The organism is Paracoccus sp. S1E-3 (assembly GCF_013868135.1).
In the GTDB taxonomy this organism is placed as follows: domain Bacteria; phylum Pseudomonadota; class Alphaproteobacteria; order Rhodobacterales; family Rhodobacteraceae; genus Paracoccus.
In genome coordinates this window covers 504,335-558,833 of sequence record NZ_JACEMU010000004.1, presented here as the reverse complement: position 1 = coordinate 558,833, position 54,499 = coordinate 504,335, and the positions used below count along the sequence as shown (strand labels likewise).

Here is a 54,499-nt window from a genome sequence, read left to right as displayed (position 1 = left end):
CGGAATCATCATGGCCTATAACCTGTGGGCGACCGTGGCTAAGCAGCCCAAGGCTGAATCCACCACCGTTGCCATTCCGGCCGAATAAGAGGGGCCAGAGATGCGAATTCTTGAAAAGCACAAGATCCTCGAAAAGAACGCGACGCTGCTGCTGGTCTTCTCGTTTCTGGTGGTGACGGTGGGCGGCATCGTGGAAATCGCGCCGCTGTTTTACATCGACAACACCATCGAGAAGGTCGAGGGGATGCGTCCCTATACGCCCCTGGAACTGACCGGCCGCGACGTCTATGTCCGCGAGGGTTGCTATGTCTGCCACAGCCAGATGATCCGCCCGATGCGCGACGAGGTCGAACGTTACGGTCATTACAGCCTTGCGGCGGAATCGATGTATGACCATCCGTTCCAATGGGGGTCGAAGCGGACCGGGCCCGATCTGGCCCGCGTGGGGGCGCGCTATTCGGATGAATGGCACCTCGACCACCTGCGCGACCCGCGTTCGGTGGTGCCCGAATCGATCATGCCGGCCTACGGGTTCCTCGAACGGCGGATGCTGAGCGGCGAATATATCGTCGACCGGCTTGAAACCGACCGCATGGTGGGCGTGCCCTACAGCGATGACATGATCGCCACGGCGCTGGAGGACTTCCGCGCCCAGGCTGATCCTGACGCCGACGCCTCGGGGCTGGAAGAACGTTACCCCGGCGCGCAGCAGCGCAATTTCGACCGCCAGCCCGGCGTTTCGGAAATGGATGCGCTGATCGCCTATCTGCAGGTTCTGGGCACGATGGTCGATTTCTCGACCTTCGAGCCGGACCCGAACCGCTGAGGAGGGGCCCATGCAAATCTACAGCCTGATGCGCGAATTTGCCGACAGCTGGGCGCTGCTGGCGCTGTTCGTGATCTTCCTCGGGGTGATCCTGTTCGCCTTCCGCCCCGGATCGCGCGCGGCGCAGAACGACGCCGCCACCAGCATCTTCCGCAATGAGACGCGGCCCGCGCCGCAAGATCCCGAGAAGGAGTCGCGGTGATGGCCGATGACGACAAGAACAAGCCCGCGCCTGGCACCGCCGAAAACGCCGGGCCCGAAAATGGCGGCGCGGAAAGCAGCGCCTATGACAGCCCCGAGAACCCGGACAATCGGATCTCGCTGGAACGTATCGCCGCCGATGACGAGCACAAGGCCGAGATCCTCGAACATCCCGCAGGCGAGGCGCAGGGCAAGGCGCTGCACCAGCCCAAGCATGTCGGGGCGAAGCGTGGCGGCCCGCGCACCGGCAAGGCCCGCGCCGGCAAGATGGTCGAGGAGGTCGCCTCGACCGGGCACAGCTGGGACGGGATCACCGAATATGACAACCCGATGCCACGCTGGTGGCTGCTCACCTTCTACGCGACCATTCTCTGGGGGGTGATCTATACGATCTTCTACCCGGCCTGGCCGCTGATCAACGGTGCGACCCAAGGGCTGCTGCACACCAATTACCGCAAGGAACTCGCGGTCGAGATGCAGCGCTATGACGAGACGAATGCCGGCATCCAGAAGAAGCTGATCGAGACCGACATCAATCTGGTCAAGGATGACCCGGAACTGGCCAATTACGCCATGAACGCGGGCCGCGCCGTCTTCGCGACCTGGTGCGCCCAGTGCCACGGCTCGGGTGCGGGCGGGGCCAAGGGTTATCCGAACCTGCTGGACAATGACTGGCTGTGGGGGGGTACGCTGGACGACATCCACACCACCGTGACCCACGGCATCCGCAACACCGACGATCCCGATGCGCGCTATTCGGAAATGCCGCGCTTCGGCATCGACGGGATGCTGGACAAGACCCAGATCGACCAGGTGACCCAGCATGTGCTGGCGATCTCGGGGCAGGCGCATGATGCGGCGCAGGCGGCCGAAGGCGCCACGGTCTTTGCCGAGAATTGCGTGGCCTGCCATGGCGAGGACGGCACCGGCGACCGCACTCAGGGTGCGCCCGACCTGACCGATGCGGTCTGGCTTTATGGCGGCGATGCGGCGGCGATCCGGCAATCGGTCAACGACGCCCGCTTCGGGGTGATGCCCAACTGGTCGCCGCGCCTGTCCGAGGACAATATCCGCGCCGTCTCCTACTACGTCCACAGCCTCGGCGGTGGGGAATAAGAATGCGAATTCCGGCGGCCTCGGCCGCCGGGATGGCGCCGGTCCCTCGTCCTGTTCGCGCGTTTCCAGAGGGGCCGGCTTCCAGTTTCGGGGGCGGGCCAGTTCACCGGGGCGGCCTCGCCCCCTTTCGCATCCGGGCGGCAGCAGGCGGCGTCAATCGCGCCTCCGTGCCGATACCGGAATTGCAAATATGAAATTTCTGCGCCGATTGATGCAGGTCAAGGTCCGCCCCCCTGAGGCTGCTAAATCGGTAACCAGCAAACAGGAAAACCTTCATGTCCAGCCCGGATATCGATCCACCCCGTCTTTATTCCGCACGCGAGCCGATCTTCCCGAAAGCGGTCAGCGGGCCGTTCCGGCGGCTGAAATGGATCATCATGGGGCTGACGCTGGCGATCTATTACATCACGCCCTGGCTCCGCTGGGACCGGGGCCCGGCGATGCCCGATCAGGCTGTGCTGGTCGATCTGGCCAACCGGCGCTTCTTCTTTTTCTGGATCGAGATCTGGCCGCATGAATTCTATTTCGTGGCCGGGCTGCTGGTCATGGCGGGTCTGGGCCTGTTCCTGTTCACCTCGGCGCTTGGCCGGGTCTGGTGCGGCTATGCCTGCCCGCAGACGGTCTGGACCGATCTTTACGTCCATGTCGAGCGCTGGATCGAGGGCGACCGCAACGCCCAGATCCGGCTGTGGCGGTCGAAATGGGATGCCCGCAAGGTCCGGCTGCGGCTGACGAAATGGGCGATCTGGCTGGTGATCGCCGTGCTGACCGGGGGGGCATGGGTGTTCTATTTCACCGATGCGCCGACGCTGCTGGGCAACCTGCTGATCGGGCAGGCCCATCCGGTCGCCTATATGACCATCGCCGTGATGACCGCCACGACCTTCATCTTCGGCGGCTTCATGCGCGAACAGATCTGCATCTATGCCTGCCCGTGGCCGCGCATTCAGGGCGCGATGATGGACGAGGATACGCTGACCGTCGCTTACCGCGAATGGCGGGGCGAGCCACGCGGCAAGATCCTGAAGGGCGAGGCCACGAAGTCCGACATTCCGCCGGGCGAGAAGGGCGATTGCATCGACTGCTTCGCCTGCGTGAACGTCTGCCCGATGGGCATCGACATCCGCGACGGCCAGCAGCTGGAATGCATCACCTGTGCGCTGTGCATCGATGCCTGTGACGAGATCATGGACCGGATCGGCAAGCCGCGCGGACTGATCGACTATATGGCGCTGAAGGACGAAACCGCCGAGCGGATCGGCAATGAGGGCAGCTCGCTGTGGCGCCATGTGCCGCGGCCGCGCACGCTGCTCTATTTCGGTCTGTGGTCGCTGATCGGGGTCGGGCTGGTGGTGGCGCTGTTCATGCGCTCGCCCTTCGATCTGAATGTGACGCCGGTGCGTAATCCGCTGTTCGTCACCCTGTCGGACGGTGCCATCCGCAACACCTATGAATTGCGCCTGCGCAACAAACAGGGCGGGGAAATGCCCTTCACCCTGTCGGTCGCGGACGGAAAAGGCCTTGTGCTCAGCATCGAGGGGGCCGAGTCCGACACGGTCGTGGTGCCCGCCGACAGCACGGCGACGCTGCGCGTCTATCTGACGGCCCCCGCCGGCTCGCCGATGGCACAGACCGGCACCAGCGATATCGAACTGCTGGTCAGCGATCAGGCCGGGATCGAATCCTCTATCGACACCGTCTTCCACGGAAGGGACTGACCATGTGGCAGCAGCTTTATGAAACGCTCGGGCCGCTCGGCATCAGCCTGATGCTGGTGGCGCTGGTGGGACTGGTGCTGTTTCTTCCGTTCCTGCTGTTTCTGGGGCGCAGGCCGCTGAACGGGCGCCGTGTCCTGACCATCTTCGTCGGTCTGTTCACCGTCATCATCGGCGCCAATCTGGTCATGGCGGTGCAGGCGATCAGCACCTTTCCGGGGCTGGAGGTCAAGAATTCCTACGTTGCCTCGCAGCAATTCGACGCGGCCCGCGAGGCGCAGGAAGCCTTGGGCTGGCTGGCGGAGCCCAGCTATGACGCGGGGGCGCTGGTGCTGAAGATCAGCGACCGGCAGGGGCTGCCCGCGCCGGTGCAGGCGCTGCGGGTGACGATCGGCCGCCCGACCCAGAAACGCGATGATGTGACGCCCGAGATGCGCTATTCCGGCGGCCTCTGGGTGGCGGATCTGGCGCTGGCGCCGGGGGCCTGGGTCATCCATCTGGAGGCCGATGCGCCGGACGGCACCGTTTTTCGTCAGCGTCTGGCGAATTACCCCGGCAGTATCGTGAGCAGATGAGATGAGCGACTTCAGTGCCAACCGGGATTTCGGGCCGCGCATCAGCGCCTGTCCCGCCTGCGACGCAGCCCCCTTGGCCGAACGCGTTGCCGGCGCTGCCGCGGCGCGCGGCGATCTGGTGCTGTCGCTGCCCACCGCGCATTGCGCGACCTGTATCGCGGATGTGGAACGGGCGCTTCTGGCGCAACCGGGCGTACGCGCGGCGCGGGTCAATCTGACGCTGCGCCGGGTGATGATCGACGCGCCGGGCCGCAGCGCCGAGGAACTGATCCCGGTGCTGGAAAACATCGGCTATGAGGCGCATGAACTGGACGCCTCGATTCTGACCTCCACCGCCGCCGAGCGTCAGGGCCGTGACATCCTGATGCGCATCGGCGTGTCGGGCTTTGCCATGATGAACGTCATGATCCTGTCGGTCGCGGTCTGGTCCGGGGCGACGGGCGCGACGCGCGACATGTTTCACTGGATCTCGGCGGTGATCGCGCTGCCGACGGTGATCTTTGCCGGCAAGCCGTTTTTCGTCAGCGCCTGGCACAGCCTCAAGGCCGGCCGGCTGGGGATGGACGTGCCGATCTCGCTGGCGCTGATCCTCGCCAGCGCGATTTCCCTGTTCGAGACGATCAATTCCGGCACCCATGCCTATTTCGACGCCGCCGTCATGCTGTGCTTCTTCCTGCTGGTCGGGCGCTATCTGGATTTCCGCACCCGTGCCGTGGCCCGCTCCGCCGCCGAGGAACTGACCGCGCTGGAGGTTCCGCGCGCCATCCTGCTGCAGGACGGGGCCGAGCAGGTGGTGAATGTGGCCGATCTGGCCGCCGGCGACGTGATCCGCATCCGTCCCGGCGCGCGCGTCGCGGCGGATGGCGAGGTGATCGCGGGCATGTCGGAAATCGACCGCTCGCTGCTGACCGGCGAAAGCCTGCCGGTGCAGGCGGGTCCTGGCGTGGTCCTGTCGGCGGGTGAGGTCAATCTGACCGGTCCCCTCGATCTGCGGGTCACCGCGGCGGGGCGCGACAGCTCGTTGACGCGGCTGGCGCATGTGGTCGCCATGGCCGAGGCCACCCGCGGCCGCTATGCCTCTCTGGCGGAACGTGCCTCGCGGCTCTATTCGCCGGTGGTGCATCTGCTGGCGCTGTTCAGCTATGGGCTGTGGTTGTATTGGACCGGCGACTGGCGCGTGGCGCTGAATGTCGCGGCGGCGGTGCTGATCATCACCTGTCCCTGTGCGCTCGGGCTGGCGGTGCCGGCGGTGGTCACGGCGGCCTCGGGCAAGCTGTTCAAGCGCGGCTTGCTCATCAAGGACGGCACCGCGCTGGAGCGTCTGGCCGAGGTCGATACCATCGTCTTCGACAAGACCGGCACCCTGACCATGGGCAGGCCAGAGCTGATCAGCCTTGACGCGTTGCCGGGTGATCTGCGCCCGGTCGCGCTGGCGATCGCCGGGGCCTCCGGCCATCCGCTGTCGCGCGCATTGGCGGCGGCGCTGGTGGCCGAGGGCGTCGCGCCCGCGCATCTGGACCGCGTGGCCGAGGTGCCGGGCTTCGGAATCGAGGGCGAGGTTCAGGGCCGCCGGATCCGTCTGGGCCGTGCCGATTGGGTGGGCGCCACTGCGCCCGAGTCTGCTGACGGGCCGGTCAGCGTGCTGGCGGTGGCGGGGTATGCGCCCGTGCTGTTGCGCTTTGCCGATGCGCTGCGGCCCGGTGCGGTGGCCTGCGTCGCGGCCCTGCAGGACAGTGGGCGGCGGGTGATCATGCTGTCGGGCGACACCCCTACCGCCGTGGCCCGCGCGGCGAAGGATCTGGGCGTCACCGAATTTCGCGCCGGCGTCACTCCGCAGGACAAGGAGGCCGCCATTGCCGCCCTGGCGACCCAGGGCGCGAAGGTGCTGATGGTGGGCGACGGGCTGAACGATACGGCGGCGCTGGCGCGGGCGCATGTCTCGATTTCGCCCGCCACCGCATTGGATGCGGCGCGGGTGGCCTCGGATATGGTGCTGATGGGGCAGGATCTGGCCCCGGTCGCAGGGGCGATCGAGCTGGCCCGCCAGGCGCGGCGTCGCATCAAGGAAAACTTCGCGATTTCGATTGCTTACAATATCGTTGCGGTGCCCTTCGCAATGATGGGGCTGGCCACGCCGCTGCTGGCGGCGCTGGCGATGTCGGTCAGCTCGATCTCGGTCACGCTGAACGCGCTGAGGTTGCGCTGATGGAAATCCTGTTCATCCTCATCCCGGTCTCGATCCTGCTGGGCGCGGGCGGGCTGGCCGCTTTCCTGTGGTCGTTGAAAACCCGCCAATATGACGATCCCAAGGGGGATGCTGAACGGATCCTGTCGACGGAATGGGACGATCGACCCCGGCCGCCCCCTCAGAAAAGCGAGCCCTGAGGGTCGGTTTCGGGGCGTGCGGCAACGGTGCCATCGGAGAATTCGATCTGCAACCTCCGGGCCCTTGCCGCGGCTTCGGCCGATGTCAGGACGTGGCCCGCATCGTCGCGGATGACGGCGAAGCCGCGCGCCAGCGTCTGCCGGTAGCCCAGCGAGATCCGCATCCGATCCAGCCGCATCAGCGCCTGCTCGCGCAGGGCGACGCCGCGGGTAAAGGCGGCGTCCAGACGCGCCATCAGCGGCACCAGCCGGTCGCGCCCGTCGGCGGTCTTGCGGCGGGTATCGGCCAGCACGCGCAGGCGGCCGTTCTGCAGCCGGGCCGACAGCCCCTCCAGCCGGTCGCGCCTGCGGGCATTGGGGGCTTTCGCTGCCATGCCGAGATGCCGGGTCAGGTTATCGAGGCCCGTGCGCGCCCGGTCGGTCAGCCGGATCAGCATGGCGGGCGTCAGACGCAGCCCCTCCAGCCGGTCGCGGCGGCGATGGACGCTGTTCCTCAGCGCCGGTTCCAGCGCGCCGCCCCGGAAATCCAGCCTTTGCCGCGCGCCTTCGGTCAGCGCCTGCGGCCGGCCAAGCGCACGGCTCAGATCGACCAGCCGTTGCGCGCGCCGGTCCTGCTGCTGACCGGCGGCCTGCGTCATGCGCAGGCCGGCCTGCTGCAACCACGCCGCCAGATCGCGCCGCACCGGTACCGCCATCTCGGCGGCGGCCGTGGGCGTCGGCGCACGGCGGTCGGCCGCGAAGTCGATCAGGGTGGTATCTGTTTCATGACCCACGGCCGAGATCAGCGGGACGGCGCTGTCGGCGGCGGCGCGGACGACGATTTCCTCGTTGAAGCTCCACAGATCTTCAAGGCTGCCGCCGCCGCGCGCGACGATCAGCAGATCGGGGCGCGGAATCGGGCCGTCCGGGGGCAGGGCGTTGAAACCGCGGATCGCGGCGGCGACCTCGGCAGCGGAGGACGCGCCCTGAACGGCCACCGGCCAGATCAGCACATGGGTGGGAAAGCGGTCGCGCAGCCGGTGCAGGATATCGCGGATCACCGCGCCCGAGGGCGACGTGACGACCCCGATCACGCGCGGAAGGAAAGGCAGCGGCTTCTTGCGATCGGCATCGAACAGCCCTTCCGCCGCCAGCGCCTTGCGGCGTTTTTCCAGCATCGCCATCAGCGCGCCGGCGCCCGCCGGTTCCAGTTCCTCGACGATCAGCTGGTATTTCGACTGGCCGGGAAAGGTGGTCAGCTTGCCGGTGGCGATGACCTCCATCCCCTCTTCGGGCTTCTGAGTCAGCCGCGCGGCCTGGCCTTTCCAGCTGACCGCCGCGATCACCGCCCGGTCATCCTTGAGGTCGAAATAGACATGGCCCGAGGAGGGGCGCGACACCCGTCCGATCTCGCCGCGCACGCGGACGCGGCCGAACTCGCCCTCGATCACGCGTTTGACCGCGCCCGAGATTTCGGAAACCGAAAGCGCCGGGGTATTGCCGCCGTCGCCACGCTCGGGGATGTCGTCTTCGAAAAGCTCCATGCCCGCCGTTCTAGATCACCCGATCGGGCGGCGCCAGATGAAAGCCCCCGTTCGGACGACCTGCAAAGGATGCGCGTCAGGCGAAAGCGCGCCGTCCGCAGATCCATTACAGCAGCGTAGGCAGGAAAGCGTGACGCAAGCCGCCGACAGGCGTAGAGTGGTGGGACGTGCAGGTGCGCGCCGGCGCCCGCCGCTGCCAATCTCCCGGCGCATCGAACAAGGGAGGCTAGACGATGAGACGCTTCGAAACCGGCCTTGGCCTGCTGGCCGTGACCTCGGCGCTGATGCTGGCGTTGCCGGCTTCCGCCGCTGGTGTGCTGGCCGCGCAGAACGGCATGACGCTTTATACCTTCGACAATGACAGCGAGGGGATGTCGTCCTGTTATGACGACTGCGCCAAAAACTGGCCGCCTTATCTCGCGGCGGAAGGCGAGGTCATGCCCGATGGCTGGACCCGCGTCACCCGCACTGACGGGACCGAGCAATGGGCGCTCGACGGCAAGCCGCTGTATTTCTATTACGAGGATATGGCGTCGGGCGATGTGAAGGGCGACGGCAAGGGCGATGTCTGGCATGTGGTGACGATGTCGGATTAGCCGGATCGTTGATGACGCGCGACCGGGAGCCGGCTCTCGCCCCCGGTCGTTACACGGCCGCGAAAATGCCGAGCGGCGCTTGCCGCATGTCTGATCCCCCTGCCACTTTCTTCTCGTCGGTGACGCTGTTGGTCGCCCGGCCGCGATGGGCACCAGCAGCCGCGAGACGGTGCTCTCGGACCGCGTCGCCGGCGTTGTTTCCAGCATTCGCCCGAGTTCTGGATTGCGCAGAAGGATATGCGCCTTTAACTGCCTGCGGAAAGGGAAGCCGGATCGGCGGTCAAGCGAAAAGGGCAACGCATGAATATCCTCATCCTCGGCAGCGGCGGGCGGGAACATGCGCTCGCCTGGGCGATCCGGCAGAACCCGAAATGCGACCGGTTGATCGTGGCGCCCGGCAATCCCGGCATGGCGGCGATTGCGGAATGCGCCGATCTCGACATTCTTTCGCGCGCGGCCGTCTGCGAATTCGCGCAGGAGAACGCCATCGATCTGGTGGTGATCGGGCCCGAGGCGCCGCTGGCCGCCGGTGTGGCCGACGCGCTGCGGGGCGCGGGCCTGCTGGTCTTCGGGCCGTCGCAGGCGGCCGCCCAACTCGAGGCATCGAAGGCCTTCACCAAGGAGGTCTGCGATGCCTGTGGGGCGCCGACCGCCGCCTGGGCACGGTTCGCGGACGCGCAGGCGGCGCATGAATACATCGATGCAAGGGGTGCGCCAATCGTCGTCAAGGCCGATGGGCTGGCAGCCGGCAAGGGCGTCGTCGTGGCCGAAACGCTGGAACAGGCGCATGATGCCATCGACATGATCTTCGGCGGCGCCTTCGGGGCCGCGGGCGCCGAAGTGGTGATCGAGGAGTTCATGGACGGCGAGGAGGCGAGCTTCTTCGTCCTCTCGGATGGGGTTAACTGCCTGTCCATCGGCACCGCGCAGGACCACAAGCGCGTGGGCGACGGCGATACCGGCCCCAATACCGGCGGGATGGGCGCCTATTCGCCCGCCCCGGTGCTGAGCGAGGCCATTCAGGCGCAGGTCATGGAGCAGATGATCCGCCCCACCGTGGCCGAGATGGCGCGGCGCGGCACGCCCTTTCAGGGGGTGTTGTTCGCCGGGCTCATGATCAAGGACGGCCAGGCGCGGCTGGTCGAATACAATGTCCGTTTCGGCGACCCGGAATGTCAGGTGCTGATGATGCGGCTGGGCGCTCAGGCGCTGGATCTGATCCATGCATGCGCCGAAGGACGGCTGGACCAGATCACCGCCAACTGGGCAGAGGATCACGCATTGACGGTGGTGATGGCCGCCGACGGTTATCCGGGAAGCTATCAGAAGGGCAGCGAGATCAAGGGCCTGTCCTCGCTTCCTGAAGACAGTTTCAACATGGTTTTTCATGCTGGCACGGGCCAGAAGGATGGTGCGATCATCGCCACGGGCGGGCGCGTTCTGGCGGCGACCGGACGCGGCGCCACGCTGGCCGAGGCGCGGGATCGCGCTTACGGCCTCGTGGATGCGATCGATTGGCCGGAAGGGTTCTGCCGCCGCGACATCGGCTGGCGGGCATTGTGAACGGGGCCGGTTAACAGCGCACCGGCCCAGCCGGTGACTGCGCGCCGCATCCCATGATCGCGACCTGACGGGCGCACCTGCGCCGCTTGCGTATCACCGCTTAAAAATCGACTTTCACGCCGGGCAGGTTCAGCGTCGCCATCAACTCGCGCAGTTCCTGCCGGGCGGCGATGTTGGACATGCTCAACTGCTCGGTCCCGATATCCTTCAGGTCCAGCAGGGTCAGCCCGCGCGGAAACAGCTCGCGGAAGATGACCCGCTCGGCAAAGCCCGGCGCCACACGAAAGCCGATGCGCTTGGACAATTGACCAAGGGCGGTTCCGACCTTGCGCTTGTTGTGCATGGCCTGCGTGCCCAGACGGTTGCGCAGCACGATCCAGTCGATCGGCCCCGCGCCTGCCGCCTGACGACCCTGACGCGCGCCCCAGACCATTTCGGCATAGATCGAGGGGCCCAGCACCTTGCCCTCGGGCGACATCCGCGCCAGCAGGTCAAAGTCGATGAAGCTGTCATTCATCGGCGTGATGAGCGTGTCGGCCAGCATATGCGCCATCTGGGCCAGCCGGGTATGCGATCCGGGGCAGTCGATCAGGATGAAATCGTGATCGGCCTCCAATGCGGTCATGGCGTCCGACAGCGGGTCGGTATCGTTGGGCGAGGTCGCAGCGAGCGTGCCCAGAGTCGGGCTTGGCAGGTTCAGCGCCTCCTTGCCGGTGAAATGGGCGCGGTTCTCCAGATAGCGGCCGAAGCTGCGCTGGCGGATGTCCAGATCCAGCGCCGCAACACGGTGGCCCATCCGCGCCAGCGCGGTGGCCACGTGCATGGAGGTGGTGGATTTTCCCGACCCGCCTTTTTCGTTCCCGACGACGATGATATGGGCCATGAAATACTTCTGCAGTTGTCTGTGGTCGCGGGACAATATGCGCAGAATGCGGGCTTGGAAAGGCGTTCAATCCTGCGCGCTCCGGTCGGGATTCGGTTGATTTCCGTCAGGTAACCGCCCTATCTGTCAAGAATGATTACCCAAAAAATGAAATACGCCCTCAAGGCGCTGATCGTGCTCGCCGAAGAATATGGCGACCAGGCCAAGCCCTTGCAGATCGAGGAAATCGCCCGGCGTTCAGGGGCGCCGAAGCGGTTTCTGGAACATATCCTGCTGGATTTGCGCAAGGCAGGTGTGCTGGGGTCGGTCCGGGGGCGTTCGGGCGGGTATCGGATGACGCGCGATCCTTCGGCCGTGCGGCTCGAATCACTGTTGCGGCGGATTGACGGGCCGCTGGCACCGCTGCCCTGCCTGTCGCGGACCGCGTATCAGAAATGCGAGGACTGCACCAACGAGGCCGAATGCCGCCTGCGTCGTGTTTTCGCCGAGGTGTTCTGGTCGTACCTGCTGCTGCTCGAATCGCTGACCTTGGCTGATCTGGTCGGCCCCGCGGGCACGCCGATGCGGAACGTTCTGTCCGAACAGGATCTAAACGGTTGAAATAAAGCATTTTTCAAGATCGTTGAAAATTTCTGTTGAAAATCACGATAAACCCTGTCGAGATAAAGGGGTCAGACAAGCTGACAGGCTCGATGAGGAGTGATGCCATGACCATGCTGAACCGGCTGGCCAGCTTTGCCGATGCGACGGTGCGCGCGGTGGCGCAGAAACCGCCCCGCTATGCAGTGCATCTGGTCGAACGCAAGACGGGGCGCCTGCACTGCGTGGCGGGGATTCCGTTGACGGTGTTCACCTGCACCCCCGACGAAGTCGGCGCCGAAATGATGCGCAACCGCGACCCCAAGGATTGGGACATCCTGGTTGAACAACGTATCCCGAAGGAGTTCTGACATGAGCGCCCTGTTTTTCCCCATTTTCGGCCATTACACCCCGATCCCCGAGGGGTTCGCGCTGCCGGAACCGGTCGCTGAAACGCGTAATCTGGGCTGGGCCTCGGTTCGGATCGGCGCCAGCGGCCTGGCGCAGGGCCCGGTGTTGCGCCGCTATCGCGACGGGCGGGTGACGGTGGATGCCGCAGGCCGCCAGATCACCGGCCTGCCGGTCGGCGGCACGGCCCCGAAGGGCTGGTGGTCGGGCCTGCTGAATTAAGCCCCATTCCTGCGATGTTGCCGCGTCAATGGAAGGAACGCCGTCCCGCTTCTGGGGCGGCGTTTTTCCCTTGATCGGCGCCGAAAATGCGAAACGCCGCCCCCGAGGGGCGGCGCTGGCAGTCGCAGGGGTCGGGATCAGAAGCCCAGACCGGCGTATTTGTTCTTGAACTTCGATACGCGCCCACCGGTGTCCATCAGCTTGGCCGAGCCGCCGGTCCATGCCGGGTGCGAGGTCGGGTCGATATCCAGCGACATGGTGTCGCCTTCCTTGCCCCAGGTCGAGCGCACCTGATAGGTGGTGCCGTCGGTCATCTTGACCTCGATCATGTGGTAATCGGGATGGATGTCTTTTTTCATGACGATGATCCTCAGGCCTTGGCGTCGGCCTTGTCGGCCTTCGGCTTGTAGTTGGTGACTTCGGCGATGCGGGCGGATTTGCCGCGACGGTCGCGCAGGTAATACAGCTTGGCGCGGCGGACGCGGCCACGGCGGACGACCTCGATCGAATCGATATTGGTCGAATACAGCGGGAAGACGCGCTCGACGCCTTCGCCGAAGCTGATCTTGCGCACGGTGAAGCTGGCGCCGATGCCGTTGCCGCCCTTGCGGCTGATGCAGACGCCTTCATAGTTCTGCACGCGGGTGCGGGTGCCTTCGGTCACCTTGTAACCGACGCGAACGGTGTCACCGGCCTTGAAATCCGGGATATTCTTGCCGAGTTCGGCAATCTGCTCGGCTTCGAGCTGTGCGATCAGGTTCATCGCTGTTCATCCTTGTCTTGCGCAGGGTAGCCCCCTGCTTGGTGTGATGCGCCCGAGAGCTGTCGGTCCTTTGCCGGGTCCACAGGTCTTTCGACATATGCCCGCCACAGGTCGGGGCGGCGTTCCTTCGTCAGCCTTTCGGCTTCTTCCCGCCGCCAAGCAGCAATGGCCGCATGATTGCCGGACATGACGACATCCGGGATCCTGCGGCCTTCCCACTCGGCGGGGCGAGTATATTGCGGGTGCTCAAGCAAACCTTCGGAGAAGGACTCCTCGGCCAGTGATGCCTGATTCCCGACGACGCGGGGTATAAGCCGAACCGTCGCATCAATCAAGACCTGTGCGGCCAGCTCTCCGCCGGTCAGGACATAGTCGCCAATGCTGATTTCCTCGATCTCGCGCGCATCCAGAACGCGTTGATCGACGCCCTCGAACCGGCCGCAGATCAGGGTCACGCCGGGGCCGTCGGCAAGCGCGCGGGCGCGGGCCTGGGTCAGCGGCTTGCCGCGCGGCGACAGGTAGATGACGGGCAGGGCGGGGTCGGCGGCGTTCAGGGCAGCATCCATGACATCGGCCCGGATCACCATGCCCGCGCCGCCGCCTGCGGGCGTGTCATCGACATTGCGATGCTTGCCGATACCGAAATCGCGCAAGGGGATGGTGCGCAGATTCCACAACCCTTCCGCCAGCGCGCGCCCGGTCAACGACAGGCCCAGCACGCCGGGAAAGGCTTCCGCGAACAGGGTGATGATATTGGCGGTCCAGACGCCCTTGACCTGCGGTTCCGCCATCAGCTCGCGCGGGGTGGCCCTGCCAAGCGCCGAGGCGGCGATGGACATGCGGCCATGCGATTTCGTGGGCGGGGTCATTCGTCGCTGCCCGGCGGGTCGGCGACGATGCGGCCTGCCGCCAGATCGACGGTCGGCACCACGGCGCGGGTGAAGGGCAACAGCAGGGATTGCGGGCCGGCCACCTCGAGAATGTCGCCGGCTCCGTGATCGTAGATCGCCTTGACCCGGCCCAGCACCCGGCCGCCGGTATCGACGACCTCGAGCCCGATCAGATCGGCGTGATAGAACTCATCGTCAGGCAGCGAGGGCAGCGCCTCGCGCGCGGCCCAGAGCGTGACGCCGCGCAGCGCCTCGGCCTGTTCGCGTGTGCTGACTCCCGAGAGATTTGCACTGAGACCGCCCGCAACCGGCCGGTTGATGGTGATGGTGAACTGGCGTGCGCCGTCCTCGGTGGAGAGCGGGCCATAGCTGGCAATGTCGGCGGCCTCGGCGGTGAAGCTTTTCAACCGGACCTCGCCCTGAACGCCGAATGCCCCGGCGATGGCGCCTACGCAGACCTTTCCCGACATCGGTTATTTTTCCCCGCAGATCCCGACGCGCAGCCAGATGCCGCCCGATTTTTCGCACAGATCCATCTGGTGGCCGCGTTCGAAGAAGACTCCCGCGACGAAGGCGAACATCATCAGGATCGCCAGCCGGAACAGCCTGAAAATGAACATGCCGCCCCCAGAGGTCAAACGGCCCGCCACGGGGGCGGGCCGAGAGGTGATTATTCCGCGGTCGCGTCGGCGGCAGCGGCGGCCTTGTCGGCGCGGGCCTGGGCGCGTTCCTTGGCTTTCTTGCCCGGCTCGGCTTTTTTCATGTTCTTGCGCTCGGTTTTGGCCTTGACGCCGGCGGCTTCGAGGAAGCGGGCGACGCGGTCGGTCGGCTCGGCACCCTGGGACAGCCAGTATTGCACGCGCTCCAGGTTCATCTGGATGCGGTCTTCGCTGTCTTTGGCCAGCAGCGGGTTATAGGTGCCCAGCTTCTCGATGAAGCGGCCATCGCGTGGCATGCGCGAATCGGACGCGACGATCGCGTAGAACGGACGCTTCTTGGAACCACCACGGGCCAGACGGATCTTCATTGCCATTGCGTTTCTCCTTTGAAATGGCGGGATTGGCGGGGAACCCGCCTTCAGGTTTGGTATTGTTCGTGGTGCCGGATCACTTCGGCGATCACGAAGTTCAGGAATTTGCGCGCGAATTCCGGGTCGAGATCGGCCTCGCGCGCGAGGCGTTCCAACCGGTCGATCTGCTGCGCTTCACGCGCCGGATCGGACGGCGGGAGGTCGTGTTCGGCCTTGAGACGGCCGACGCTTTGGGTGTGCTTGAACCTTTCGGCCAGCGTATAGACAAGGATCGCGTCCAGCCGGTCGATGCTGGCGCGGTGTTCCTTCAGAAGGGCGGCGGCGCGGGCGGTATCGCTCATGCGGCGGATCCTTTCGGGCGGCGCAGCCCGGGGTGCTGCCCCGGACCCCGGGATATTTGGGCCTGAATGAAAGCGCGGCTCATGCCTGCACCTTCGGGTGGCGGTAAACGAGGCAGGGCACGCCCAGGACTTCGGCTTCGCGTTCGACCGTAGCGCCCATGCGTTCGGCCAGCCGGCGCGAGCGGGTGTTTTCCGGGACGATGAACGAGATCATCGGGGGCAGACCCATCACCCGATAGGCGTAATCGCGCGCGGCCATCGCCGCCTCATAGGCGTAGCCCTTGCCTTCGAAGCCGTCATAGACCTGCCAGCCCAGTTCAATCTCGGGCCAGCCCTCCGGCTCCAACAGGCCGATGCGGCCGACCACGGCGCCGGTTGCCTTCTCCTCGACGATCCACATGCCGAAGCCCTTCAGGGCCCAATGCCCCGCGCCCGCTGCAAAGCGGGGCCATGCTTCACCGCGCCCCATTGGACCGCCGACGAAACGCGCACGGTCCGACGCCGCGAAGGTCGCCGCGGCCTTGAAATCCGCGAGGCGCGGTTCACGCAGGATCAAATGCGGGGTCTCGATGACCGGAATATCGACGGAGAAGGTGGCCACGGTCACTTCTTCCCGAACAGACCCGACAACCCACCGGGCAGGCCCATCCCGCCCAACTGGCCGCCGAGGCCCTTGGGGTCCTGCAGCATCTTGGTCGCCTCGGCCATCTGCGCGGGATCGGCATTGGCCATGTCGGGCAGGCCGCCGCCCTTGCCCATCATCGCGCGCATTGCCTGTTTCAGCATGCCGCCCTTCATCTTGCCGAGTTTTTTCATGGTGTCGCCCATCTGCTTCTGCATTTTCAGCAGGCGGTTCAGTTCTGACACTTCCAGCCCGGCGCCGGCCGCGATCCGCTTCTTGCGGCTCGCCTGCAGCAGGTCGGGATTGGCGCGTTCCTTTCGCGTCATCGAGTTGATGAGCGCGATCTGGCGGCGGATCATCTGGTCGTTCATGCCGGCATCCTCGGCGGCCTTGGCCATTTTCGACATGCCCGGCATCATCTGCATGATCGAGCCCATGCCGCCCATCTTCTGCATCTGCTCCAGCTGGGACTTCAGGTCATTCATGTTGAACAGGCCCTTCTGGAAGCGTTTCATCATACGCTCGGCCTGTTCGACCTCCAGCACCTGCTGGGCTTTCTCGACCAGGGCCACGATGTCACCCATGCCGAGGATGCGACCGGCGACGCGTTCGGCATCGAAGGTTTCCAGCGCGTCCATCTTTTCGCCGAGGCCGACGAAGCGGATCGGCTTGCCGGTCACAGCACGCATCGACAGCGCCGCGCCGCCGCGTCCGTCGCCGTCCATCCGGGTCAGCACGACGCCGCTGATGCCGACCTTGGCATCGAATTCGGTGGCGACATTGACCGCATCCTGACCGGTCAGGCCATCAACGACCAGCAGCGTTTCCCGAGGCTGGGCGATGTCGCGCACCGCCTGCACCTCGTCCATCAGAACCTCGTCGATATGCAGACGACCGGCGGTATCCAGCATATAGACGTCATAGCCGCCCAGCGTGGCCTGCTGCCTGGCACGCTTCGCGATCTGGACGGCGCTTTCGCCCTTCACGATCGGCAGCGTGTCGACGCCGATCTGGGTGCCGAGAATCGCCAGCTGCTCCATCGCAGCGGGGCGGTTGGTGTCGAGCGACGCCATCAGCACGCGCTTCTTCTCGCGGTCCTTCAGGCGCAGTGCCAGTTTCGCCGTGGTGGTGGTTTTCCCCGAGCCCTGAAGTCCGACCATCAGCACCGGCGCCGGAGGGTTGTCGATGCGCAGCGCGTCGGGCGCGCCTTCGCCTTGCAGCACCCTGATGAGTTCGTCATGGACGATTTTCACCACCTGCTGGCCGGGGGTAACCGATTTCGTCACCGCCGCACCGGTGGCCTTCTGCGTCACCGATTTCACGAAGCTGCGCGCCACGGGCAACGAGACATCGGCCTCCAGCAGGGCGGTGCGCACCTCGCGCAGGGCGGCGGTCACGTCGTCTTCGGACAGGGCGCCCTGCTTGGTCAGCCGGTCGAAGACGCCGCCAAGACGGTCGGACAGGTTCTCGAACATGCGGGCCTCCTACGGTCCGTTCAAGTGATGCGCGCGGCGCGTAATGCGCAAACGCCCCCGTGGGCGCAACGCGCTGACGGGGGGCGATCCCCGCGCAATGGTCGGGGACCGGAAGGGCAGACCTTCCGGGAATTCCCCGGCAGATACGGGCCGCGGGCGCGAAAGTCAAGCATCGGGGCACATTGCCGCCATTAACCCGATCTTCAGCCGGCTCACCTAGGCTGGGGACGAATCGGGAAGGGATCACACCGGACGTGGACAGATGAGCGGTGATGTCGCAATCAGTGCGTTGCCCCTGATGGGGGAACTTGTCGTGCCCGCGGTGATGCGCGTCAGCGCGGCGATGCCGGATACGCTGATCTCCTATCGCAGCGAGTTGCGATATGCCGACCTCTCCGACTGCCGCACCATCGCCATTCGCGGCGGCGCCGAGCCGGTCGGGGACCGGCTGGCGGTGCGTTGGCTGGGGCGGATCGGGGTCGCGCTGGTGGCGACGCGCGAATATGTCGCGCGCCGCGGCATGCCGCAGCGCCCCGAGGATCTGGCGGCCCACGATCTGGCCGGTCATGATTTCTCGGATGAGGCCGCTCCGTGGTCACGCTGGCTGCTGGCCCACACGGACCGGCAGCGCTTCGTCTTTCGGACAAATGATGAATCGGTCCTGCGGCTCGCGATCATATCCGGGCGTTGCGCGGGGTTCCTGCCGATTTCCAGCCTGGTCTGGTCGGGGGAGCTGATGGAACTGATGCCGGCGCGGGACGAATGGGCGGCCCCCTTGTGGCTGGTCCATGATCGGGGTGCCAGCCAGGTCTGCCGCGATGTCGGTCGTGACCTGGCCGAGATCATGGGGCGCCAGCTGTCATGAGGCGCGGGACGCCGCAGCTACAGCCTGCGGCGCGCCCGCAAGGCGGCGGTGATCGTCCCGTCGTCCAGATAGTCGAGCTCACCCCCGATGGGGACGCCTTGCGCCAGCCCGGTGATGGTCAGCCGGGCTGGCAGGGCATCGGCGATGTAATGGGCCGTAGTCTGCCCCTCGACCGTGGCGTTCAGCGCCAGAATGACCTCGGTGATGGCTTCGGCCTCGATCCGGGCCAGAAGGCGGGGGATCCCCAGATCCTCGGGGCCGATATCATCCAGCGCCGACAGCGTGCCGCCCAGCACGTGATAACGGCCGCGAAACGCGCGGCCGCGTTCCAGGGCCCACAGATCGGCCACATTCTCGACCACGCAGATCTCGCCGGTCTGGCGGCTCTCATCGGCGCAGATGGCGCAGATTTCGTGATCCGAGACATTCCCGCAGCGCGCGCAGGGCCGGGCATTCTCGGCCACCCGCGCCATCAGCGCCGCCAGCTGCGCCATCTGCCCCGGCTTGCGCCCGATCAACGACAGGACGATCCGCCGCGCCGATCGCGGCCCGAGGCCGGGCAGCCGCGCCATGGCGCCGATCAGCGCCTGAATATCGTCGCCGCCGTCTTCCATCGCCTAGAAGGGCAGCTTCATCTCGGGCGGAAGGCCCAGATCCTGCGTCACGCGGGCCATTTCGGATTGTGCACGGTCCTGGGCACGGCGTTGCGCATCCTTGATCGCAGCAAGGATCAGGTCCTCGACCACCTCCTTTTCCGAGGCGACAAAGATCGACGGGTCGATATCGAGACCGGTCAGATCCCCCTTCGCCGTCGCCGTCGCCTTCACCAGACCGGCGCCGGATTCGCCGGTCACGGTGATCTTCCCGAGGTTTTCCTGCATGTCGGCCATCTTGGCCTGCATATCCTTCGCGGCCGCCATCATCTTGGCCATGTCGCCAAGCCCACCCAGTCCTTTGAACATCGCTTACTCCTCGTCCTCGAAAGGATCCCATTCCTCGGCCGCAGCCACAGGTCCGGCACCATCATCATGCAGGGCGCTGTCCGCACCCACGATCTCGGCGCTTTCCGTCACCGGCGGAGGGACTTGCCGGGCGGACAGCAGACGCGCGCCGGAAAATGCCGCCAGAACCGCCTGAACCGTCGGATGTGTCCCGGCACGCGCCATGGCGGCTGCTTCGGTCTCGGCGCGGCGCTCGGCAATGGTGGGGGCGCCCCCCGCATTCACCACACTGACGGCCCAACGCTGGCCCCCGGTCCAGCCACGCAGTCGTTCGGCCAGACGCGCGGCCAGATCGCGCGGCGCGTCCGGCGTCGGCTCGAACTCGATCCGGCCGGGGCCATAGCGGACAAGGCGCAGGTGGTTCTCGACCGCGATCAGCAAAGGCATGTCGCGCATCCGCCGGATCAGCTCCAGCACGCTGTCAAAATCGGGATAGGAGGCGATCAGCGCCTGTGGCGCCTGCGTCAGCGCGGTAGCCTGTCCCTGACCATTGCCCTGCGTCATCATGGCGGGGCCTCGGGCGACGGCATCCACGGGCGGCGCCGAAGCGCGCGCGCCGCTCGGGCGGCTGCCATTGGGGCCGGCGCCCGGACGGGTCAGTTCGCCCGCCGCCTGCGCGGACTGGATCTTGCGGATCAGCGCCTCGGGATCGGGAAGGTCGGCCGCGTGGGTCAGCCGGATCACCGCCATCTCGGCGGCCATCATCGCATTGGGCGCGGCCGAGACTTCTTCCAGCGATTTCAGCAACATCTGCCACAGCCGGGTCAGCACCCGCATGGCGATGCGGTCCGCCAAGGCCGCGCCGCGCATGCGTTCGTCAGGCGAAATCGTCGGATCCTCAATGGCTTCCGGCGTGATCTTCACAATCGAGATCCAATGCGTGATCTCGGCCAGATCTCGCAGCACGGCCAGCGGATCGGCACCGTCGGCGTATTGCGCCTGCAGTTCCGCCAGTGCCTGCGCCGCATCACCGCGCAGGATCATCTCGAACAGGTCGATGACCCGGCCCCGATCCGCGAGGCCCAGCATGGCGCGGACCTGCGCCGCGGTGGTTTCCCCCGCGCCATGGCTGATGGCCTGATCCAGAAGCGAAGTCGCGTCGCGCGCCGATCCCTCGGCCGCCCGCGTGATCAGCGCCAGCGCGTCTTCGGTGATCTGCGCCCCTTCGGCAGCGGCGATCTTCTGCAACAGCGCGATCATCACCTCGGGCTCGATCCGGCGCAGGTCGAAGCGCTGGCAGCGCGACAGCACGGTGACCGGAACCTTGCGGATCTCGGTGGTGGCGAAGATGAACTTCACATGCGGGGGCGGCTCCTCCAGCGTCTTCAGCAGCGCGTTGAACGCGCTGGTGGACAGCATGTGGACCTCGTCGATGATATAGATCTTGTAGCGTGCGGACGCGGCGCGATAATGAACAGATTCAATGATTTCGCGGATATCGTTCACGCCGGTCCGCGATGCCGCGTCCATCTCCATCACGTCGACATGGCGGCCTTCCGAAATCGCCACGCAATGCTCGCAGCGACCGCAGGGCTCGGTCGTGGGGCCGCCCTGGCCGTCGGGGCCGGTGCAGTTCAGACCCTTGGCGATGATGCGTGCGGTGGTGGTTTTTCCGGTGCCGCGAATCCCGGTCATGATGAAGGCCTGCGCGATGCGCGAGGCCGCAAAAGCGTTCTTCAGCGTGCGCACCATCGCATCCTGGCCAACCAGGTCGGAGAAGGTTTCCGGCCGGTATTTCCGGGCCAGGACCTGATAGTTCTGTTCGGTCTCGGTCATCTTGCCTCGTCGGGATCGCGCCACATTAGCCGGGGGGATGCGGCGCGACAACCGGCCAGATGGTCACTCTCGCCGCCATGCGCAAGGCGGTCAGGCCGGTTCCCGGACAGCGTGCCGAGGGGGCCGGCCCGATCTGACGCGATGCGAGACAGGTCCGACAACGCGCATCCGCAGGGCGTCAGGCATGTCGGCGGCGATCTTGGGAAGGGTGAGAGGCTGGACAGCGACCCGAACGAATTTCGTTACGGCTGCTTCCTTCCGGACCTGACCGGGTTGGCGATGCGTCCGCCCGCGCCAGCCTCTCGGGATCTAGATAGGCAAGTGGGCGCGCCGATGCAAGCCCGATCAGAATTTCAGGATCAGGCGTTGAAAGCCGGTCTCGGTCAGGGCGGCCCTGTCGACCGGCAACGGACACAGCTCGGGCGCGGCGGTGGGGGCCGTGTCAAAGCTGGCGCGGGTTCCGGGCCGCGCGATCAGGCTGAAGAATGCGGCGTCGGAGGGTGGCGGGGCATTGGCCTCGTCCAAGTACTGCGCCAGCACATCGCGCACGCGCAGACGCGCATCCTCGGGCAGCAGGCAGGTCTTGCCGGCCGTCAGCGGCGCATAAAGCGGGCCTCCACACATCCGGTAGCTGTTGGTGACCAGCAGGAAATGTTCCTCGGGGCGCAGCGCGCGGTCGGTATGCCGCAGCGCGACGATGCGGCCCGGTTGGGAACGCGCTCGGCCGGAGATGTCGAAGGCCGCACGCCGCGACAGGTCGATGCTGTAATCGAGTCCGGCGATGATGTCGAACTGGAAGCCCGGCATGGCCGGGTCGATCAGCGGGTGGACCCGGCCGTCATCGGGCACCTGCGTGAAGATCGTCGCCGCACGCTCCAGCCATTCGGCGATTTCGGCGCCCGTGACGTCGATCACGGCAATGTGGTTGGTGAAGGGATAAAGCGTCGAAAGATCGCGGCGCCGCAGCAACCCGGCCGGGACCGAGACGAAGTTGTCGGGGCCGCCGCGGCCTCCGGTGCGGAAGGGCGCGAAGGCGGTCAGGACCGGCAGGTCGTTTTCTGGCAGGACTGCGGCGACATGCGCGCGCAGCGCCGATTCGATCAGCCGCAATCCGGCATCCTGGCCCAGAAGGGCGTAATGGCTGTTCAGCGCCCGCATGGTATGCCCGATCGGCCGCGTCAGGCGATCGGCGATATCGGCGGGCACGGATTTCAGCGTGTCGGCCAGGGCGGGGCAGGGGCGCGCGGCGGCGGGCAGCGCTTCGGCGCGTGTGTGTTCGACCCGCCAGGCGCCGGGGGTGCCCCGCAGCCGAAGAGAAATCGCCGCCAGATGCGAGCCGGCAAAGCCCGCCTTCACCAGCGGGGCGGTGGTGCCGGTGGCGGGACGGACGAGGGTTTCATGGGTGTGACCGGCAATGACAGCGCTGACGCCGGTGATGCCGGCGATTATCCCGGCGGCGTTCTCGGCCCGCGGGGCTGGGCCATCGCCTTGGCCGCCATGGCTGAGCGCGACGATCACATCCGCGCCGCGGGCCATCAGCGACGCGACGGCACGACGGGCGGCGGTCACCACGTCTTCTGTTTGCATGTCGGTCGCCAGCCCGGATTCCCAATCTACGGTCTGGGGCGGCAGAACGCCGAAGACACCGATGGTCAGCTCATGGCGGCGCCCGGCCTCGTCCCGCAGCGGCCGGTGAAGCAGCAGCGTCTCGGACCACAGCGGGGTGCCGCAGGTCAACTGCGCATTGGCCAGCGTAATCGGATAGGCGGCGTCGCGCAGCGCCCGGCGCAGGAAGCCGACCCCATGGGCGAAGTCGTGATTGCCCAGCGTGACGGCGTCGTATTTCAGCCGGTTCAGTGCCGCGACGGCGGGGTGATAGTCGTCCGCACCCAGACCGCTGCGGGCGATCTCGTCAGCCAGCGGCGTCCCTTCGAGCAGGTCGCCATTGTCGAACAGAAGGACGTTGGCGTTGCGCGCGCGCTCGGCGGCGATCAGCGGGGCAAGCCGGGCCAGGCCGCCTGTCCCGTCTTCGGCGCCAAGATGCATGTGCAGGTCCGTCGTGGCCAGAATGCGGAGGTGCAGCGTGGTCAGACGGGATGAATCGATCTGCCGGCTGGGCCGTCGGGTGCCGTCGGGCATCTGGTCTGTTCCATGCTTCCGCGACGGGATGCTGCGGTCCTTTCCCGGCAGGATACGGGGCAAAGCTTCCATGGCGCAATCACAGATTGTGGAGGCGTCAGGTTTTTCGTTGCGGCAACCTTGCATGGCCCCACGCAGGCCACTATCGACGTGCGAACGTAACAAGTCACTGTCCTGCTGGTCCCGGTCACTGCCATGAAATTCTCCACCCGAATCGACAAGGAAGTCACCGCCGAGCGGATGTTCGATGCTCTGGCCGATTTTGACCGGATCGAGCGGATTCTGATGCGCCGCGGTGTCGCGGTGAGCCGCGTCGACAACATCTCGGCCGGCGCGCGTGCTTGGGATCTGGCCTTCGATTGGCGTGGCCAGCGGCGCGAACTGCGTCTGGTGCTGGTCCAGTTCGATCGACCGGAACGCTTGGCGCTGACGGGCCAGTCGACGCCTTTCGACCTGCGGATCGACCTGTCGGTTGTGGCACTGGCGCTGCGACGTTCGCGGCTGATCTTCGAGATTGAGGTCAAGCCTCGCAATATGCGCGCCCGGCTGGCGCTGCAGACGGCGAAGCTGGGCAAGGCGCAAATCGACCGCAAGATTGCCCGCAAGGTTGAGGATTTCGTCACGGCGGCCATCGGCTGAGGGGTATGTCTCCGGCCTGAAACCGTTTTCCGGCGCGGTGAAGCAGATCCGCGCAGTGGGCCCGGCGGGGGCGGACAGCTGCGGTTGTGGCGGCGTTCATGTTTCGGCCTTCCGCGCTTCCGGGATGGAACAGACCGCCCGACGGCTTGGGCGGGCGCGGGGCTCGACAAATGGATTTTCCCGACCTGGCCGTCAGTTAGGCCAGGCGGCGCTATGCATTTTGCGCCCTGCCGTCGGACCAGCGGGGCGCCTGTGTCATGTTCTGCCGCCGCGCCGTTTCCGTCTCCGATGCCTGGAAAACCTGCCGTGACGGGCCGATCCGCCATCGCGACATGCGGGGGCGCTCATGCCGCCGGCGTCGCTGCCCCCATTCGCAACGCGGCGAACAGGTTGTAGTGTTCCCGTCGCGGCAGCGGATCAGATCTGCTGGGCGCGCAACTGCTCGGCGCGCAGCGGGTCGGCGGGATAGACACCCAGCACCTTCGTCATCGAGGTGAAATAGGTCAACTCGTCGAGGGCGCGCCCCACGGCGGGGTCATCGGGATGGCCCTCGATATCGGCATAGAACTGCGTCGCGGTGAAAACGCCGTCGATCATGTAGCTTTCCAGCTTGGTCATGTTCACGCCATTGGTGGCGAAGCCGCCCATCGCCTTGTAGAGCGCCGCCGGAATGTTGCGGACGCGGAAGACGAAGCTGGTCAGCATTCCGTTTTCGCCGGCGCGGTTCGGCCGGCGCGTATAGTCGGGTTCGCGCGACATGATGAGGAAGCGGGTGGTGTTGTTCTGGCGGTCCTCGATCCCGTCGGCGAGGCTTTCGAGGCCGTAGATCTCGCCCGCCAGCGGCGCGGCGAGTGCGGCAATGTGACGCTGGCCCTCCTCGGCGACGATTTTTGCCGAGCCGGCCGTATCGGCGCCGGTGATGCCCCGGATGGCATGTTCGCGCAGGAAGTTGCGGCACTGGCCGAGCAGGACCGTATGACTCATTGCGTCGGTGATCTCGGCCAGGGGCGTGCCGGGCACCGCCAGCAGGCTGATATGAACGCGCACGAAGGCTTCGTCGATGATGTGCAGGCCGGATTCGGGCAGCAGGTGATGAATGTCGGCGACCCGGCCATAGGTCGAGTTCTCGACCGGCAGCATCGCCAGATCGGCCTGACCCGACCTGACCGCTTCGATCACGTCCTCGAAGGTGCGGCAGGGCAGGGCCTCCATCGCGGGGCAGGCGTCGCGGCAGGCCTGGTGGCTGTAGGCGCCCGGCTCGCCCTGAAAGGCGATCAGATTGGTTTTCTTGCTCATCTTCAGGGCCCTCGGCGACGGATCGGCGTTTCGGGCGTGAACTACACCTTGAACCGGTCGAAAGAAAGCGGGTAGATACGGCCAGAATTTGAACACTACCTAGCGGGGACGGCAAATGTTCAACACCATGACCATCACCAAGGCGTCGGGCGCCCTGATTGGCGCGCTGCTGGCGTTGCTTCTGCTGTTCTGGGCTGGCAGCTCGCTGTACTATGTGGGCCCGACGGGTGGTCACGAAGGCGAGGAAATCGCCCAGGCCTATACGATCCCGGTCGAGGAATCGGCCGGCGGCGGCGAGGCCGCGGCCGAGGAGCAGATCGATTTCGGCGCGCTGATGGCGGCCGCGGACCCGGCCAAGGGCGAGAAGGTCTTCGGAAAGTGCAAGGCCTGCCACAAGCTGGACGGCACCGACGGAACCGGGCCGCATCTGAACGGTGTCGTTGGCCGTGCGGTCGCCAGCGTCGCGGGCTTCAACTATGATGACGCGATGAAGGAACACGCGGCCGAGGCGCCGAACTGGACGCCCGAGGCGCTGCAGGAATTCCTGACCAGCCCGAAGACCGTCGTGCCGGGCACCAAGATGTCCTTCGCCGGACTGCCGAAGGCGGAAGATCGGGCCAATCTGATCGCCTATCTGGAAACCCAGAACTGAACGGACCCCACGCGTCCATCATGCGCCCCGGCCCTCGCGGCCGGGCGTTTTCATTTGTGGCCCCCCGCTCACGAAAACGCGGATTGATCCGGGTGCGCGCCCTGCCGTAGCCTGCGGTTCAACAGATCTGCGAAGGACCGTCATGCGCCGACCCGAATTTCTTGCCGCCCTGATCCTGCCGCTGTCGCTGCTGGCGGTCCCTCTGGCCGCGCAGGAGGCCACGCCCGCCGCCGCCCCGGCTGCCGAGAAAACCACCATTGCCGCCGGCATCGGCGTGTTCGGGGCGCCGAAACTGCCCGACGATTTCCAGTATCTGCCCTATGTCAATCCCGACGCGCCAAAAGGGGGCGAGTTCTCGATGTCCTGGACCGGGGGCTTCGACAGCTTCAACCCCTATACGGTGAAGGGCCGCCCGGCGATCATGTCCTCGGCCATGCATGAATCCCTGATGGAAGGCACCGCCGACGAGATCGGCGCCGCCTATTGCCTGCTCTGCGAGAGCATCGAATATCCCGAAAGCCGCGACTGGGTGATCTTCACCCTGCGGGAGGAGGCGAAGTTTTCCGATGGCAGCCCCGTCACCGCGCAGGATGTTCTGTTCACATATGAAACCCTGCGCGCGAAGGGATTGAACTCGTTCCGCACGGTGATCGCCCAGTCGATCAAGGGCGCTGAGGTGCTGGATGACCGCCGCATCCGCTTTGATTTCGTCGAGGGCTATCCGCGCCGCGACGTGATCCAGGGCGCGGGCGGCCTGCCGGTCTTCTCGAAGAAGGATTTCGAGGAGAATGACCGGGATCTGGAGGCCAGCAGCGCCAAAGCCTTCATCGGCTCTGGTCCCTATATGTTCGACCGCGCCGATATGGGGCGCACCGTGGTCTGGAAACGCAACCCGGATTATTGGGGCAAGGACCTGCCGATCAATCGGGGGCGGCACAATTACGACCGCATCCGTATCGAATATTTCGGCGATTCCGATGCCGCCTTCGAGGCCTTCAAGGCCGGCGAATATGCTTTCCGCAACGAGAATTCTTCGGTCACCTGGGCCACCGGTTATGATTTTCCGGCACTCCAGAAGGGCTATGTCGTCAAGACGACGCTGCCCAATGGCAACAAGGCCCCGGCGCAGGGCTTCTTCATCAATCTGCGGCGCGAGAAGTTCCAGGACCCCCGCGTGCGCGAGGCCATCGCGTTGATGTTCAACTTCGAATGGGCCAACAAGGCGCTGTTCTATGACCTTTATACCCGCACCGAATCCTTCTGGGACAACAGCCCGCTGAAGGCGATGGGCAAGCCCGGCCCGGACGAACTGGCCCTGCTGGAGCCGCTGGCAGCCGATCTGCCCGCGGGGATCCTGACCGAGGACGCAGTGGTCCCCGCCAAAGGCGGCGCGCGGCAGATGGACCGCCCCGCGCTGCGTATGGCGGCGGCGCTTCTGGACGAAGCGGGCTGGGTGGCCGGCCCGGACGGGATGCGGCGCAACGCACAGGGGCAGGTGCTCAGCGTCGAGTTCATGAATGACAGCCAGACCTTCGACCGCATCATCAACCCCTATGTGGCGAACCTGCGCGCTCTCGGCGTCGATGCGAAGATGGCGCGGGTGGACGATGCCGAATACGAGACCCGGCGATACGAGTTCAACTATGACCTGATGATCGGCCATGCGCTGACAGACATGATCGCGGGCGACGGGCTGTATCAGACCTTCGGCTCGCAGGGGGTGAACGATGTCTTCAACCCGGCCGGCGTCGCCAACCCCGCCATCGACAAGCTGATCGCCACCGCCGTCGCCGCCAAGACCGAGGCCGAGATGGTGACCGCCACCCATGCGCTTGACCGGGCGCTGCGCGCGATGCGGATCTGGGTGCCCAACTGGTATAATCCCGACCATCTGGTCGCTTATTATGACCAGTATGAACATCCGGCCCAATTGCCCCCCTATGCGTTGGGTGAACTTGATTTCTGGTGGTATAACGCGGAAAAGGCAGAAAAGCTGAAAGCGGCCGGGGCGTTGCGCTAGGGTGCAGTCGGCAGCGGCACGAAACAACGACTGAGGGCGGGAAAAACCGCCACATGCGGGCAAAGGGCGGGCTATGGCGGCTTATCTGTTGCGGCGTTTGCTGCTGATCATCCCGACGCTGATCGGGATCATGGTGGTGAACTTCACCCTGACCCAGTTCGTCCCCGGCGGCCCGATCGAGCAGGTGATCGCCAAGGTCCGGGGCGAGGGCGACGCCTTCGCCAATATCGCCGGCGGCAGCGGCGACAGCGGCGGCGTCGAATATGCGGGCGCCCAGGGGTTGCCGCCCGAATTCATCGCCGAACTGGAAAAGGAATTCGGCTTCGACAAGCCGCCGCTGGAACGCTTCCTGTCGATGATGGGGGATTATCTGCGTTTTGATTTCGGCGACAGCTGGTTCCGCTCGACCAGCGTGATCGACCTGATCGTCGAGAAGATGCCGGTCTCGGTCACGCTGGGATTATGGTCGACGCTGCTGGCCTATCTGATCTCGATACCTTTAGGCATCAAGAAGGCGGTGCGTGACGGCACGCCCTATGACACCTGGACCTCGACGCTGATCATCATCGCTTATGCCATCCCGGCCTTCCTGTTCGCGGTCATGCTGATGGTGCTGTTTGCGGGCGGGTCCTATTGGAAGATCTTTCCGCTGCGGGGGCTGGTCAGTTCCGATTTCGACACATTGTCGACCTTCGGCAAGATCAAGGATTACCTGTGGCATATCACCCTGCCGGTGACGGCCTCGGCGATTTCGGGCTTTGCGACGCTGACGCTGCTGACGAAGAACAGCTTTCTGGACGAGATCAACAAGCAATATGTCATGACCGCCCGCGCCAAGGGCCTGACCGAGCGGCGCGTGCTTTACGGCCATGTCTTCCGCAATGCCATGCTGATCGTGATCGCGGGCTTTCCGGCGATGTTCATCGGGATGCTGTTCGGATCCTCGATCCTGATCGAGACGATCTTCTCGCTGGACGGCCTCGGCCGGCTGGGGTTCGAGGCGGCGGTGCAGCGCGACTATCCGGTGATCTTCGGCACCCTCTACGTCTTCGGGCTGCTCGGGCTGCTGGTGGGGATCCTGTCGGATCTGATGTATGTGCTGGTCGATCCGCGCATTGACTTTGAAAAGCGGGCAGGCTGATGGCGCTCTCAGAACTCAACCGCCGCCGCTGGCGCAACTTCCGCCGCAACGGCCGCGCCTTCTGGTCGCTGATCCTCTTCGCGGCGCTGTTCACCATCGCCATGTTCGCCGAACTGGTCGCCAATGACAAACCCATTGTCGTGAGTTACAAGGGCGAGCTGTATTTCCCTGTCTACAAATTCTACCCCGAGACCACTTTCGGCGGCGATTTCGCCACCCAGGCGATCTATACCGACCCGGCGGTGCAGTGCCTGATCGTCTCGGGCGGACGCGATGAGTGCTGGGACGACCCCGAAGGCTTCGCCGCATCGGTGAAGGATGGAAGCAGCGACGTGCCCCGCGCCGAACAGGGCTGGATGATCTGGCCGGTGATCCCCTACAGTTACAACACCATCAACAATGTGGGTCAGGCGCCGAGCGCGCCCGATGCCGCCCATTGGCTGGGCACCGACAATACCGCGCGCGACGTAACGGCGCGGGTGATCTACGGCTTCCGCACCTCGATCCTGTTCACGTTGATCGTGACGGTGGTGGCCTCGACCATCGGCGTCGCGATGGGGGCCATTCAGGGCTATTTCGGCGGCCGCACCGACATCATTCTGCAACGGATCATGGAAATCTGGCAGAACACCCCCTCGCTTTACGTCATCATCATCCTGTTCGCGATCCTCGGGCGAAGTTTCTGGTTGCTGGTCTTCGTGACCATCCTATTCGGCTGGCCGGCGCTCGTGGGCGTGGTCAGGGCCGAGTTCCTGCGGGCGCGCAATTTCGAATATGTCCGCGCCGCCCGCGCGCTTGGCGTCAGCGACCGGGTCATCATGTTCCGTCACATCCTGCCCAACGCCATGGTGGCTACGCTGACCATGCTGCCCTTCATCGTGACCGGCACGATTTCCGGCCTCGCGGCGCTGGATTACCTGGGCTACGGCCTGCCGGCATCCGCCCCAAGCCTGGGAGAGCTGGCGCTGCAAGGCAAACAGCATCTGAAGTCGCCCTGGCTCGCCTTCACCGCGTTTTTCACCTTCGCCATCATGCTGTCGCTGCTGGTCTTCATCTTCGAAGGCATCCGTGACGCCTTCGACCCCCGGAAGACCTTCAAATGACTGCAGCCTCCCCCCCCGAGGTCGTGCTGGATGTGCGCGATCTGAAGATCGGCTTCCGGCAGGACGGCAAGCTGAGCCCGGCGGTCAAGGGCGTCAGCTTCCAGATCAACCGGGGCGAGACGGTGGCACTGGTGGGCGAATCCGGGTCGGGCAAGTCAGTGACCGCGCTCTCGACCGTGCAATTGCTGGGCAATGCGGCCGAGCTCGACGGCTCGATCACCTATGAGGGCCGGCAGATGGTCGGCGCGGCCGAACCGGTGCTGCGCGACATTCGCGGCAATGACATCAGCTTCATCTTTCAGGAGCCGATGACCTCGCTGAACCCGCTGCACACGCTGGAACGGCAACTGTCGGAAAGTCTGGCGCTGCATCAGGGTCTGAAGGGGCCGGCGGCGCGGGCGCGCATCGTCGAACTGCTGGACCGCGTCGGCATCCGCAATGCCGAAAGCCGGTTGCAGGACTATCCGCATCAGTTGTCGGGCGGGCAGCGCCAGCGGGTGATGATTGCGATGGCGCTGGCGAACCGGCCGGAACTGCTGATCGCGGATGAGCCGACAACCGCACTCGACGTGACCATTCAGGCCCAGATCATGGATCTGCTGGCGGAACTGAAGCGCGACGAGCAGCTGTCGATGCTGTTCATCAGCCACGATCTGGGGCTGGTTCGGCGCATCGCCGACCGGGTCTGCGTAATGAAGGACGGCGAGATCGTAGAGCAGGGTCCGACCGAGGAGATCTTTGCCAATCCCCGGCACCCCTACACCCGCAAGCTTCTTGGGGCAGAGCCGCAGGGCCGCGCTGAGGCTGTGCCCGAGGGCGCCGAGGTCATGGTCGAGACCCGCGACCTGAAGGTCTGGTTCCCGATCAAGCGCGGCCTGCTGCGCCGCGTCACCGGGCATGTGAAGGCGGTCGATGGCGCCACGCTGTCGGTGCGGCGCGGCGAGACGCTGGGGATCGTCGGCGAAAGCGGCTCGGGCAAGACCACGTTGGCCTTGGCGATCATGCGGCTGATCGAAAGCGACGGGCCGATCCTTTATCTGGGACAGGACATCTCGCGCTGGGGCGGCCGTCAGTTGCGCCGGCTGCGCCGCGACATGCAGATCGTGTTTCAGGATCCGTTCGGCAGTCTCAGCCCGCGCATGACGGTCGAACAGATCATTGCCGAGGGGTTGGGCGTTCACGGCGTCGATCCGGGGCGCAACCGGCGCGAGATGGTGGCCGAGATCATGGCCGAGGTCGGGCTGAACCCCGAGACCATGCACCGCTATCCGCACGAATTTTCCGGCGGGCAGCGCCAGCGCATCGCCATTGCGCGGGCGATGATCCTGCGCCCGAAGGTGGTCGTGCTGGACGAGCCGACAAGCGCGCTCGACATGACGGTGCAGGTGCAGATCGTCGATCTGCTGCGCAATCTGCAGCAAAAGCACGGGCTTACCTTCCTGTTCATCAGCCACGATCTGCGGGTGGTGCGCGCCATGGCCCATCAGATCATGGTCATGCGCGCGGGCGAAGTGGTCGAACAGGGCAGCGTCGATCAGGTCTTCGATGCCCCCGTCACCGACTATACCCGCGCCTTGATGGCGGCGGCGTTCCGGGATCGCACCGTCGAGGAACCCGTATGAAATTGTTGTTCGTTCACCAGAATTTCCCCGGACAGTTCCCTCATCTGGCACCCGCCCTGCGGAGGCGCGGCCATGACGTTCTGGCACTGACCGACCAGAAAAATCCGCGCTCGAGCCCCGTTCCGGTGGTGAAATACAAGACCCCCGAGAAAGTAACCTGCAGCCAGCCGATGGCGCAGTCTTACGCCGAACATGTCGAGCGTGGCCTGATGGCCGCGCGCGGCGCCCGCGCGCTGCGCGACCGGCACGGCTATACCCCCGACGTGATCTTCGGCCATTCCGGCTGGGGCGAGACGCTGTTCCTGCGCGAGATCTGGCCCGACGCGAAACTTCTGGTCTATGCCGAGCTGCTGTATCGCACCCGCGGTCAGGACGTGGGGTTCGACGCCGAATTCATCCGCGATCTCGACTGGTCGCGTTTCTCCACCACGGCGCGCAACGCGCATCTGGCCCTGGGCATCCTGCAATGCGACGCGGCGCTGGCGCCGACACGCTATCAGGCCGGCAGTTTCCCGGCCGAATTGCAATCGAAGATCACCGTCATCCATGACGGCATCGACACCGACATCATGCGCCCCGATCCGCAGGCGCGCCTCACCTTGCCGAACGGTCGGGTGCTGCGCGCAGGCGATGAGGTGCTGACCTTCGTGTCGCGCTCGCTGGAGCCTTATCGCGGCTTTCACATCTTCATGCGCGCCTTGCCCGAGGTGATGGCGGCGCGGCCCGAAGCGCAGGTGGTGCTGATCGGCGGCGAGGGGGTCAGCTATGGCGGCAAGCCGCAGGACGCCGACAGCTGGAAGGCCAAGATGCTGGCCGAAACCGAGGGGCGGATCGACCTCGACCGGGTGCATTTCCTGGGCCGCGTCGCCTATAACGACTATCGCCGCGTCATCCAGATCGGGCGCGTCCATTGCTATCTGACCTATCCCTTCGTCCTGTCATGGTCGCTGACCGAGGCGATGTCGGCGGGTGCCTATATCGTCGGCTCGGACACCGAGCCGGTGCGCGAATTGATCACCGATGGCGAGAATGGCCGGCTGGTGCCCTTCTTCGATGTGCCGGCGCTGTCGGCCGCGCTGATCTGGGGGCTGTCGGGTGCCGATCCGCAGGCACAGGTGCTGCGCGCGGCGGCCCGCCAGACCATCCTCGACGGCTATGACCTGCGCCAGCACAGTCTGCCCCGGCTGATCGACTGGGTGGAAAGCTTCGCGCCGCATGGCCAGCCGGGGGTCACAGGGGCAAGCTGATCCGCGCCGACATTCCGCCGAGCGACTCGTCGCGCCCCAGCGTCAGGCCGCCGCCATTCAACGCCGCCAGATCGGCCACGATGGCCAGCCCCAGCCCGGCGCCGGGACCGCGCTCGTCCAGACGGGTGCCGCGCGCCAGCGCCTTTGCGTGATCGCTGTCGGGCATGCCGGGGCCGTCATCGGCCACGGTGACGATGATCCGCTGGCCGTCGATGCGCGCAGCGACCGCGATCCGGCTCTGCGCCCATTTGGTGGCGTTTTCCATCAGATTGCCCAGCATTTCCTGTGCGTCCTGCTGTTCCACCGGCAGCGTCGCGCCCGGCGGCACGTCCTGCTCCAGCGTGATGCCGCCATCCTCCAGCGCCCGGCGCAGCACCAGCGCGATATCCGCGACCACCGGTGCCAGTGGCGTGCGCTGTCCCAGAACCCGGCGCCCGCCGGCGCTGCGGGCGCGTTTCAGATGCCAGGCGATCTGGCGGTCCATGCGCGCGATCATCGCCTGACCGGGATCATCGGGCGCCATGTCGCCCTGCAGCGCCATCAGCGGGGTTTTCAGCGAATGGGCGAGATTTCCGATCTGCTCGCGGGTGCGCGCCAGTTGTGTGCGGTTCTGGACCAGCAGGGCGTTGATTTCCTGCGCCACCTGCTGCAGTTCGGCGGCATCGGGCTGGGGCAGGGTGGCTGCCTCGCCCGCGCGGACGGCGCGCAGATCGCGCCCCATCGCCTTCAGCGCGCTGAGGCCGAGCGTGACCTGCACCAGCACCGCCAGCCCGAGACCCAGGCCCAGCACCACAAGCGTCCAGGCGAGCGGGCGGCGCACGGCGGACAGGGAGGCGTCGATCTCGGCCTGGGGGGCGGCGACGGTCAGGCTCAGGGCCTCGGTGCTGCCGGGGACGGTGAAGTCGCGCCGGGTCAGGCGCAGGGCCGCGCCGTCCGGGCCGGCATCGCCGTCAAGCTGTGCCTGATAAAGCGAATCCGAGGCCGCGAAGACCTGGCCATCCGCCGTCATCTGCCAGTACCAGCCCGAGAGCGGTGCGGAAAAACGCGGATCGCTGGGCGCGTTCTGCAATTGCGCCAGCCCCTCGGCATCCGCCTCGGTTCCGGCGATCAGCGCATCGGCCACGGCGGCGGTTTCGGCATCGAAGCGGGTGGTGACGAAGCGTTCCAGCACCCCGCCGATGACCAGCCACGCTGTCAGCAGGGCGACGCTCAGCCAGGCCGCCGACAGCCATAACAGCCGCCCCCGGATCGAGCGCCAGCCGATCACGGGGCGGTTGCGGGGGCGTCGCGCAGGACATAGCCCTCGCCCCGGCGGGTCTCGATCACGCCCTCCCCGGTTTTCTTGCGCAGCCGGCCGATGACCACCTCGATCGATTTGAAATCGCGATCCGCATTGGCGTCGTAGAGATGTTCGGCCAGTTCCGTGCGCGAGACGATGCGGTTCTTGTGGTGGATCAGGTAGGACAGGATGCGCTGCTCGAACGCGGTCAGCTTCAGCGGCAGCCCGTCGCGGGTGACGACGCCCAGCTGGCTGTCCAGCCGCAGCGCCCCCGCCGCGATCACCGGCTGGGCATGGCCGGCGGCGCGGCGCACCAGCGTCTGGGCGCGGATCACCACCTCGTCGAGGCGAAAGGGCTTGACGGCATAGTCATCGGCGCCGGCGCGAAAACCCGCCACCTTGTCGGCCCATTCTCCGCGCGCCGTCAGGATCAGAACCGGCATGGTGATCCCCGCGCCGCGCCAGCTTTCCAGCACCGCGATCCCGGACATGCCCGGCAGCCCCAGATCCAGCACCGCCACGTCATAGATTTCGGTTGCTCCCAGATATTCGCCCCGCTCGCCATCGGCTGCGCAATCGGGCACGAAGCCCGCATCCCGCATGGCCTGCGCCAATTGGGCGGACAGGGTGGGGTCGTCCTCGACAATCAGGCAGCGCATCAGTCGTGATCCCTTTCGCGGTCGTTGCCCTTGGCGCGCGCGGCGGTCAGGCCGCGGCCGCGCACATCCAGCACGCGGCCGGTGACGCCGTCCAGCCGGATCAGCAGGACATTGCCCTGCGGCGACAGCAGCGTCAGTTGCTGGACCACCTCGGCCCCCAAGGCGAATTCGTAAGGCCGGGGCGCATCGAGCCGTGCCGCCAGCAGCCGGCCGTCGAAACGCTGTGCCACGATCTTCACGAGCGCGTAAAATGGCATCAGCGGCGCGGGCCGCGCCGGTTCGGCGGCAAGCGGCGTGGCGAAGGCCAGCAAAAGAACGGTGATGCGGAACATGCTGCCAGTTTAGCCTCAGAAGGTAAACGAAATCCCAATGGCCCATTGGTGATTGGTTCGCAAACGATTCGCTAGACCGTCCGTATCGGGGGCGATGCCCCTGCACATTCTGAAAGGAAAACAGATGAGCAGCACATTGAAAGCTTCGGTCACCGCGCTGGCGGTTATGGCTATTCTGGGGCCGGGCCTGGCTCAGGCGCAGACCGCGCCGGCCCCGGCCGAGCAGCCGGCCCCCGCCGAGCAGTCGGCCCCTGCCTCGCCCGCCGCGCCGGCGGTTCCCGAGATCCTGCAAGGCGCGGCCTTCAGCGACGTGACCAGCCGGCCGGGTCCGCGCGGCGGCCTGTTCGTCGAGGGCACCATCGCCGAAACCGGCAAATCCTTCGACGCCATGGTCAACAGCGAAGGCCAACTGGTTGGCATGCGCACCGCCGAAGGGGCGGCGCTGCCCGCCTCGGTGGTCGAGGCGCTGCTGCCTGAGGGCGCGCGCGCCCATCCGATCCTGCCCGAGATCGCGGTGCTGAGTGCAATCGGCTCGCGCGACGGCGCGGTCATGGTCGCCGGTCAGGACGCCAAGGGTGAGGAGGTCCGCATGGGCTTCAGCGCCGAGGGCGCGCTGATGCATTTCGACCGTGGCGGCCGCGAGGGGCGCGAAGGCCGGGGCGGCTGGATGGGGCGCGAGGGCAAAGGTCCGCGTGACGGCGAGGGTTTCCATGGCGGGCGCGAGGGCAAAGGCGCGCGCGCGGGCCACGGGGATCACGGCGAGAAGGGGCCGCGTGGCGACAAGGGCCCGCGCGGCGACCGGGGCGATCGCGCTGATCGTGGTGCGCCCGAAGGGCGTCCGGGTCGCGACCTGCCGCCGCCTCCGCCGCCGCCGATTGACGAAGCCGCGCTGCGTGGCGCGCTGGAAAGCGGCGGCTACACCGCCGTCGACAACCTGCGCCCCACCCCCGACGGAATCGTCGTCGAAGCCACCAATCCCCAGGGCGAGGACGTTCTGGTGGTTGTCACCCCTGGCGGCGAGGTCGTGCGCGAAACAGCCCGCTGACCCGGCGCGGGACGTGCTGGGGGCGCGGCCTTCGGGCCGCGCCTTTGTCGTGATGTTCAGCCAAGCGCGGCCAGCAGCAGCGCCAGTGCATGTTCTGTGGCTGCGGTGCGCACCCGGTCGCGGCCAGGCGCGCCGAACTCCACCGTTTCGGTGGCAACGCCGTTGGGCGTTGCCACGCCGAAGCAGACGCGCCCCTCGGGCTTGTGATCCGACCCGCCGGGACCGGCGATGCCAGTGACCGACACCGCCAGCCCGGCCTGCGCGTTCTTCAGCGCGCCGATGGCCATCTCGGCGGCGGTCTCCTCGCTGACGGCGCCATGCGCGGCCAGTGTCGCCGCCCGAACGCCCAGCATCTCCTGCTTGGCGGCATTGGAATAGGTGACGAAGCCGCGATCGAACACATCCGATGATCCAGCCACGGCCGTCAGCGCGGCCGAAATCAGGCCGCCGGTGCAGCTTTCCGCCGTGGCGATCATCAGCCCCTGCGCGCGGGCTGCGGCGAGGATTTCGGCCGCGACGCTCACATGATCAATCCGTGATAGATGCCGGCGCAGACCATGGTGGCGAGGCCCGCGAACAGCCCCGCCCAGAGGTCGTCCAGCATCACCCCCATGGTCCCCCCCTCGCGGTCGGCCCGACCGACCAGCCAGGGTTTCCAGATGTCGAACAGCCGGAAGAACAGGAAAGCCGCGACATAGCCGGGCCAGGGGAAATTGGTCGATTCCAGCCCCGCGTGCCAGAAGCCGTAGGACGGGAAGCACAGCGCAAGCCACTGGCCCGCCACCTCGTCGATGACGATTTCCGAGCGGTCAGGATCCTCCATGCCCCGCGTGTAGCGCCCAACCGACCAGAAGCCGAGTGCGGTCACCGCGATGGTCGCCAGCGCCAGCAGCGGGAAGCTGCCGATCCAGTGGATCAGCACGCCAAGCGCGACCGCCACAGCAGAACCCCAGGTGCCGGGGGCCGGTTTCATCAGCCCGGCGCCGAACCAGGTCACGATCATGCGGTCCATGGTTTATCCTTTCATCAGCGTGGCGGTGGCAATGGCGGCGATGCCCTCGCCCCGGCCGGTAAAGCCCAGCCGTTCCGAGGTGGTGGCCTTGACCGAGACGCGGGACGCGTCAATCCCCATGATCTCGGCCAGCCGGTCCTGCATGGCACCCGCATGGGGGCCGATCTTCGGAGCCTCGCAGATCAGCGTCACGTCGACATTGCCGAAGCGGAAGCCGCGCGCGCGTGCCAGCTCGGCGGCATGGCGCAGGAAGATGGCGCTGTCGGCGCCCTTCCATTGCGGATCGGAGGGCGGGAAATGCCGGCCGATATCGCCTTCGGACAGCGCGCCATAAATGGCATCGGTCAGGGCGTGCATGCCGACATCGGCGTCCGAATGCCCCTTCAGCCCGCGATCATGGGCGATCCGCACCCCGCAGAGGGTGACGTGGTCGCCATCCTCGAAGGCATGCACGTCGAAACCATTGCCAAGGCGAATATCCATCGCGCCCCCCAGGATACGGCGGGCGCGGTCGATATCCGGCCCATAGGTGAGTTTCAGATTGTCCTCGGCGCCCGGGGTGATGACCACCTCGTGCCCGGCGCGGCGGGCCAGTTCGACATCGTCGGCGGCGCCTTCGGGAAAGGCGCGATGGGCCGCCAGAATGGTGTCCAGCCGGAACCCCTGCGGGGTCTGGGCGCGAAACAGCCCCTCGCGCGATTGCATGCCGGTGACCCGTCCGTCCGCGCCCTGCCACAGCGCGTCGGTGACGGGCAGGGCCGGGGCGGCGGCGACCGCCCCGCGTTCCAGCGCCGCGACCACGCCCGCGATCACATCGACCGGGACCAGCGGCCGGGCGCCGTCATGGATCAGCACATGGGTGACGCCGCTGCCCTCCAGCACCTCCAGCCCGGCGCGGACGCTGTCGGACCGGCTGTCGCCGCCCGCGACCAGCGTGACCGACCCGCCCAGGGCCGCGACCGCATGGGCCATATCCTCGGGGCTGACGGTCACCACGACGCGGCCGAAGCCGGCGAAGGCATCGATGCTGCGCGCCAGAACAGAGCGCCCGCCGAGATCGCGCCATTGCTTCGGTTCCCCCCCCATGCGGCTGCCGCGCCCGGCGGAGGTGATGATGACGGCGATGTGGTCCAGTTCCTGCATGGGGCTGGTCTAGTCGAGGCGCGGGCGCCGCGCAATCGTGCCGCACCGGCGCGGCGCACTCTCTTTTCGCCTCGGCCCCCTGTCTATCCCGGCGCGGGCGGGTTAGATAAGTGGGGCTGATGAACGCTGCGACAAGGACCACAGCCATGACCGAACTTTCCCCTGCCGATACCGCCAAGAACGCCGCCGCGGTCGCGGCCGTCGCATTGGTCGAGGACGGGATGCGGCTCGGGCTTGGCACCGGATCGACGGCGGCCTTCATGGTGCGCCGCCTGGCCGAGCGGGTGCAGGCCGAGGGGCTGCACCTGCGCTGCGCCGCCACAAGCCAGGCCACGGCGGATCTGGCGAAAAGCCTGGGCCTGAAGATCGAGGCGCTGGATGATATCGGCTGGCTTGACCTGACGCTGGACGGCGCCGATGAGGTCGATCCCGACCTCAACCTGATCAAGGGCGGCGGCGCGGCGCTGCTGCGTGAGAAGATCGTGGCCTGCGCCTCGGCGCGGATGGTGGTCATGGCAGATGGCGCCAAGGTGGTCGAGACCCTGGGCGCATTTCTGCTGCCGGTCGAGGTGATCCCCTTCGGCTGGCAGACCACGCGTCAACTGGTGCTGCGGGTGCTGGACAAGCTGGAGCTGGAAGGCCGCGCGGTCACCCGGCGGATGCACGCGGGTGCGCCGGTGCTGACGGATGAGGGCAACTTCATCCTCGATCTGGCACTGGAGGCAATCCCCGATCCGGCGGCGCTGTCGGTGGCGCTGAACGCGCTGCCGGGCGTGGTCGAGAACGGGCTGTTCCTTGGCATCTGCGATCTGGCCATTATCGGCCAGCCCGATGGCAGCGTGGTCGAGCTGACCGTCGAGGAGATCGCGGAATGAGTTTTGACTATGACCTGTTCGTGATCGGCGGCGGCTCTGGCGGGGTGCGGGCGGCGCGCATCTCCGCCGGCTATGGCGCCAAGGTCGGACTGGCCGAGGAAAGCCGCATGGGGGGCACCTGCGTGATCCGCGGCTGCGTCCCCAAGAAGCTGATGGTCTTCGCCTCGACCGCGCCGGCCGAGGCTGAACAGGCGCGCGGATTCGGCTGGGAGGGCGCCACGGCGGGCAGCTTCAGCTGGGACGCCTTCAAGGCCAAGCTGGATGCCGAGCTTAACCGCCTGGAAGCGGCTTATACCCGCGGACTGGAAGCCGCGGGCGTCAACATTTTCCATCAGCGCGCCCGCATTGTCGGCCCGCATGAGGTCGAACTGGCCGACGGCATGCGCATCAGCGCCAGACATATCCTGATCGCCGCCGGCGGTCGCCCGCAGCTGCCGGGCATCCCCGGCGAGGATCTGGGCCTGATCTCGGACGATCTGTTCCTGCTGGACCGCCTTCCGGGTAAGGTGCTGGTGGTTGGGGGGGGCTTCATCTCCTGTGAGTTTGCGACCATTCTCAATGGGTTAGGGGTGAACACCACGCTCGTCTATCGCGGCGATAAGGTCTTGCGCGGCTTTGACATGGACCTGCGCGAGCTGCTGACCATGCAGCTGGCCGATATCGGCATCCATGTCCGGCTGAAACAGCAACCGGCCCGGCTGGACAAGGCCGGCGACGGGGTCCGTGTCACCTTTGCAGATGGCCAGTCCGAGGATTTCGACGCGGTGATCTTCGCCACCGGCCGCACGCCCTATACCAAGGGTCTGGGACTGGAAGCGGCGGGGGTCGGGCTGACCCCGAACGGCGCGATTGCAGTCGATGAATGGTCGCAGACGAACATCCCCTCGATCTTCGCGGTGGGCGACGTGACCGACCGGGTGAACCTGACCCCGGTGGCCATCCGCGAGGGCCACGCCTTCGCCGATACCCTTTTCGGCAACAACCCGCATCACCTGAACCATGATCTGGTCGCCGGCGCCGTCTATACCCGCCCGCACGAAGTCGCCACCATCGGCATGACCGAGGATGAGGCAATTCGTCGCGGCGGGGTGGAAATCTACGACACCCGCTTCCGGCCGATGAAGTCGCTGTTTGCGGGCTCGGACGCGCGGGTGATGATGAAGCTGATCGTGGACGAGGCGACGCGGAAGGTGCTGGGCTGCCAGATATTCGGTCCCGAGGCCGGGGAATTGATCCAGCTGGCCGCGATTCCGATCACCATGGGCGCCACCAAGGAGGATTTCGACCGCACCGTCGCCGTCCATCCGACCCTGGCCGAGGAGCTGGTCACCATGCGCCAGCCCACCCGCAGACACGAGGCGACGGCGCCCGATAGGGCATAGAGAAGATGGGCAAAGCCTTGACTTTCGGGCCTTTGCCCCCAGTTTCAGGCACGAGTAAAACAGGAAGAGGCAGCAGATGGCACAGGGCCCCTGGGGCGGCGGCAACGGCGGAAATAACGGAAATGGCGGCGATAATGACGGCAAGGAGCCGCCTCGCGGCCCGCAGCGGCCATGGGGGCAGCAGGGCGGCCAACGTCCCGAACCGCCGCGTCGTCCGGCCGATCTGCCCGAAATCGAAGATCTGATGAAAAAGGGCCAGGATCGGCTGCGCGTGCTGATGGGTGGCCGCGGATCGGGCAATGGCAACGGGCCGCGCCGTCCACAGGGGCCGGGCTTCAGCTTCGACCGGCGCACATTGGGTCTGGGCGCGATCGTGCTGCTGGGCCTCTGGGCTTTCGCCAGCTTCTACACGGTCAAGCCGGAAGAACGTTCGGTCGAGTTTCTGTTCGGCCGTGCGGTCGGCACCGGCGATCCGGGCCTGAACTTTGCGCCGTGGCCGGTGGTCACCAAGGAAATCGTGCAGGTCACCGGCGAGCGCGTGACCGAAATCGGCACCGGCCAGACCGATCCGGTTCGCAAGGGCAGCGGCAATATCAGCGCCGTCGATACCGGGCTGATGCTGACGCGCGACCAGAATATCGTGAACATGGAATATCAGGTGGTCTGGAACATCTCGGACCCGGAAAAATACCTGTTCAATCTGGCCGATCCGGCGGGCACGATCCGCGCGGTGGCGGAATCCTCGATGCGCGACATCATCGCGCGCTCGGAACTGGCGCCGATCCTGAACCGTGACCGGGGCGCCATTGCCGAGGATCTGAAGCTGTCGGTGCAGCAGACACTCGACAGCTATCAGTCGGGGATCAACGTGGTGCGCGTCAACCTCGACCGCGCCGATCCGCCGGGCGAGGTGATTGACGCTTTCCGCGAAGTGCAGGCCGCCCAGCAGCGCCGCGACGCGCTGGAAAAGGAAGCCGATGCCTATGCCAACCGGGTCCTGGCTGCCGCACGCGGTGAAGCTGCGGCCCTGGTCGAAGGCGCGGAAGCCTACCGCGCGCAGGCGGTGAACGAGGCGCAGGGTGAATCGGCGCGCTTCAACTCGGTCTATGCCGAATATGCCAAGGCACCCGAGGTAACGCGCAAGCGTATGTATCTGGAAACCATGGAAAAAGTTCTTGGCGGCGTCGACAAGGTGCTGCTCGATGACAGCGCGGGGGCGGTGCCCTATCTGCCGCTTGATCGTGTCCGCCAGCGGAACGAACAGCCGCCGGCGGCGGATCAGAGCAACACTTCGCCCTCGGGCAATACTCAGACGGGGGGCAACTGATGGCCGGGGCACGCAAGAAACTTCTGGGGACGCTGGCAATTCCCGCGCTGCTCGTGGTTGGGGTGATCGCGGCCTCGTCGCTGTTCATCGTCGACGAACGTGAAAAGGCGCTGGTGCTGCGTCTGGGCCGGGTGGTCCATGTCCAGGAACGCCCCGGTCTGGGGATCAAGATTCCGTTCATGGATCAGGTGGTGAAATATGACGACCGCATGCTGGGCCTGTCGACCAATCCGGCCGAGGTCACGCCGCTGGATGACCGCCGCCTGATCGTCGACGCCTTTGCGCGCTGGCGCATCACCGATGTGGTCCGCTTCCGTCAGGCCGTGGGCGCGGGCGGCATCGAAGCCGCGATGGGCCGTCTGGACCCGATCGTGCGCACCGCCATCCGCGAGGTGCTGGGGGGCGTCCCCTCGACCACCGTACTGTCGGATGACCGGACGACGCTCATGAACCAGATCCGTGACGAGGCCCGGCGCAACTCGGAAGGGCTGGGGGTCGAGATCATCGACGTGCGCCTGACGCGCACCGATCTGCCCGAGCAGAACCTCGCGGCGACCTATGAACGGATGCGCGCCGAGCGCCAGCGCGAGGCCGCCGACGAGATCGCCCGCGGGAACGAGGCCGCGCGCCGGGTGCGCGCCGCCGCGGATCGCACCGTGGTCGAGCTGACTTCGGAAGCCGGCCGGAACGCCGAGATCATCCGGGGTGAAGCCGACGCCGCGCGCAACGCGATCTTCGCCGAGGCTTTCGGGCGGGACCCGGAGTTCTTCGCCTTCACCCGCTCGATGACGGCCTACGAACGGGCGTTGCAGGCGGGCAATTCGCAGATCGTCGTCAAGCCGGAAGGGGATTTCTTCACCTATCTGACCAATGACGGGGCGGAAAATGCCACGCCGGCCACCCCGCCCGAAGCGCTGCCGCCGGCCGAGAACCTGTCGACGCTGCCCGCGCAGGACGGCGCGCCGATGGACCCGATCCAGGCCGACAGCGCGGTGACGCCGAAGCCGCTGGAAATGCCCTGGGACACAGAGCCGGGGGCGGCGATGGGCGATGATGCCCCCGATGCCGCCGCCTCGCCGGTGCCGCCTGCGGATACGATGCCCGCGCCCGAGGCAGAACCTGCCACCGAGGCGGCGCCCGCACCTGACGCAGCGCCCGTGCCCGAGGCTGAGGCCGCGCCCGAGGCGGAGGCACCGGTCACCAACTGATCCCGGCGGGGGCGGCTTCGGCCGCCCCCTTTTGTTTCATAAAAATCACGATGAGTTCATTCACGCTGAGCGTGATTTATTTGCAACGGCTCCCCATCTGCCGTTCTCTGCAACTGCAAACCGGCCATCCGGGCCGTGCGCTGAACTTGCTTGGCGCTCTGATGAAAGGAACATTCGATGCGCACCCGCTTTGATCGTATTCTGGCCTCTGTTTCCGTGGCGGCGCTGACGCTTGGCGCGCTGCCCGTAACAGCGCAGGAGGCCGCCAATGCCGCTGACGCACCGCTGACCGCACCCGACACGGCCGCGCGCCGCCAGCAGGTCATGCCCGACAGCTTCGCCGATCTGGTCGAGAAGGTCTCGCCCGCGGTCGTCAACATCAACACCACCGCCGTGATCGAACAGCCGACCGGTCCGGCCTTCCCCGAAGGCAGCCCGTTCTCGGACCTGTTCCGCGATTTCGGCTTTCCGATGCCAAATCAGGGCCCCGGCGGCGATCCCCGTTTCGGTGGACAGCAGGGCCAGCCGCAGCGCGCCAATGCGCTGGGATCGGGCTTCGTAATCTCGGATGACGGCTATATCGTCACCAACAATCACGTCATCGAAGGCGCAGATTCGATTGAAATCGAGTTTCGCGATGGCGCCCGCCGCGCCGCCAAGGTCGTCGGCACCGACAAGCAGACCGACATCGCATTGCTGAAGGTCGAGGCCAAGGACCTGCCTTATGTGGGTTTCGGCGACAGCGATTCGGCCCGTGTGGGCGACTGGGTGCTGGCGCTTGGCAACCCGTTGGGGCAGGGATTCTCCGCCTCGACCGGGATCGTTTCGGCGCGGGGTCGCGCGCTGACCGGCACCTATGACGACTTCATCCAGACCGACGCCTCGATCAACCGCGGCAATTCGGGCGGCCCGCTGTTCAACATGGACGGCAAGGTGATCGGTGTGAACACCGCGATCCTGTCGCCGAATGGCGGCTCGATCGGGATCGGCTTCTCGATGGCGTCGAACGTGGTCGGCAATGTCGTCCAGCAACTTCGCGAATTCGGCGAAACCCGGCGCGGCTGGCTGGGCGTGAAGATCCAGCGGGTGACGCCTGAAATCGCGGAATCGCTGGGTCTGGATGCCGGCAAGGGCGCGATGGTCACCGATGTGCCAGAAGGCCCGGCAGCCAATGCGGGTATCAGGGCCGGCGACGTGATCACCCGGTTTGCAGGCAACGATATCGTGGATGACCGCGATCTGGTCGCCCGCGTCGCTCAGGCCCCGATCGGCGAGGAGGTCGACGTGACCGTCCTGCGTAACGGCAAGCCCGAGGAGCTGAAGGTGTCGCTTGGCCGTCGCGAGACCGCCGAGGGCACGGCCAGCGACAACACTGCGGGGCCGGGGGATTCCGATGGCGACACGCTGGGGATGCAGCTGCAGACGCTGACCCCGGAAATCGCGGCCGAGCTGGGCATGGGCGACGGTCAGGAAGGGCTGGTCGTGCGCGCCGTCGATCCGACCTCGGACGCGGCCGACAAGGGTCTGTCGCCGGGCGACGTGATCACCGAGGCCGGCCAGCAGCCGGTGGCCTCGGTCAGCGACCTCGAGGCCCGCGTGGCCGAGGCCAGGGATGCCGGGCGCAAGTCGCTGCTGCTGATGATCCGTCGTGGCGGCGAGCCGCGCTTCGTGGCGCTTTCCGTCGAAGAATAAGCGGCGGTAATGCGGAAAGGGCGGGGCTTCGGTCCCGCCCTTTTCTTTATGCGCCGGATGGCCTATTGCGCAAAAAGCTGAAGGATACTGCCATGGCCAAGATTACCTATATCGAACACAACGGCACCGTCCATGAAATCGACGTGAAGCCGGGAATGACCGTCATGGAAGGCGCGCGCGACAATGGCGTGCCAGGGATCGAGGCCGATTGCGGGGGCGCCTGCGCCTGTTCGACCTGCCATGTCTATGTGGCTCCCGAATGGGTCGACCGGCTGCCCGCCAAGGACCCGATGGAAGAAGACATGCTCGACTTCGCATGGCAACCCGATCCGGCGCGCTCGCGTCTGACCTGCCAGCTGAAGGTCACGCCGGACCTGGACGGTCTTGTGGTGAACCTGCCCGAAAAGCAGATCTGATGCGGATTGGCGCCGCGGCGCTTGTGGCCGCCGGGCTGACCCTGCCGCCATGTACGGCACTGGCCGAAAGGGATGTCTCGGCCATTTTCGAAGATCGCGCCGACGCCGGCGCCTATTCCGGCGATTGGCCGATCTGGTCGCGTATGCGGCTGGAAATCACCCGGCGAGGCGGCAGCGCTGAAGCGATCTTCCGCGGCCACCTTTCCACGACCTGGCAAGTCGATGCCGACGAGGGCGGCTTTTTTCTGGGCAACCGCCCCGAGGTCGCCGATGTGAACGGGGACGGCAAGCCCGAGGTGGTGGTGATCCAGCATGTGCCTTCGTCCGGCTGGCGCATGGCGGCCTATCTTCCCCCAGGCACCGAGCTTGGCATTCTGGGCGAGGCGGTCTTTGCCGAGGGAGTCGATCAGGCCGTTCTGCTGGGTGTGATCGATCCGGGCGGCGATGACGGCGCGCTGATTGGGGTGGTCGTCCGCGAAAAAGGCGCGAGCAGGCTGTTGATCTATTCCTTTCAGGATAACGCGCCGGGGGCGCTTGGGCCTTATCCCGGCTATGGCGCCGGCCCTGCGGGATCCGCGCCGCGCGTCCGCGTCTGCCGGGATCAACGGGCATTTCTGGTCGCGAATGCCGCGGACGGCACCGTGACCGCGATCGGCCGGCGCGGTGAAAGCGCGGAATTGCGCCTCTGGAACTCCACGCTTCCGGCGACGGAGGCGGGCTTTGCCAAAGCCGCGTCATGTGACTAGGGAAGACCGATCCCCGCACGCCCGTAAACGGTTGCAGCCGGTCCGCACCGGCGCTAGCCAACGCTGCCCGTGCCCTTTGCGCATTGCGGCCCTGCAAGGAGAATGAATGATGTCCGATCTGGTTCTGACCGTCACCTGTCCGACGCGGCGCGGGATCGTCGCGGCGATTTCCGGTTTTCTGGCGCAGAACGGGTGCAACATCACCGACTCGGCCCAGTTCGATGACATGGAATCGGGACGCTTCTTCATGCGGGTCAGCTTCCGCGACATGGACGGGCAGGGGATCGACGCCCTGCGCGCCGGCTTCCAGCCCGTGGCCGACGCCTTCGCGATGGAGGCTGCGATCCATGACGCGTCCGAGCGCATGAAGGTCCTGCTGATGGTGTCGAGCTTCGGCCATTGCCTGAACGACATTCTTTATCGCTGGCGCATCGGCGCGCTGCCGATCGATATCGTGGGCGTGGTGTCGAACCACCTGACCTATCAGAAGCTGGTGGTGAACCACGACATTCCATTCCACCAGATCCGCGTTACGAAGGACAACAAGCCCGAGGCCGAATCCCGGCTGATGGAGATCGTCGCCGAGACCGGGGCCGAACTGGTGGTGCTGGCGCGCTATATGCAGATCCTCTCGGACCGGCTGTGTTCGGAAATGTCGGGACGGATCATCAATATCCATCACTCGTTCCTGCCCAGCTTCAAGGGTGCGAACCCGTATAAGCAGGCATATGAGCGTGGGGTGAAACTGATCGGGGCGACGGCCCATTATGTCACCGCCGATCTGGACGAAGGCCCGATCATCGAGCAGGACACCGTCCGCGTGACCCATGCCCAATCGCCTGCCGATTACGTCAGTCTGGGCCGCGATGTCGAGGCGCAGGTGCTGGCGCGCGCCATCCATGCCCATATCCATCACCGCGTCTTTCTGAACGGATCGCGGACGGTGGTGTTTCCGGCGTCGCCCGGCGGTTACGCCTCCGAACGGATGGGCTGAGGGGGCGCGGCCGCTTTCCGGATATTTGGGCCAGAGTGAAAGGCGAAGCCGGACAGGCGGAGGAGAGGAAGACGGATCCCCGAGGAAGACGGGGCTGGAAATCAGAGGGGGCGCGGCCTTGCGATCCGCGCCCCGTTTCGGTTTCTGGTCGCCGGAATGGCCGCGTTCAGACCGGCATCCGGCTGCTGTTGATGGCGGGTGTGGCCGAGGCCTCGCCATCGCCTTGCGGACGGCGGCGGCGCGGCGCGGGCGTTTCCGCGCCGGAATTGTCGTCGATGAAATCCAGCACGATCGGGCGAATGTTCAGGCGCCAGCTTTTGCCGGCGAAGATGCCGTAATGGCCCGCACCCGGTTCCAGATGCTGGCGCTTCTTCTCCTCGGGCAGACCGGTGCAGAGATCGAGCGCGGCGACGCATTGGCCGGGTGCCGAAATGTCATCATTCGCGCCCTCGACGGTGAAGACGGCCACATCCTTGATCTTGCCCAGATCGACCGGCTTGCCGTTCACGGTGAAGCGGTTCTCGGCGATCTCAAGGCCCTTGAAGATGCGTTCCACGGTCGAGAGGTAGAATTCGGCCGTCATGTCCATGACCGCCAGATATTCGTCATAGAACTTGTTGTGCTTGTCGCCTTCCGAGGCCTGGCCGCGGGCTTCGGCGAAGATCTTGTCCACGAAGGCGCGGGTATGGGTTTCGGCATTCATGGCGATGAACGAGGTCAGCTGCGCCAGCCCCGGATAGACCATCCGGCCTGCGCCCTTGTATTTGAAGCCGATCTGCTGGATGGCCAGGTATTCCAGCTCGCCCATGGTCATGCGGTTGCCGAAATCGGTCACTTCGGTCGCCGCCGCGTCGGGATCGATCGGGCCGCCGATCAGGGTCAGGGTGCGCGGCTGGGCCTTGGGGTCTTCCTCGGCCAGAAGCGCTGTGGCCGCCAGGGCCAGCGGCGCGGGCTGACAGACCGCGATGACGTTCACGTCCGGCCCAAGGTGGCGCATGAAATCGACGAGGTACTGGGTGTAATCCTCGATATCGAACTTGCCCTTGCTGACCGGGATGTCGCGGGCATTGTGCCAGTCGGTGATGTAGATTTCCGCATCCGGCAGCAGCGAGGTCACGGTGGAGCGCAGCAGCGTCGCGTAATGACCCGACATCGGGGCGACCAGAAGGATCTTGCGCGCCATCGGCTGGCGCCGGGCGACGCGGAAATGTACGAGATCGCCGAAATCGCGCTTCAGCACCGGCTCGATATAGACGACATGGTCCTGGCCTTCGGCGCCGGGAATCGGCGGGATGTTCCAGTCAGGCTTGATCACCATGCGGGCGAAGCTGCGTTCGGTGACGCGACCCCACGCGCTCATCAGCCGGAACACCGGGTGCGGGACCATGGCGAAGGCCGGGTAGGACGCCATCGCCCGCGCCGAAGCCCCCAGCCATTCATTGGTGTTGCGGATGGTCTCCATCGCGTCGTAGGAGATCAGCCCCTTCAAGATCTGTTTGGCCATTCGTCCCCCGGTATGGCAACTCCGCCCGCGCGCGATGCCCTCTTTTTCAAAGCCAAGCCGACGGGTAAGATTGAGTCATGAAATTAGGGGGGATGACGGGCCATGGCAAGCAAGGACACGCGCAAATCTCCGCAGCGCAGCAAGGATGACGCAAGGTCAAGGTCGGGGAAAGGCGCCATTTCTGCCCCGACGGAAGCTTCAGCGCCCACGCCGGCCGCCCAGACGGCCAAACCGGTGAGGCAGCGCACCGCCAAAGCAGAATCGGTGGCGACCGCGCCCAAGGCGCCAAAGGCGCCGGCGCCGAAGCCGAAGAAACAGGGCGCGCCGCGTGCGGCGAAGACCGGGTCGGCTGCAGCCGGCACGGCAAAGGGTGAGCAGAACGCGCCCGCGCCCGAAGCGCCGATGCCCGAAGCGTCTGCGCCCTCGGCGGCGCGTTTCACCAAAGCGGCCTCGGTCGCGGGGCAGGCGGAGGGATCGGCGCCGCCGCCCCCCGCTGCACCAAATATTCCGGGCCAGCTGGCCGAGAACATGGAGCGGATCGAGGCGCTGACCCAACGGCTGGCCGCGGCGCTGTCGCGGCGGCCGATGCATGATCCGGGTGTCGAAGGGCCGGGCGCCGATCTGATGGTGAATGCGGGTCTGGCCTGGGCGAAGCTGTGGTCGGCGCAACCCGCCCGCATCGTCGAGCAGCAGGTGAAATACTGGGGCGAGACCATCGCCCATTACGCCGAGATCCAGTCGCAACTCGCACGCGGCAAGCTGGCTGTGCCCGAGGATGCCGAGGCCGAAACTGACAAGCGGTTCCGCAATCCGCTCTGGCAGTCCCATCCCTATTTCAATCTGGTCAAGACGCAGTATCAGATCAACGCCCGCGCCATGCGCGAGGCGGCGGCGAAGCTGGATATGCAGGATCCGGTCGATCAGCACCGCCTGAACTGGTTGACCAACCAGATCATCGACATGTTTGCGCCGACGAATTTTCTGGCGACCAATCCCGATGCCATCGAACGTGCGCTGGAAACCGAGGGCGAAAGTCTGGTGAAGGGGCTGGCGAACCTCGTCCGTGACGTGGAAGCGCATGGGGGCGAGATGATCGTCTCGTTGGCGGATCGCAACGCCTTCGCGGTGGGCGAAAATATCGGCACCGCGCCGGGCCGCGTCGTGCGGCAGGAACGCCTGTACGAACTGATCCAGTACAGCCCCAGCACCGATGAGGTCCATGCCGTGCCCATCGTGCTGTTCCCGCCCTGGATCAACAAATTCTACATTCTTGACCTGAAGCCCGAAAACAGCCTGATCCGCTGGGTCGTCGATCAGGGCTATACGCTGTTCGTGGTGTCGTGGAAGAACCCCGATATCAGCTTTGCCGAAACCGGGCTGGCCGATTACGTCAGTGCCTATCTGTCGGTGATGGACGCGGTCGAGGAGATCACCTCGCAGCCGAAGCTGAACGCGGTGGGCTATTGCATCGGCGGCACCACGCTGGCGCTGACGCTGGCCCTGATGACGCAACGCGGCGATGACCGGGTGAATTCGGCGACCTTCTTCACCACGCTGACCGATTTCGACGAGCAGGGCGAGTTCACCCCTTTCCTGCAGGACGATTTCGTCGAAGGCATCGCGGCCGAGGTGGCGCGGACCGGAATTTTCGCCGCCTCGCTGATGACCCGCACGATGAGCTTTTTGCGCGCCAACGATCTGGTCTGGGGGCCGGCCATCCGGTCTTATCTGATGGGGGAATCGCCGCCGGCCTTTGATCTGCTGTATTGGAACGGCGACGCCACCAACCTGCCCGGCAGGATGACCGTCGATTACCTGCGCGGCCTGTGCCAGCAGAACCTGCTGGTGGGCGAGGGCTATCCGATGATGGGCCACATGCTGAGACTGTCCGACATTCAGCTGCCGGTTTGCGCCATCGGCTGCGAGACCGATCACATCGCGCCGTGGACATACAGCTGGCGTGGCGTGGCCCAGATGGGGTCGAACGACAAACGCTTCATCCTGTCGGAATCGGGCCATATCGCGGGCATCGTGAACCCGCCGTCGAAGAAGAAATACGGCCATTACACCAATGACGGCGATTTCTCGGATGGGCCGGAAGCATGGCGCGACTCGGCCAGGTTTGCCGCCGGAAGCTGGTGGCCGGTCTGGGAGGAATGGCTCCGCGAGCGCTCCGGTCCGATGGTGCCCGCGCGCGTGCCCGATGACGGCTTTGGCCCGGCACCGGGCAGCTATGTCCACGAAACGCCCTGATTCCAGAGTGTTTTCTGCGACGCGCAAATTCTTGCTGCGCCGCAGAGAAAACAATTGAAATGCTGCAGCGCAGCATCTATCTTGTTGTCACTGGAATTCAACGGCGGCATTCCTCCCCGACCGCCCTGATAGGAGAAGATGACATGGCTAAGACCCCTGATTTCACCAAGACGATGCAGGACCTGATGGCGAACTTCCCGGTCGACACCTCGTCGATGCAGGACGCGTTCAAGACCCAGTCGGCCCTGAACGAAAAACTGTCGCGCGTCGCGCTGTCGGCTGCCGAGCGTTCGACCGAGATCTCGGCCCAGTGGGCGAAAGACTCGATCGCCCGCATCGGCGAGCTGACCACCAAGAAAGACGACGCTGGCGCCTATGCAAAAGCCTTCGCCGACTTCGCCAACGCTTCGGCTGAAACCGCCGCCGAGCACCTGTCGGCTTTCGCCGAAGTTGCCAAGAAACTGCAGATGGAAACCGTCGATCTGCTGATGGCTGCCGGCAAGAACCTGGCTGAAGACGCCCAGAAGACCGCTGAGAAAGCTTCGAAGCAAGCTCAGGACGCTGTCAAGAAAGCTGCGACCGTCGCCAAGGCCTGATCGGCCCGTCGCACGGATCTGAAAAGGGGTGGCCTTGCGGCTGCCCCTTTTTTCTTTGCAATTGCCGCAAATTGATCCCAAGATGCTGCAAATGCATCCATGAGGACAGCCGATGGTCAAGCCTGATGCCGCCGCGCCCCTGTTGATCAAGCGCTATGCCAGCCGGCGGCTGTATAACACCGAGACCAGCGATTACGTCACGCTCGAGGATATTGCGCGTTTCATTCGCGACGGGCGCGAGGTGAAGATCGTTGACCTCAAGTCCGGCGACGACCTGACCCGCCAGTATCTGCTGCAGATCATCGCCGAGCACGAGGGCAGGGGTGAAAACGTGCTGCCGGTGGACGTGCTGACCGACCTTGTGCGCAGCTATACCAGTCAGGCGCAGTCAGTGGTGCCGCAGTTTCTGGCCGCCAGCTTCGAGATGCTGCGCGAGGGTCAGTCGAAGATGATGGAAAACATGGCCGCCATGTCCAGCACCAGCCCAATGGCGAAGATGCCGGGTTTCGACCAGCTTCAGCGCCAGCAGCAGGCCTTCCTGAAGGCGATGATGGGCGGCTGGCGTAGTGCCTCCTCGGGTCCGTCGCCCGAGGATGACGAGAACCCCTCCGCAGCAGAGGAAGACATGGTCGAGATCCGCCGCCAGCTCGCCGCATTGCAGGAGCGGATTTCCAAGCTCTGATCTTGCGGTTCCCCGCGACACCGGTTAGGTAGCGCGGGCACGGACAGTTGGCCGAGTGGTCGAAGGCGCACGCCTGGAAAGTGTGTAGGCGGGGAACCGTCTCGAGGGTTCGAATCCCTCACTGTCCGCCACTTGCCCTCGCGAAAGTGTTCTCCCGATCCGGCTCCGGCCGGATTTTTCCATTGTTTTCGAGGGTTATGCGAGAGGGGCTGAGCACTGGCACCGGCGCCAGAAGGCCCGAAAGCGGTCTCTCAGGGCCGATATTCTCCGGACCTCTCGACTGCCCGATTTTGGTGTAGAGCCTGTAAGCCTCAGAAAATAAGGGAACAAATCGAAGGCTGACCTGAACACTTCGATGCTAGTGGCGCCATCGAGATGGAACCGGGATCGAACAACTCTGTCGCGCTCTGGCCGAACCACGAGCTCTATTCTGCTGGCTCGGCGACGGTCGCGTGCTTCGTGATGATGTCCTGCACCTCACCCGGCTTGAACGCGACATCCCAAGCCCAGCGTCCGAAACCGCCTGCTGCGTTGATCGCCTTCACCCATTCGTTCAGCGCGTCCCGCTTGGCCTTGTTCTGAGGACTGTCGGTGCCCTTGATCTCGAGTGCGAGGATCGTGCCGCCAGCAAGGCGGACCAGGAAATCCGGGACGTATCGCCGCCGGGAGCCCGCCCACATGTAGTAGATCTGGAAACCGAGGTGATCGTTCTTGGCGTAGGCAAGAACGTCCTCGCGCTTCTCGAAGACATTGGCCGCGTGGCCTTCCCAGGCAGAATCTCCCACCAAATGGCTGATGTGCGACTTGGTCGTCGGAAAGCACGGCTTGGTCGTGTACCAGGTGCGCATCAACCCGGTTGCACCGATCGGGTTTTCCTCGTCGAACACCGGCGTCAGACGTTCCGTGTTCTGCTCGGTCACGTTGTTCAGCACATGCTGGACCACGAGATCGATGTTGAGCGCAATCAGAATCCGCCGCCGAAGCGGATCGGAGTGAAACAGCGACGGGATGTCGAGGCGGTCCGAGTTGAGGAACGCCTCGACAATCCTGACGAGTTGCGCCGCCAGATACTCGTGGGTGCCGGTGAACCCATGGCTCAGCTCGGCAAATGCCTTCCGTGCAGCCTGGAATACGAGGCGCTGAAGACGGAAGCCATCCGGTAGCTTCTCAAGGTCGATCGCGGTGACCTTGCCCATGTCCGTCGCGCCGCCGAGCGCCGGGGCGAGTTCGGCGCTGATCGGTGTGCTGGCGGGATCGAGCACGAGCGGCTGGACCTTGCTCCAGTCGATGGCGAGCTCCGGTTTGACGACCGTCTCCACGCGCAGCACGTTCGGCCAGCGAAGCTCCAGATGCGCGCGGTCGGGCACTACTTCGATCTGCGTGGTGGGCTTCGGTGGTGGCGGCGCCTCACCGCCTTCGCCGGTCTCCGAGATAGAGAGCGGCACGCCGAAGACGTTGACGTATTCGGGCAGGAACAGGCCGTTCTCGTCAGTGTCGTAGGACACCCGACGCAGTCCGCGTCCGACGACCTGTTCGCAGAGCAACTGGGACGTGAAAGCTCGGAGCCCCATGATGTGCGTCACATTCTTGGCGTCCCATCCCTCCGACAGCATCGCCACCGATATGACGTTCTGAAGGTCCTGGCCGGCTGTTCCCCTTTTCCCGACGTTGTCCACGATCTCGCGCAGCAGTTCCTCCTTCTTCATGGCAAGGAACTGCTGGCGCCGGGTTTCGGGAAGGTCTGCCGCGTCGATGATGTCCTTCAAGCGCGCCTCGTAGTCCTTGTCGGATGAGGCGGTCTCGCCGATCTCTGCCTTCTCGAGCACTTTCGAGTCGACGCGAAGCGTCCGGTCTGGCGCGTGCAACTCGGGCCAATGTGCATCGCCCTTGTTGAAATAATTCTCGATGCGGGCCGCGGTCTCCGTGCGGTTGCAGACGGTGAGCATGACCGGAGGCGAATGATGCCCGGCTTCTCGCCACTGCCGACGCGTTTCCCGCCAGTCGGCGCCGAGCAGCGTGTAGGCGTCCTGCACCAGCTTCGGCAGCGCCTCATGCGGCTCGGCCTTTGCCCGGTTCAGGTCCTCGGAGACGGATGGGTCGCGGTAGATGTGGTAGAGCTTCGAGCGCAACGTCTTTGCGT

General features: G+C 65.8%; 59 protein-coding genes, 1 tRNA gene and 1 other RNA gene (2 of these 61 cut by a window edge). 35 read left to right on the top strand and 26 right to left on the bottom strand.

What is annotated here, in order from left to right:
• From ccoN to ccoS, 8 genes are all read left to right on the top strand, one after another.
• On the top strand, positions 1–88 hold the 3' portion of the coding sequence (ccoN, locus tag H1S04_RS02790) for a cytochrome-c oxidase, cbb3-type subunit I (protein WP_181744021.1). Its footprint begins 1,517 nt before the window's first position; the window shows 88 of its 1,605 coding nt (coding positions 1,518–1,605); the start codon falls outside the window, past its left edge; it ends in the stop codon at positions 86–88.
• A gap of 12 nt (positions 89–100) precedes the next feature.
• A complete protein-coding gene (gene ccoO, locus H1S04_RS02785) occupies positions 101–826 on the top strand; it encodes a cytochrome-c oxidase, cbb3-type subunit II (RefSeq protein WP_181744020.1) in 726 nt (241 codons plus the stop codon).
• A 10-nt stretch (positions 827–836) separates the two neighbouring features.
• The gene (locus tag H1S04_RS02780) at positions 837–1,028 is read left to right on the top strand and encodes a cbb3-type cytochrome c oxidase subunit 3 (protein WP_181744019.1); all 192 of its coding nucleotides are present in this window, start codon (positions 837–839) and stop codon (positions 1,026–1,028) included.
• A gap of 266 nt (positions 1,029–1,294) precedes the next feature.
• The gene (ccoP, locus tag H1S04_RS02775) at positions 1,295–2,143 is read left to right on the top strand and encodes a cytochrome-c oxidase, cbb3-type subunit III (protein WP_255435517.1); all 849 of its coding nucleotides are present in this window, start codon (positions 1,295–1,297) and stop codon (positions 2,141–2,143) included.
• A gap of 275 nt (positions 2,144–2,418) precedes the next feature.
• The gene (gene ccoG, locus H1S04_RS02770) at positions 2,419–3,861 is read left to right on the top strand and encodes a cytochrome c oxidase accessory protein CcoG (RefSeq protein WP_181744017.1); all 1,443 of its coding nucleotides are present in this window, start codon (positions 2,419–2,421) and stop codon (positions 3,859–3,861) included.
• A 2-nt stretch (positions 3,862–3,863) separates the two neighbouring features.
• Positions 3,864–4,433 carry a FixH family protein gene (locus tag H1S04_RS02765; protein ID WP_255435437.1) on the top strand — a complete coding sequence of 190 codons (570 nt, stop codon included), beginning with the start codon at positions 3,864–3,866 and terminating at the stop codon, positions 4,431–4,433.
• Between the two features lies 1 nt (position 4,434).
• The gene (locus H1S04_RS02760) at positions 4,435–6,639 is read left to right on the top strand and encodes a heavy metal translocating P-type ATPase (protein ID WP_181744016.1); all 2,205 of its coding nucleotides are present in this window, start codon (positions 4,435–4,437) and stop codon (positions 6,637–6,639) included.
• Positions 6,639–6,818 carry a cbb3-type cytochrome oxidase assembly protein CcoS gene (gene ccoS, locus H1S04_RS02755; protein ID WP_181744015.1) on the top strand — a complete coding sequence of 60 codons (180 nt, stop codon included), beginning with the start codon at positions 6,639–6,641 and terminating at the stop codon, positions 6,816–6,818. Before H1S04_RS02760 ends, ccoS begins: the two co-directional genes overlap by 1 nt.
• Here ccoS and xseA read toward each other — a convergent pair.
• Positions 6,800–8,341 (bottom strand): exodeoxyribonuclease VII large subunit, encoded by a 1,542-nt coding sequence (xseA, locus tag H1S04_RS02750; protein WP_181744014.1) that lies wholly within the window; start codon positions 8,339–8,341, stop codon positions 6,800–6,802. The two genes, ccoS and xseA, sit on opposite strands and share 19 nt — an antisense overlap.
• 233 nt (positions 8,342–8,574) lie before the next feature.
• Here xseA and H1S04_RS02745 point away from each other — a divergent pair, with 233 nt between their 5' ends.
• Both H1S04_RS02745 and purD read left to right on the top strand, forming a co-directional pair.
• Positions 8,575–8,937, top strand: coding sequence for a hypothetical protein (locus H1S04_RS02745; protein ID WP_181744013.1), 363 nt, complete (start codon positions 8,575–8,577; stop codon positions 8,935–8,937).
• A gap of 300 nt (positions 8,938–9,237) precedes the next feature.
• Entirely contained in the window at positions 9,238–10,500 is a 1,263-nt protein-coding gene (gene purD, locus H1S04_RS02740; RefSeq protein ID WP_181744012.1) for a phosphoribosylamine--glycine ligase, read from the top strand.
• 100 nt (positions 10,501–10,600) lie between these two features.
• Here the strand turns inward: purD and H1S04_RS02735 are convergent, their stop codons facing one another.
• A complete protein-coding gene (locus tag H1S04_RS02735; RefSeq protein WP_181744011.1) occupies positions 10,601–11,383 on the bottom strand; it encodes a division plane positioning ATPase MipZ in 783 nt (260 codons plus the stop codon).
• Between the two features lie 132 nt (positions 11,384–11,515).
• On the opposite strand from H1S04_RS02735, the gene H1S04_RS02730 reads away from it, so the two are divergent.
• From H1S04_RS02730 to H1S04_RS02720, 3 genes are all read left to right on the top strand, one after another.
• Positions 11,516–11,983 carry an Rrf2 family transcriptional regulator gene (locus H1S04_RS02730; RefSeq protein WP_181744010.1) on the top strand — a complete coding sequence of 156 codons (468 nt, stop codon included), beginning with the start codon at positions 11,516–11,518 and terminating at the stop codon, positions 11,981–11,983.
• A gap of 107 nt (positions 11,984–12,090) precedes the next feature.
• A complete protein-coding gene (locus H1S04_RS02725; RefSeq protein ID WP_181744009.1) occupies positions 12,091–12,333 on the top strand; it encodes a hypothetical protein in 243 nt (80 codons plus the stop codon).
• Between the two features lies 1 nt (position 12,334).
• Positions 12,335–12,592 (top strand): hypothetical protein, encoded by a 258-nt coding sequence (locus H1S04_RS02720; protein WP_181744008.1) that lies wholly within the window; start codon positions 12,335–12,337, stop codon positions 12,590–12,592.
• 137 nt (positions 12,593–12,729) lie between these two features.
• On the opposite strand, the gene rpmE is transcribed toward H1S04_RS02720, so the two are convergent.
• The 9 genes from rpmE to ffh form a co-directional block, all read right to left on the bottom strand.
• Complete coding sequence (gene rpmE, locus H1S04_RS02715; RefSeq protein ID WP_181744007.1) at positions 12,730–12,951, bottom strand: 50S ribosomal protein L31; 222 nt, start codon at positions 12,949–12,951, stop codon at positions 12,730–12,732.
• 11 nt (positions 12,952–12,962) lie between these two features.
• Entirely contained in the window at positions 12,963–13,355 is a 393-nt protein-coding gene (gene rplS / locus H1S04_RS02710) for a 50S ribosomal protein L19 (RefSeq protein WP_181744006.1), read from the bottom strand.
• On the bottom strand, positions 13,352–14,224 hold the full coding sequence (gene trmD, locus H1S04_RS02705) for a tRNA (guanosine(37)-N1)-methyltransferase TrmD (protein WP_181744005.1): 873 nt from the start codon (positions 14,222–14,224) through the stop codon (positions 13,352–13,354). The genes rplS and trmD overlap by 4 nt, the downstream gene beginning before the upstream one ends.
• Positions 14,221–14,715, bottom strand: a complete 495-nt coding sequence (gene rimM, locus H1S04_RS02700; RefSeq protein WP_181744004.1) for a ribosome maturation factor RimM — start codon at positions 14,713–14,715, stop codon at positions 14,221–14,223. Before rimM ends, trmD begins: the two co-directional genes overlap by 4 nt.
• Before the next feature lie 3 nt (positions 14,716–14,718).
• Positions 14,719–14,865 (bottom strand): hypothetical protein, encoded by a 147-nt coding sequence (locus H1S04_RS02695; RefSeq protein ID WP_181745474.1) that lies wholly within the window; start codon positions 14,863–14,865, stop codon positions 14,719–14,721.
• Positions 14,866–14,915: 50 nt separating this feature from the next.
• On the bottom strand, positions 14,916–15,278 hold the full coding sequence (rpsP, locus tag H1S04_RS02690; RefSeq protein WP_181744003.1) for a 30S ribosomal protein S16: 363 nt from the start codon (positions 15,276–15,278) through the stop codon (positions 14,916–14,918).
• Between the two features lie 44 nt (positions 15,279–15,322).
• Entirely contained in the window at positions 15,323–15,616 is a 294-nt protein-coding gene (locus H1S04_RS02685; RefSeq protein WP_181744002.1) for a chorismate mutase, read from the bottom strand.
• 79 nt (positions 15,617–15,695) lie between these two features.
• The gene (locus H1S04_RS02680; RefSeq protein WP_298945720.1) at positions 15,696–16,217 is read right to left on the bottom strand and encodes a GNAT family N-acetyltransferase; all 522 of its coding nucleotides are present in this window, start codon (positions 16,215–16,217) and stop codon (positions 15,696–15,698) included.
• A 2-nt stretch (positions 16,218–16,219) separates the two neighbouring features.
• A complete protein-coding gene (gene ffh, locus H1S04_RS02675; RefSeq protein ID WP_181744000.1) occupies positions 16,220–17,713 on the bottom strand; it encodes a signal recognition particle protein in 1,494 nt (497 codons plus the stop codon).
• 262 nt (positions 17,714–17,975) lie between these two features.
• Between ffh and H1S04_RS02670 the strand changes: the two genes are divergently transcribed.
• Complete coding sequence (locus tag H1S04_RS02670; protein ID WP_181743999.1) at positions 17,976–18,578, top strand: LysR substrate-binding domain-containing protein; 603 nt, start codon at positions 17,976–17,978, stop codon at positions 18,576–18,578.
• Positions 18,579–18,595: 17 nt separating this feature from the next.
• Here the strand turns inward: H1S04_RS02670 and recR are convergent, their stop codons facing one another.
• The 5 genes from recR to H1S04_RS02645 all read right to left on the bottom strand — a co-directional run bounded on the left by recR (position 18,596) and on the right by H1S04_RS02645 (position 23,494).
• Positions 18,596–19,192 (bottom strand): recombination mediator RecR, encoded by a 597-nt coding sequence (gene recR, locus H1S04_RS02665; RefSeq protein WP_181743998.1) that lies wholly within the window; start codon positions 19,190–19,192, stop codon positions 18,596–18,598.
• A gap of 3 nt (positions 19,193–19,195) precedes the next feature.
• Entirely contained in the window at positions 19,196–19,540 is a 345-nt protein-coding gene (locus H1S04_RS02660; RefSeq protein WP_181743997.1) for a YbaB/EbfC family nucleoid-associated protein, read from the bottom strand.
• Between the two features lie 3 nt (positions 19,541–19,543).
• Complete coding sequence (locus H1S04_RS02655) at positions 19,544–21,355, bottom strand: DNA polymerase III subunit gamma/tau (RefSeq protein WP_181743996.1); 1,812 nt, start codon at positions 21,353–21,355, stop codon at positions 19,544–19,546.
• A 206-nt stretch (positions 21,356–21,561) separates the two neighbouring features.
• Positions 21,562–21,660, bottom strand: an RNA gene (gene ffs, locus H1S04_RS02650) — signal recognition particle sRNA small type.
• A 40-nt stretch (positions 21,661–21,700) separates the two neighbouring features.
• On the bottom strand, positions 21,701–23,494 hold the full coding sequence (locus H1S04_RS02645) for a 5'-nucleotidase C-terminal domain-containing protein (RefSeq protein ID WP_181743995.1): 1,794 nt from the start codon (positions 23,492–23,494) through the stop codon (positions 21,701–21,703).
• Positions 23,495–23,689: 195 nt separating this feature from the next.
• Between H1S04_RS02645 and H1S04_RS02640 the strand changes: the two genes are divergently transcribed.
• Entirely contained in the window at positions 23,690–24,133 is a 444-nt protein-coding gene (locus H1S04_RS02640) for an SRPBCC family protein (protein WP_181743994.1), read from the top strand.
• A gap of 417 nt (positions 24,134–24,550) precedes the next feature.
• Here the strand turns inward: H1S04_RS02640 and H1S04_RS02635 are convergent, their stop codons facing one another.
• On the bottom strand, positions 24,551–25,429 hold the full coding sequence (locus tag H1S04_RS02635) for a prephenate dehydratase (RefSeq protein ID WP_181743993.1): 879 nt from the start codon (positions 25,427–25,429) through the stop codon (positions 24,551–24,553).
• A gap of 115 nt (positions 25,430–25,544) precedes the next feature.
• Between H1S04_RS02635 and H1S04_RS02630 the strand changes: the two genes are divergently transcribed.
• The 6 genes from H1S04_RS02630 to H1S04_RS02605 all read left to right on the top strand — a co-directional run bounded on the left by H1S04_RS02630 (position 25,545) and on the right by H1S04_RS02605 (position 33,214).
• On the top strand, positions 25,545–26,081 hold the full coding sequence (locus tag H1S04_RS02630) for a cytochrome c family protein (RefSeq protein WP_181743992.1): 537 nt from the start codon (positions 25,545–25,547) through the stop codon (positions 26,079–26,081).
• Positions 26,082–26,223: 142 nt separating this feature from the next.
• A complete protein-coding gene (locus H1S04_RS02625) occupies positions 26,224–28,101 on the top strand; it encodes an extracellular solute-binding protein (RefSeq protein WP_181743991.1) in 1,878 nt (625 codons plus the stop codon).
• A gap of 73 nt (positions 28,102–28,174) precedes the next feature.
• The gene (locus tag H1S04_RS02620; protein WP_181743990.1) at positions 28,175–29,242 is read left to right on the top strand and encodes a microcin C ABC transporter permease YejB; all 1,068 of its coding nucleotides are present in this window, start codon (positions 28,175–28,177) and stop codon (positions 29,240–29,242) included.
• Positions 29,242–30,345: an ABC transporter permease gene (locus H1S04_RS02615; RefSeq protein ID WP_181743989.1), complete on the top strand. Its 1,104-nt coding sequence runs from the start codon at positions 29,242–29,244 to the stop codon at positions 30,343–30,345. Before H1S04_RS02620 ends, H1S04_RS02615 begins: the two co-directional genes overlap by 1 nt.
• Entirely contained in the window at positions 30,342–31,967 is a 1,626-nt protein-coding gene (locus H1S04_RS02610) for an ABC transporter ATP-binding protein (RefSeq protein WP_181743988.1), read from the top strand. The genes H1S04_RS02615 and H1S04_RS02610 overlap by 4 nt, the downstream gene beginning before the upstream one ends.
• Positions 31,964–33,214 (top strand): glycosyltransferase, encoded by a 1,251-nt coding sequence (locus tag H1S04_RS02605; RefSeq protein WP_181743987.1) that lies wholly within the window; start codon positions 31,964–31,966, stop codon positions 33,212–33,214. The genes H1S04_RS02610 and H1S04_RS02605 overlap by 4 nt, the downstream gene beginning before the upstream one ends.
• On the opposite strand, the gene H1S04_RS02600 is transcribed toward H1S04_RS02605, so the two are convergent.
• Genes H1S04_RS02600 through H1S04_RS02590 form a run of 3 tightly spaced genes read right to left on the bottom strand, consistent with a single transcriptional unit; the run spans position 33,198 to position 35,484 of the window.
• Positions 33,198–34,481: a sensor histidine kinase gene (locus tag H1S04_RS02600; protein WP_181743986.1), complete on the bottom strand. Its 1,284-nt coding sequence runs from the start codon at positions 34,479–34,481 to the stop codon at positions 33,198–33,200. The genes H1S04_RS02605 and H1S04_RS02600 overlap by 17 nt on opposite strands.
• Entirely contained in the window at positions 34,478–35,152 is a 675-nt protein-coding gene (locus tag H1S04_RS02595) for a response regulator transcription factor (protein WP_181743985.1), read from the bottom strand. The genes H1S04_RS02600 and H1S04_RS02595 overlap by 4 nt, the downstream gene beginning before the upstream one ends.
• On the bottom strand, positions 35,152–35,484 hold the full coding sequence (locus H1S04_RS02590) for a hypothetical protein (protein ID WP_181743984.1): 333 nt from the start codon (positions 35,482–35,484) through the stop codon (positions 35,152–35,154). Before H1S04_RS02590 ends, H1S04_RS02595 begins: the two co-directional genes overlap by 1 nt.
• Positions 35,485–35,608: 124 nt before the next feature.
• On the opposite strand from H1S04_RS02590, the gene H1S04_RS02585 reads away from it, so the two are divergent.
• Complete coding sequence (locus H1S04_RS02585; protein ID WP_181743983.1) at positions 35,609–36,529, top strand: hypothetical protein; 921 nt, start codon at positions 35,609–35,611, stop codon at positions 36,527–36,529.
• A gap of 56 nt (positions 36,530–36,585) precedes the next feature.
• Here H1S04_RS02585 and H1S04_RS02580 read toward each other — a convergent pair whose 3' ends face one another.
• From H1S04_RS02580 to H1S04_RS02570, 3 genes are read right to left on the bottom strand one after another with little or no spacing between them, the layout of a single operon-like run.
• Positions 36,586–37,053: a CinA family protein gene (locus H1S04_RS02580; RefSeq protein ID WP_181743982.1), complete on the bottom strand. Its 468-nt coding sequence runs from the start codon at positions 37,051–37,053 to the stop codon at positions 36,586–36,588.
• Complete coding sequence (locus H1S04_RS02575; RefSeq protein WP_181743981.1) at positions 37,050–37,541, bottom strand: phosphatidylglycerophosphatase A; 492 nt, start codon at positions 37,539–37,541, stop codon at positions 37,050–37,052. The genes H1S04_RS02580 and H1S04_RS02575 overlap by 4 nt, the downstream gene beginning before the upstream one ends.
• Positions 37,542–37,544: 3 nt before the next feature.
• Entirely contained in the window at positions 37,545–38,684 is a 1,140-nt protein-coding gene (locus H1S04_RS02570; protein ID WP_181743980.1) for a bifunctional 2-C-methyl-D-erythritol 4-phosphate cytidylyltransferase/2-C-methyl-D-erythritol 2,4-cyclodiphosphate synthase, read from the bottom strand.
• Positions 38,685–38,830: 146 nt separating this feature from the next.
• Between H1S04_RS02570 and rpiA the strand changes: the two genes are divergently transcribed.
• From rpiA to purU, 9 genes are all read left to right on the top strand, one after another.
• Complete coding sequence (gene rpiA / locus H1S04_RS02565) at positions 38,831–39,559, top strand: ribose-5-phosphate isomerase RpiA (protein WP_181743979.1); 729 nt, start codon at positions 38,831–38,833, stop codon at positions 39,557–39,559.
• Positions 39,556–40,941: a glutathione-disulfide reductase gene (gorA, locus tag H1S04_RS02560; RefSeq protein ID WP_181743978.1), complete on the top strand. Its 1,386-nt coding sequence runs from the start codon at positions 39,556–39,558 to the stop codon at positions 40,939–40,941. Before rpiA ends, gorA begins: the two co-directional genes overlap by 4 nt.
• A gap of 76 nt (positions 40,942–41,017) precedes the next feature.
• Positions 41,018–42,268, top strand: coding sequence for an FtsH protease activity modulator HflK (gene hflK, locus H1S04_RS02555; RefSeq protein ID WP_181743977.1), 1,251 nt, complete (start codon positions 41,018–41,020; stop codon positions 42,266–42,268).
• Positions 42,268–43,476, top strand: a complete 1,209-nt coding sequence (gene hflC / locus H1S04_RS02550; protein ID WP_181743976.1) for a protease modulator HflC — start codon at positions 42,268–42,270, stop codon at positions 43,474–43,476. The genes hflK and hflC overlap by 1 nt, the downstream gene beginning before the upstream one ends.
• 50 nt (positions 43,477–43,526) lie before the next feature.
• Positions 43,527–43,670: a hypothetical protein gene (locus tag H1S04_RS02545; protein WP_181743975.1), complete on the top strand. Its 144-nt coding sequence runs from the start codon at positions 43,527–43,529 to the stop codon at positions 43,668–43,670.
• Positions 43,654–45,168 (top strand): Do family serine endopeptidase, encoded by a 1,515-nt coding sequence (locus H1S04_RS02540; RefSeq protein ID WP_181743974.1) that lies wholly within the window; start codon positions 43,654–43,656, stop codon positions 45,166–45,168. The genes H1S04_RS02545 and H1S04_RS02540 overlap by 17 nt, the downstream gene beginning before the upstream one ends.
• Before the next feature lie 92 nt (positions 45,169–45,260).
• The gene (locus tag H1S04_RS02535) at positions 45,261–45,584 is read left to right on the top strand and encodes a 2Fe-2S iron-sulfur cluster-binding protein (protein ID WP_181743973.1); all 324 of its coding nucleotides are present in this window, start codon (positions 45,261–45,263) and stop codon (positions 45,582–45,584) included.
• Positions 45,584–46,330: a hypothetical protein gene (locus H1S04_RS02530; protein WP_181743972.1), complete on the top strand. Its 747-nt coding sequence runs from the start codon at positions 45,584–45,586 to the stop codon at positions 46,328–46,330. The genes H1S04_RS02535 and H1S04_RS02530 overlap by 1 nt, the downstream gene beginning before the upstream one ends.
• A gap of 109 nt (positions 46,331–46,439) precedes the next feature.
• The gene (gene purU, locus H1S04_RS02525) at positions 46,440–47,324 is read left to right on the top strand and encodes a formyltetrahydrofolate deformylase (protein ID WP_181743971.1); all 885 of its coding nucleotides are present in this window, start codon (positions 46,440–46,442) and stop codon (positions 47,322–47,324) included.
• Positions 47,325–47,490: 166 nt separating this feature from the next.
• Here the strand turns inward: purU and phaZ are convergent, their stop codons facing one another.
• Positions 47,491–48,813, bottom strand: coding sequence for a polyhydroxyalkanoate depolymerase (phaZ, locus tag H1S04_RS02520; RefSeq protein WP_181745376.1), 1,323 nt, complete (start codon positions 48,811–48,813; stop codon positions 47,491–47,493).
• A 98-nt stretch (positions 48,814–48,911) separates the two neighbouring features.
• Positions 48,912–49,268 (bottom strand): hypothetical protein, encoded by a 357-nt coding sequence (locus H1S04_RS18590; RefSeq protein WP_255435436.1) that lies wholly within the window; start codon positions 49,266–49,268, stop codon positions 48,912–48,914.
• Between H1S04_RS18590 and phaC the strand changes: the two genes are divergently transcribed.
• From phaC to H1S04_RS02500, 4 genes are all read left to right on the top strand, one after another.
• Positions 49,231–51,081, top strand: coding sequence for a class I poly(R)-hydroxyalkanoic acid synthase (gene phaC, locus H1S04_RS02515; RefSeq protein WP_255435435.1), 1,851 nt, complete (start codon positions 49,231–49,233; stop codon positions 51,079–51,081). The two genes, H1S04_RS18590 and phaC, sit on opposite strands and share 38 nt — an antisense overlap.
• Positions 51,082–51,224: 143 nt before the next feature.
• A complete protein-coding gene (locus H1S04_RS02510) occupies positions 51,225–51,677 on the top strand; it encodes a Phasin (RefSeq protein WP_181745375.1) in 453 nt (150 codons plus the stop codon).
• 112 nt (positions 51,678–51,789) lie between these two features.
• A complete protein-coding gene (gene phaR / locus H1S04_RS02505; protein WP_181743969.1) occupies positions 51,790–52,359 on the top strand; it encodes a polyhydroxyalkanoate synthesis repressor PhaR in 570 nt (189 codons plus the stop codon).
• A 41-nt stretch (positions 52,360–52,400) separates the two neighbouring features.
• Positions 52,401–52,490: transfer RNA gene (locus tag H1S04_RS02500), tRNA-Ser, on the top strand.
• Positions 52,491–52,784: 294 nt separating this feature from the next.
• On the opposite strand, the gene H1S04_RS02495 is transcribed toward H1S04_RS02500, so the two are convergent.
• A protein-coding gene (locus H1S04_RS02495) for a BPTD_3080 family restriction endonuclease (protein WP_181743968.1) crosses the window boundary here: on the bottom strand, positions 52,785–54,499 show its 3' portion. 1,081 nt of this gene lie beyond the right edge of the window; only the last 1,715 of its 2,796 coding nucleotides appear in the window; its start codon lies off the right edge, out of view; the stop codon is at positions 52,785–52,787.

What these genes read in the sequence shown, in the direction of transcription:
- ccoO (WP_181744020.1), top strand. Translation starts at nt 101, where the DNA reads ATGCGAATTCTTGAAAAGCACAAGATCCTCGAAAAGAACGCGACGCTG.
- H1S04_RS02780 (WP_181744019.1), top strand. Translation starts at nt 837, where the DNA reads ATGCAAATCTACAGCCTGATGCGCGAATTTGCCGACAGCTGGGCGCTG.
- ccoP (WP_255435517.1), top strand. Translation starts at nt 1,295, where the DNA reads ATGGTCGAGGAGGTCGCCTCGACCGGGCACAGCTGGGACGGGATCACC.
- ccoG (WP_181744017.1), top strand. Translation starts at nt 2,419, where the DNA reads ATGTCCAGCCCGGATATCGATCCACCCCGTCTTTATTCCGCACGCGAG.
- H1S04_RS02765 (WP_255435437.1), top strand. Translation starts at nt 3,864, where the DNA reads ATGTGGCAGCAGCTTTATGAAACGCTCGGGCCGCTCGGCATCAGCCTG.
- H1S04_RS02760 (WP_181744016.1), top strand. Translation starts at nt 4,435, where the DNA reads ATGAGCGACTTCAGTGCCAACCGGGATTTCGGGCCGCGCATCAGCGCC.
- ccoS (WP_181744015.1), top strand. Translation starts at nt 6,639, where the DNA reads ATGGAAATCCTGTTCATCCTCATCCCGGTCTCGATCCTGCTGGGCGCG.
- xseA (WP_181744014.1), bottom strand. Translation starts at nt 8,341, where the DNA reads ATGGAGCTTTTCGAAGACGACATCCCCGAGCGTGGCGACGGCGGCAAT.
- H1S04_RS02745 (WP_181744013.1), top strand. Translation starts at nt 8,575, where the DNA reads ATGAGACGCTTCGAAACCGGCCTTGGCCTGCTGGCCGTGACCTCGGCG.
- purD (WP_181744012.1), top strand. Translation starts at nt 9,238, where the DNA reads ATGAATATCCTCATCCTCGGCAGCGGCGGGCGGGAACATGCGCTCGCC.
- H1S04_RS02735 (WP_181744011.1), bottom strand. Translation starts at nt 11,383, where the DNA reads ATGGCCCATATCATCGTCGTCGGGAACGAAAAAGGCGGGTCGGGAAAA.
- H1S04_RS02730 (WP_181744010.1), top strand. Translation starts at nt 11,516, where the DNA reads ATGATTACCCAAAAAATGAAATACGCCCTCAAGGCGCTGATCGTGCTC.
- H1S04_RS02725 (WP_181744009.1), top strand. Translation starts at nt 12,091, where the DNA reads ATGACCATGCTGAACCGGCTGGCCAGCTTTGCCGATGCGACGGTGCGC.
- H1S04_RS02720 (WP_181744008.1), top strand. Translation starts at nt 12,335, where the DNA reads ATGAGCGCCCTGTTTTTCCCCATTTTCGGCCATTACACCCCGATCCCC.
- rpmE (WP_181744007.1), bottom strand. Translation starts at nt 12,951, where the DNA reads ATGAAAAAAGACATCCATCCCGATTACCACATGATCGAGGTCAAGATG.
- rplS (WP_181744006.1), bottom strand. Translation starts at nt 13,355, where the DNA reads ATGAACCTGATCGCACAGCTCGAAGCCGAGCAGATTGCCGAACTCGGC.
- trmD (WP_181744005.1), bottom strand. Translation starts at nt 14,224, where the DNA reads ATGACCCCGCCCACGAAATCGCATGGCCGCATGTCCATCGCCGCCTCG.
- rimM (WP_181744004.1), bottom strand. Translation starts at nt 14,715, where the DNA reads ATGTCGGGAAAGGTCTGCGTAGGCGCCATCGCCGGGGCATTCGGCGTT.
- H1S04_RS02695 (WP_181745474.1), bottom strand. Translation starts at nt 14,865, where the DNA reads ATGTTCATTTTCAGGCTGTTCCGGCTGGCGATCCTGATGATGTTCGCC.
- rpsP (WP_181744003.1), bottom strand. Translation starts at nt 15,278, where the DNA reads ATGGCAATGAAGATCCGTCTGGCCCGTGGTGGTTCCAAGAAGCGTCCG.
- H1S04_RS02685 (WP_181744002.1), bottom strand. Translation starts at nt 15,616, where the DNA reads ATGAGCGATACCGCCCGCGCCGCCGCCCTTCTGAAGGAACACCGCGCC.
- ffh (WP_181744000.1), bottom strand. Translation starts at nt 17,713, where the DNA reads ATGTTCGAGAACCTGTCCGACCGTCTTGGCGGCGTCTTCGACCGGCTG.
- H1S04_RS02670 (WP_181743999.1), top strand. Translation starts at nt 17,976, where the DNA reads ATGAGCGGTGATGTCGCAATCAGTGCGTTGCCCCTGATGGGGGAACTT.
- recR (WP_181743998.1), bottom strand. Translation starts at nt 19,192, where the DNA reads ATGGAAGACGGCGGCGACGATATTCAGGCGCTGATCGGCGCCATGGCG.
- H1S04_RS02660 (WP_181743997.1), bottom strand. Translation starts at nt 19,540, where the DNA reads ATGTTCAAAGGACTGGGTGGGCTTGGCGACATGGCCAAGATGATGGCG.
- H1S04_RS02655 (WP_181743996.1), bottom strand. Translation starts at nt 21,355, where the DNA reads ATGACCGAGACCGAACAGAACTATCAGGTCCTGGCCCGGAAATACCGG.
- H1S04_RS02645 (WP_181743995.1), bottom strand. Translation starts at nt 23,494, where the DNA reads ATGCCCGACGGCACCCGACGGCCCAGCCGGCAGATCGATTCATCCCGT.
- H1S04_RS02640 (WP_181743994.1), top strand. Translation starts at nt 23,690, where the DNA reads ATGAAATTCTCCACCCGAATCGACAAGGAAGTCACCGCCGAGCGGATG.
- H1S04_RS02635 (WP_181743993.1), bottom strand. Translation starts at nt 25,429, where the DNA reads ATGAGCAAGAAAACCAATCTGATCGCCTTTCAGGGCGAGCCGGGCGCC.
- H1S04_RS02630 (WP_181743992.1), top strand. Translation starts at nt 25,545, where the DNA reads ATGTTCAACACCATGACCATCACCAAGGCGTCGGGCGCCCTGATTGGC.
- H1S04_RS02625 (WP_181743991.1), top strand. Translation starts at nt 26,224, where the DNA reads ATGCGCCGACCCGAATTTCTTGCCGCCCTGATCCTGCCGCTGTCGCTG.
- H1S04_RS02620 (WP_181743990.1), top strand. Translation starts at nt 28,175, where the DNA reads ATGGCGGCTTATCTGTTGCGGCGTTTGCTGCTGATCATCCCGACGCTG.
- H1S04_RS02615 (WP_181743989.1), top strand. Translation starts at nt 29,242, where the DNA reads ATGGCGCTCTCAGAACTCAACCGCCGCCGCTGGCGCAACTTCCGCCGC.
- H1S04_RS02610 (WP_181743988.1), top strand. Translation starts at nt 30,342, where the DNA reads ATGACTGCAGCCTCCCCCCCCGAGGTCGTGCTGGATGTGCGCGATCTG.
- H1S04_RS02605 (WP_181743987.1), top strand. Translation starts at nt 31,964, where the DNA reads ATGAAATTGTTGTTCGTTCACCAGAATTTCCCCGGACAGTTCCCTCAT.
- H1S04_RS02595 (WP_181743985.1), bottom strand. Translation starts at nt 35,152, where the DNA reads ATGCGCTGCCTGATTGTCGAGGACGACCCCACCCTGTCCGCCCAATTG.
- H1S04_RS02590 (WP_181743984.1), bottom strand. Translation starts at nt 35,484, where the DNA reads ATGTTCCGCATCACCGTTCTTTTGCTGGCCTTCGCCACGCCGCTTGCC.
- H1S04_RS02585 (WP_181743983.1), top strand. Translation starts at nt 35,609, where the DNA reads ATGAGCAGCACATTGAAAGCTTCGGTCACCGCGCTGGCGGTTATGGCT.
- H1S04_RS02575 (WP_181743981.1), bottom strand. Translation starts at nt 37,541, where the DNA reads ATGGACCGCATGATCGTGACCTGGTTCGGCGCCGGGCTGATGAAACCG.
- H1S04_RS02570 (WP_181743980.1), bottom strand. Translation starts at nt 38,684, where the DNA reads ATGCAGGAACTGGACCACATCGCCGTCATCATCACCTCCGCCGGGCGC.
- rpiA (WP_181743979.1), top strand. Translation starts at nt 38,831, where the DNA reads ATGACCGAACTTTCCCCTGCCGATACCGCCAAGAACGCCGCCGCGGTC.
- gorA (WP_181743978.1), top strand. Translation starts at nt 39,556, where the DNA reads ATGAGTTTTGACTATGACCTGTTCGTGATCGGCGGCGGCTCTGGCGGG.
- hflK (WP_181743977.1), top strand. Translation starts at nt 41,018, where the DNA reads ATGGCACAGGGCCCCTGGGGCGGCGGCAACGGCGGAAATAACGGAAAT.
- hflC (WP_181743976.1), top strand. Translation starts at nt 42,268, where the DNA reads ATGGCCGGGGCACGCAAGAAACTTCTGGGGACGCTGGCAATTCCCGCG.
- H1S04_RS02545 (WP_181743975.1), top strand. Translation starts at nt 43,527, where the DNA reads ATGAGTTCATTCACGCTGAGCGTGATTTATTTGCAACGGCTCCCCATC.
- H1S04_RS02540 (WP_181743974.1), top strand. Translation starts at nt 43,654, where the DNA reads ATGCGCACCCGCTTTGATCGTATTCTGGCCTCTGTTTCCGTGGCGGCG.
- H1S04_RS02535 (WP_181743973.1), top strand. Translation starts at nt 45,261, where the DNA reads ATGGCCAAGATTACCTATATCGAACACAACGGCACCGTCCATGAAATC.
- H1S04_RS02530 (WP_181743972.1), top strand. Translation starts at nt 45,584, where the DNA reads ATGCGGATTGGCGCCGCGGCGCTTGTGGCCGCCGGGCTGACCCTGCCG.
- purU (WP_181743971.1), top strand. Translation starts at nt 46,440, where the DNA reads ATGTCCGATCTGGTTCTGACCGTCACCTGTCCGACGCGGCGCGGGATC.
- phaC (WP_255435435.1), top strand. Translation starts at nt 49,231, where the DNA reads ATGCCCGAAGCGTCTGCGCCCTCGGCGGCGCGTTTCACCAAAGCGGCC.
- H1S04_RS02510 (WP_181745375.1), top strand. Translation starts at nt 51,225, where the DNA reads ATGGCTAAGACCCCTGATTTCACCAAGACGATGCAGGACCTGATGGCG.
- phaR (WP_181743969.1), top strand. Translation starts at nt 51,790, where the DNA reads ATGGTCAAGCCTGATGCCGCCGCGCCCCTGTTGATCAAGCGCTATGCC.